Origin of the sequence: Clostridium sp. (genome assembly GCF_050717545.1) — a bacterium.
In the GTDB taxonomy this organism is placed as follows: domain Bacteria; phylum Bacillota; class Clostridia; order Clostridiales; family Clostridiaceae; genus Clostridium_AD.
This window is the reverse complement of sequence record NZ_JBOITN010000033.1, coordinates 57,672-115,342: the sequence shown is the minus strand read 5'-3', so window position 1 is coordinate 115,342 and position 57,671 is coordinate 57,672. Positions and strand designations below refer to the sequence as shown.

Annotated in this window: 56 protein-coding genes and 1 other annotated feature (1 of these 57 only partly in view); of the genes, 14 read left to right on the top strand and 42 right to left on the bottom strand. The window is 31.0% G+C overall.

Annotation, left to right across the window (positions count from 1 at the left end):
* The 12 genes from deoC to ACREVX_RS10595 form a co-directional block, all read right to left on the bottom strand.
* A protein-coding gene (gene deoC / locus ACREVX_RS10650) for a deoxyribose-phosphate aldolase (RefSeq protein WP_431544158.1) crosses the window boundary here: on the bottom strand, nucleotides 1–250 show its start. 404 nt of this gene lie to the left of the window's left edge; only the first 250 of its 654 coding nucleotides appear in the window; it begins with the start codon at nucleotides 248–250; its stop codon lies beyond the left edge, outside the window.
* A gap of 21 nt (nucleotides 251–271) precedes the next feature.
* Nucleotides 272–1,300, bottom strand: a complete 1,029-nt coding sequence (locus ACREVX_RS10645) for a LacI family DNA-binding transcriptional regulator (protein ID WP_431544157.1) — start codon at nucleotides 1,298–1,300, stop codon at nucleotides 272–274.
* Between the two features lie 305 nt (nucleotides 1,301–1,605).
* Nucleotides 1,606–2,781: a tryptophan synthase subunit beta gene (trpB, locus tag ACREVX_RS10640; RefSeq protein ID WP_431544156.1), complete on the bottom strand. Its 1,176-nt coding sequence runs from the start codon at nucleotides 2,779–2,781 to the stop codon at nucleotides 1,606–1,608.
* 96 nt (nucleotides 2,782–2,877) lie between these two features.
* Nucleotides 2,878–3,119 (bottom strand) — a binding site (T-box leader).
* Between the two features lie 120 nt (nucleotides 3,120–3,239).
* The gene (gene rlmH, locus ACREVX_RS10635; protein ID WP_431544155.1) at nucleotides 3,240–3,719 is read right to left on the bottom strand and encodes a 23S rRNA (pseudouridine(1915)-N(3))-methyltransferase RlmH; all 480 of its coding nucleotides are present in this window, start codon (nucleotides 3,717–3,719) and stop codon (nucleotides 3,240–3,242) included.
* A 163-nt stretch (nucleotides 3,720–3,882) separates the two neighbouring features.
* On the bottom strand, nucleotides 3,883–4,680 hold the full coding sequence (locus tag ACREVX_RS10630) for an ABC transporter permease subunit (protein WP_431544154.1): 798 nt from the start codon (nucleotides 4,678–4,680) through the stop codon (nucleotides 3,883–3,885).
* A gap of 75 nt (nucleotides 4,681–4,755) precedes the next feature.
* Nucleotides 4,756–5,553: a DUF2705 family protein gene (locus ACREVX_RS10625; RefSeq protein WP_431544153.1), complete on the bottom strand. Its 798-nt coding sequence runs from the start codon at nucleotides 5,551–5,553 to the stop codon at nucleotides 4,756–4,758.
* Nucleotides 5,554–5,558: 5 nt separating this feature from the next.
* A complete protein-coding gene (locus tag ACREVX_RS10620) occupies nucleotides 5,559–6,443 on the bottom strand; it encodes an ABC transporter ATP-binding protein (protein WP_431544152.1) in 885 nt (294 codons plus the stop codon).
* Between the two features lie 246 nt (nucleotides 6,444–6,689).
* Nucleotides 6,690–7,193, bottom strand: coding sequence for an SEC-C metal-binding domain-containing protein (locus tag ACREVX_RS10615; protein WP_431544151.1), 504 nt, complete (start codon nucleotides 7,191–7,193; stop codon nucleotides 6,690–6,692).
* A 127-nt stretch (nucleotides 7,194–7,320) separates the two neighbouring features.
* Nucleotides 7,321–7,887: a GerMN domain-containing protein gene (locus tag ACREVX_RS10610; RefSeq protein ID WP_431544150.1), complete on the bottom strand. Its 567-nt coding sequence runs from the start codon at nucleotides 7,885–7,887 to the stop codon at nucleotides 7,321–7,323.
* 92 nt (nucleotides 7,888–7,979) lie between these two features.
* On the bottom strand, nucleotides 7,980–8,765 hold the full coding sequence (locus tag ACREVX_RS10605) for an MBL fold metallo-hydrolase (protein WP_431544149.1): 786 nt from the start codon (nucleotides 8,763–8,765) through the stop codon (nucleotides 7,980–7,982).
* Between the two features lie 25 nt (nucleotides 8,766–8,790).
* The gene (gene murA / locus ACREVX_RS10600) at nucleotides 8,791–10,047 is read right to left on the bottom strand and encodes a UDP-N-acetylglucosamine 1-carboxyvinyltransferase (RefSeq protein WP_431544148.1); all 1,257 of its coding nucleotides are present in this window, start codon (nucleotides 10,045–10,047) and stop codon (nucleotides 8,791–8,793) included.
* Between the two features lie 222 nt (nucleotides 10,048–10,269).
* A complete protein-coding gene (locus ACREVX_RS10595) occupies nucleotides 10,270–10,428 on the bottom strand; it encodes a DUF1540 domain-containing protein (RefSeq protein WP_431544147.1) in 159 nt (52 codons plus the stop codon).
* Nucleotides 10,429–10,655: 227 nt separating this feature from the next.
* On the opposite strand from ACREVX_RS10595, the gene ACREVX_RS10590 reads away from it, so the two are divergent.
* From ACREVX_RS10590 to ACREVX_RS10565, 6 genes are all read left to right on the top strand, one after another.
* On the top strand, nucleotides 10,656–11,204 hold the full coding sequence (locus ACREVX_RS10590; RefSeq protein WP_431544146.1) for a hypothetical protein: 549 nt from the start codon (nucleotides 10,656–10,658) through the stop codon (nucleotides 11,202–11,204).
* Between the two features lie 27 nt (nucleotides 11,205–11,231).
* Complete coding sequence (locus tag ACREVX_RS10585; RefSeq protein WP_431544145.1) at nucleotides 11,232–11,783, top strand: 2'-5' RNA ligase family protein; 552 nt, start codon at nucleotides 11,232–11,234, stop codon at nucleotides 11,781–11,783.
* A complete protein-coding gene (locus ACREVX_RS10580; RefSeq protein WP_431544144.1) occupies nucleotides 11,770–12,255 on the top strand; it encodes a dUTP diphosphatase in 486 nt (161 codons plus the stop codon). The genes ACREVX_RS10585 and ACREVX_RS10580 overlap by 14 nt, the downstream gene beginning before the upstream one ends.
* 88 nt (nucleotides 12,256–12,343) lie before the next feature.
* Nucleotides 12,344–12,775: a DMT family transporter gene (locus ACREVX_RS10575; RefSeq protein WP_431544143.1), complete on the top strand. Its 432-nt coding sequence runs from the start codon at nucleotides 12,344–12,346 to the stop codon at nucleotides 12,773–12,775.
* A 76-nt stretch (nucleotides 12,776–12,851) separates the two neighbouring features.
* On the top strand, nucleotides 12,852–14,045 hold the full coding sequence (locus ACREVX_RS10570; RefSeq protein ID WP_431544142.1) for a S8 family serine peptidase: 1,194 nt from the start codon (nucleotides 12,852–12,854) through the stop codon (nucleotides 14,043–14,045).
* 167 nt (nucleotides 14,046–14,212) lie between these two features.
* Entirely contained in the window at nucleotides 14,213–14,722 is a 510-nt protein-coding gene (locus ACREVX_RS10565; RefSeq protein ID WP_431544141.1) for a ferritin, read from the top strand.
* Nucleotides 14,723–14,861: 139 nt separating this feature from the next.
* On the opposite strand, the gene ACREVX_RS10560 is transcribed toward ACREVX_RS10565, so the two are convergent.
* The 3 genes from ACREVX_RS10560 to ACREVX_RS10550 all read right to left on the bottom strand — a co-directional run bounded on the left by ACREVX_RS10560 (nucleotide 14,862) and on the right by ACREVX_RS10550 (nucleotide 24,811).
* Nucleotides 14,862–16,091 carry a competence/damage-inducible protein A gene (locus ACREVX_RS10560; protein ID WP_431544140.1) on the bottom strand — a complete coding sequence of 410 codons (1,230 nt, stop codon included), beginning with the start codon at nucleotides 16,089–16,091 and terminating at the stop codon, nucleotides 14,862–14,864.
* Between the two features lie 80 nt (nucleotides 16,092–16,171).
* Nucleotides 16,172–19,102, bottom strand: a complete 2,931-nt coding sequence (locus ACREVX_RS10555; protein ID WP_431544139.1) for an insulinase family protein — start codon at nucleotides 19,100–19,102, stop codon at nucleotides 16,172–16,174.
* 276 nt (nucleotides 19,103–19,378) lie between these two features.
* Nucleotides 19,379–24,811 carry a diguanylate cyclase gene (locus ACREVX_RS10550; RefSeq protein ID WP_431544138.1) on the bottom strand — a complete coding sequence of 1,811 codons (5,433 nt, stop codon included), beginning with the start codon at nucleotides 24,809–24,811 and terminating at the stop codon, nucleotides 19,379–19,381.
* Between the two features lie 311 nt (nucleotides 24,812–25,122).
* Here ACREVX_RS10550 and ACREVX_RS10545 point away from each other — a divergent pair, with 311 nt between their 5' ends.
* Entirely contained in the window at nucleotides 25,123–25,467 is a 345-nt protein-coding gene (locus ACREVX_RS10545) for a protease inhibitor I42 family protein (protein ID WP_431544137.1), read from the top strand.
* A gap of 65 nt (nucleotides 25,468–25,532) precedes the next feature.
* On the opposite strand, the gene ACREVX_RS10540 is transcribed toward ACREVX_RS10545, so the two are convergent.
* Complete coding sequence (locus ACREVX_RS10540; protein ID WP_431544136.1) at nucleotides 25,533–26,396, bottom strand: methionyl aminopeptidase; 864 nt, start codon at nucleotides 26,394–26,396, stop codon at nucleotides 25,533–25,535.
* Nucleotides 26,397–26,867: 471 nt separating this feature from the next.
* Here ACREVX_RS10540 and ACREVX_RS10535 point away from each other — a divergent pair, with 471 nt between their 5' ends.
* Nucleotides 26,868–27,986, top strand: coding sequence for an HD-GYP domain-containing protein (locus ACREVX_RS10535; RefSeq protein WP_431544135.1), 1,119 nt, complete (start codon nucleotides 26,868–26,870; stop codon nucleotides 27,984–27,986).
* A gap of 103 nt (nucleotides 27,987–28,089) precedes the next feature.
* On the opposite strand, the gene ACREVX_RS10530 is transcribed toward ACREVX_RS10535, so the two are convergent.
* From ACREVX_RS10530 to proC, 7 genes are all read right to left on the bottom strand, one after another.
* A complete protein-coding gene (locus ACREVX_RS10530) occupies nucleotides 28,090–28,401 on the bottom strand; it encodes a hypothetical protein (protein ID WP_431544134.1) in 312 nt (103 codons plus the stop codon).
* A 283-nt stretch (nucleotides 28,402–28,684) separates the two neighbouring features.
* Complete coding sequence (locus ACREVX_RS10525; protein WP_431544133.1) at nucleotides 28,685–29,380, bottom strand: response regulator transcription factor; 696 nt, start codon at nucleotides 29,378–29,380, stop codon at nucleotides 28,685–28,687.
* A gap of 16 nt (nucleotides 29,381–29,396) precedes the next feature.
* Nucleotides 29,397–30,830 (bottom strand): sensor histidine kinase, encoded by a 1,434-nt coding sequence (locus tag ACREVX_RS10520; protein ID WP_431544132.1) that lies wholly within the window; start codon nucleotides 30,828–30,830, stop codon nucleotides 29,397–29,399.
* Between the two features lie 18 nt (nucleotides 30,831–30,848).
* The gene (locus ACREVX_RS10515; RefSeq protein ID WP_431544131.1) at nucleotides 30,849–31,601 is read right to left on the bottom strand and encodes an ABC transporter permease; all 753 of its coding nucleotides are present in this window, start codon (nucleotides 31,599–31,601) and stop codon (nucleotides 30,849–30,851) included.
* Nucleotides 31,588–32,319: an ABC transporter ATP-binding protein gene (locus tag ACREVX_RS10510; RefSeq protein WP_431544130.1), complete on the bottom strand. Its 732-nt coding sequence runs from the start codon at nucleotides 32,317–32,319 to the stop codon at nucleotides 31,588–31,590. The genes ACREVX_RS10515 and ACREVX_RS10510 overlap by 14 nt, the downstream gene beginning before the upstream one ends.
* Before the next feature lie 123 nt (nucleotides 32,320–32,442).
* Complete coding sequence (locus ACREVX_RS10505) at nucleotides 32,443–33,693, bottom strand: hypothetical protein (RefSeq protein ID WP_431544129.1); 1,251 nt, start codon at nucleotides 33,691–33,693, stop codon at nucleotides 32,443–32,445.
* Nucleotides 33,694–33,852: 159 nt separating this feature from the next.
* A complete protein-coding gene (gene proC / locus ACREVX_RS10500) occupies nucleotides 33,853–34,662 on the bottom strand; it encodes a pyrroline-5-carboxylate reductase (protein WP_431544128.1) in 810 nt (269 codons plus the stop codon).
* Between the two features lie 234 nt (nucleotides 34,663–34,896).
* Here proC and ACREVX_RS10495 point away from each other — a divergent pair, with 234 nt between their 5' ends.
* A complete protein-coding gene (locus tag ACREVX_RS10495; RefSeq protein ID WP_431544127.1) occupies nucleotides 34,897–35,061 on the top strand; it encodes a small, acid-soluble spore protein, alpha/beta type in 165 nt (54 codons plus the stop codon).
* Nucleotides 35,062–35,217: 156 nt separating this feature from the next.
* Here the strand turns inward: ACREVX_RS10495 and ACREVX_RS10490 are convergent, their stop codons facing one another.
* The 14 genes from ACREVX_RS10490 to ACREVX_RS10425 form a co-directional block, all read right to left on the bottom strand.
* Nucleotides 35,218–36,099 carry a DegV family protein gene (locus ACREVX_RS10490; protein ID WP_431544126.1) on the bottom strand — a complete coding sequence of 294 codons (882 nt, stop codon included), beginning with the start codon at nucleotides 36,097–36,099 and terminating at the stop codon, nucleotides 35,218–35,220.
* Between the two features lie 132 nt (nucleotides 36,100–36,231).
* Nucleotides 36,232–37,185: an acetyl-CoA carboxylase carboxyltransferase subunit alpha gene (locus ACREVX_RS10485; protein ID WP_431544125.1), complete on the bottom strand. Its 954-nt coding sequence runs from the start codon at nucleotides 37,183–37,185 to the stop codon at nucleotides 36,232–36,234.
* Between the two features lie 43 nt (nucleotides 37,186–37,228).
* Nucleotides 37,229–38,089, bottom strand: a complete 861-nt coding sequence (gene accD / locus ACREVX_RS10480) for an acetyl-CoA carboxylase, carboxyltransferase subunit beta (protein WP_431544124.1) — start codon at nucleotides 38,087–38,089, stop codon at nucleotides 37,229–37,231.
* A gap of 118 nt (nucleotides 38,090–38,207) precedes the next feature.
* On the bottom strand, nucleotides 38,208–39,554 hold the full coding sequence (locus ACREVX_RS10475) for an acetyl-CoA carboxylase biotin carboxylase subunit (RefSeq protein WP_431544123.1): 1,347 nt from the start codon (nucleotides 39,552–39,554) through the stop codon (nucleotides 38,208–38,210).
* A 51-nt stretch (nucleotides 39,555–39,605) separates the two neighbouring features.
* Nucleotides 39,606–40,052 (bottom strand): 3-hydroxyacyl-ACP dehydratase FabZ, encoded by a 447-nt coding sequence (gene fabZ, locus ACREVX_RS10470; protein ID WP_431544122.1) that lies wholly within the window; start codon nucleotides 40,050–40,052, stop codon nucleotides 39,606–39,608.
* Nucleotides 40,053–40,121: 69 nt separating this feature from the next.
* The gene (gene accB / locus ACREVX_RS10465; protein ID WP_431544121.1) at nucleotides 40,122–40,640 is read right to left on the bottom strand and encodes an acetyl-CoA carboxylase biotin carboxyl carrier protein; all 519 of its coding nucleotides are present in this window, start codon (nucleotides 40,638–40,640) and stop codon (nucleotides 40,122–40,124) included.
* A 2-nt stretch (nucleotides 40,641–40,642) separates the two neighbouring features.
* Entirely contained in the window at nucleotides 40,643–41,884 is a 1,242-nt protein-coding gene (gene fabF / locus ACREVX_RS10460; RefSeq protein WP_431544120.1) for a beta-ketoacyl-ACP synthase II, read from the bottom strand.
* 126 nt (nucleotides 41,885–42,010) lie between these two features.
* Nucleotides 42,011–42,751, bottom strand: coding sequence for a 3-oxoacyl-[acyl-carrier-protein] reductase (gene fabG / locus ACREVX_RS10455; protein ID WP_431544119.1), 741 nt, complete (start codon nucleotides 42,749–42,751; stop codon nucleotides 42,011–42,013).
* Between the two features lie 77 nt (nucleotides 42,752–42,828).
* Nucleotides 42,829–43,764 carry an ACP S-malonyltransferase gene (fabD, locus tag ACREVX_RS10450; protein ID WP_431544118.1) on the bottom strand — a complete coding sequence of 312 codons (936 nt, stop codon included), beginning with the start codon at nucleotides 43,762–43,764 and terminating at the stop codon, nucleotides 42,829–42,831.
* Nucleotides 43,765–43,831: 67 nt separating this feature from the next.
* Nucleotides 43,832–44,764 (bottom strand): enoyl-[acyl-carrier-protein] reductase FabK, encoded by a 933-nt coding sequence (fabK, locus tag ACREVX_RS10445; protein WP_431544117.1) that lies wholly within the window; start codon nucleotides 44,762–44,764, stop codon nucleotides 43,832–43,834.
* Between the two features lie 170 nt (nucleotides 44,765–44,934).
* Complete coding sequence (acpP, locus tag ACREVX_RS10440) at nucleotides 44,935–45,165, bottom strand: acyl carrier protein (RefSeq protein WP_431544116.1); 231 nt, start codon at nucleotides 45,163–45,165, stop codon at nucleotides 44,935–44,937.
* A 20-nt stretch (nucleotides 45,166–45,185) separates the two neighbouring features.
* Nucleotides 45,186–46,169: a beta-ketoacyl-ACP synthase III gene (locus ACREVX_RS10435; RefSeq protein WP_431544115.1), complete on the bottom strand. Its 984-nt coding sequence runs from the start codon at nucleotides 46,167–46,169 to the stop codon at nucleotides 45,186–45,188.
* Nucleotides 46,170–46,192: 23 nt separating this feature from the next.
* The gene (locus tag ACREVX_RS10430) at nucleotides 46,193–46,639 is read right to left on the bottom strand and encodes a MarR family winged helix-turn-helix transcriptional regulator (RefSeq protein WP_431544114.1); all 447 of its coding nucleotides are present in this window, start codon (nucleotides 46,637–46,639) and stop codon (nucleotides 46,193–46,195) included.
* Nucleotides 46,640–46,767: 128 nt separating this feature from the next.
* Nucleotides 46,768–47,841: an NAD(P)H-dependent flavin oxidoreductase gene (locus ACREVX_RS10425; protein ID WP_431544113.1), complete on the bottom strand. Its 1,074-nt coding sequence runs from the start codon at nucleotides 47,839–47,841 to the stop codon at nucleotides 46,768–46,770.
* A 335-nt stretch (nucleotides 47,842–48,176) separates the two neighbouring features.
* Here ACREVX_RS10425 and ACREVX_RS10420 point away from each other — a divergent pair, with 335 nt between their 5' ends.
* The gene (locus ACREVX_RS10420) at nucleotides 48,177–48,671 is read left to right on the top strand and encodes a TspO/MBR family protein (RefSeq protein WP_431544112.1); all 495 of its coding nucleotides are present in this window, start codon (nucleotides 48,177–48,179) and stop codon (nucleotides 48,669–48,671) included.
* On the opposite strand, the gene ACREVX_RS10415 is transcribed toward ACREVX_RS10420, so the two are convergent.
* Nucleotides 48,668–49,114, bottom strand: coding sequence for a staygreen family protein (locus ACREVX_RS10415; RefSeq protein ID WP_431544111.1), 447 nt, complete (start codon nucleotides 49,112–49,114; stop codon nucleotides 48,668–48,670). The genes ACREVX_RS10420 and ACREVX_RS10415 overlap by 4 nt on opposite strands.
* A 157-nt stretch (nucleotides 49,115–49,271) precedes the next feature.
* Here ACREVX_RS10415 and ACREVX_RS10410 point away from each other — a divergent pair, with 157 nt between their 5' ends.
* Complete coding sequence (locus ACREVX_RS10410; protein WP_431544110.1) at nucleotides 49,272–49,913, top strand: tRNA-uridine aminocarboxypropyltransferase; 642 nt, start codon at nucleotides 49,272–49,274, stop codon at nucleotides 49,911–49,913.
* A 105-nt stretch (nucleotides 49,914–50,018) separates the two neighbouring features.
* Nucleotides 50,019–50,918 (top strand): radical SAM/SPASM domain-containing protein, encoded by a 900-nt coding sequence (locus tag ACREVX_RS10405; protein WP_431544109.1) that lies wholly within the window; start codon nucleotides 50,019–50,021, stop codon nucleotides 50,916–50,918.
* A 73-nt stretch (nucleotides 50,919–50,991) separates the two neighbouring features.
* Here the strand turns inward: ACREVX_RS10405 and ACREVX_RS10400 are convergent, their stop codons facing one another.
* Nucleotides 50,992–53,832: a YhgE/Pip domain-containing protein gene (locus ACREVX_RS10400; RefSeq protein ID WP_431544108.1), complete on the bottom strand. Its 2,841-nt coding sequence runs from the start codon at nucleotides 53,830–53,832 to the stop codon at nucleotides 50,992–50,994.
* 179 nt (nucleotides 53,833–54,011) lie between these two features.
* On the bottom strand, nucleotides 54,012–54,575 hold the full coding sequence (locus tag ACREVX_RS10395; RefSeq protein ID WP_431544107.1) for a TetR/AcrR family transcriptional regulator: 564 nt from the start codon (nucleotides 54,573–54,575) through the stop codon (nucleotides 54,012–54,014).
* A gap of 306 nt (nucleotides 54,576–54,881) precedes the next feature.
* On the opposite strand from ACREVX_RS10395, the gene ACREVX_RS10390 reads away from it, so the two are divergent.
* Together ACREVX_RS10390 and ACREVX_RS10385 are read left to right on the top strand one after the other, a co-directional pair.
* Nucleotides 54,882–55,526, top strand: a complete 645-nt coding sequence (locus tag ACREVX_RS10390; RefSeq protein ID WP_431544106.1) for an undecaprenyl diphosphate synthase family protein — start codon at nucleotides 54,882–54,884, stop codon at nucleotides 55,524–55,526.
* Nucleotides 55,527–55,768: 242 nt separating this feature from the next.
* On the top strand, nucleotides 55,769–55,936 hold the full coding sequence (locus ACREVX_RS10385) for a uracil-DNA glycosylase (RefSeq protein ID WP_431544105.1): 168 nt from the start codon (nucleotides 55,769–55,771) through the stop codon (nucleotides 55,934–55,936).
* Between the two features lie 87 nt (nucleotides 55,937–56,023).
* Here ACREVX_RS10385 and ACREVX_RS10380 read toward each other — a convergent pair whose 3' ends face one another.
* Entirely contained in the window at nucleotides 56,024–56,239 is a 216-nt protein-coding gene (locus tag ACREVX_RS10380) for a hypothetical protein (protein WP_431544104.1), read from the bottom strand.
* A 125-nt stretch (nucleotides 56,240–56,364) separates the two neighbouring features.
* Nucleotides 56,365–57,564: a peptidoglycan DD-metalloendopeptidase family protein gene (locus ACREVX_RS10375; RefSeq protein WP_431544103.1), complete on the bottom strand. Its 1,200-nt coding sequence runs from the start codon at nucleotides 57,562–57,564 to the stop codon at nucleotides 56,365–56,367.
* Nucleotides 57,565–57,671 lie beyond the last annotated feature (107 nt).

Below are 57,671 nucleotides of genomic sequence, written 5' to 3'. Positions count from 1 at the left end.
CATTTTCGATAGCTTGTTTTGCTTCAAATGCTTTTACTTCTTTAGTAGTTGCTCCAAGTGGAAATCCAACAACTATGCAAGTTTTTACGTTAGTTCCTTTTAACTGTTTGCTTACAAGTGATGCGAAATATGCATTAGCGCAAACGCTAGCAAATCCGTACTCTTTAGCCTCTGTGCAAACTTTTATAATGTCTTCCTCTGTTGCTTGTTGCTTTAATAGTGTATGGTCTATGTATTGCTCTAGTTTCATATTAATCTTCTCCTTTATGTTTTATAATTTATTTTCCATATATTTTTCTGATCCTTTCAACATAATTTCAGGCAAGATGGTTATTCTTTTAACTTGATGATCTAACTCCTTATTTAAATCCTCAAGTAACATCTTCATGCCAATTCTGCCTAGTTCCATAGATGGTCCATTAATAAAACTAATATTCATCCCTATTATGTTTAACATATCAATCTTATCAAAGCCAATTATGGCCATATCCCGCGGTACATTTAACTTTTTTTCATAGAAAGCTTTTATACATCCTAAAATCATGGTATTGCTAGTTACAAAAATAGCGGTAGGTCTATTATCCATTTTTAATATTTGTTTTGTAATTTCATAAGCTTTTTCATATTTGTAATTGCCATAAAATATATACTCATTTAACACCGGAATATTACTTGTGATTAATGCCTTCTCATATCCAATTAATCGCTCTTTTGCAGGTCTAGAATTCATATCCCCTGTAATTATAGCAATTTTTGTGTGTCCAGCTTTTATTAACGTAGTTGTTGCATCATAGGCACCCCTTTTATGATCTATAAAAACTCCACTAAAATCGAGATATTCAACATGACCATCAATTAAAATTATTGGAATTCCTAAGTTTTTAAGGGCATTTAAGTTTTCTTTATTACCGGGTTCCTTATAAATAGTCGTAGTTATAAGAAGTCCTTGAATCCTTTGCTGCTTTAGAACATTAATAGCTCTTAACTCTTTATCTTTATCATCATCAGTATCGCAAAGAATTATATTTAAGTTATGCTTATCTGCAATTTGCGTAATTCCTTTAATAATCTCTCCAAAAAACGGATTGTTTATATCAGGTATTATAACTCCAATAGTATTTGTTTTACTTCTAGATAGGCTTCTAGCTATAGCACTAGGTGTATAATTTAAATCTTTTATTATCTTTTGAACTCTTTTTCTTGTTTCATCTTTTACATACCCCGAATTATTTAAAACTCTTGATATAGTAGCATGAGATACTTTGGCAGCTTTAGCAATATCATTTATTGTCACGCTCATTGTAGCCCTCCTGATAAATATCATGTACCCTTGGTTTTTGAATATATGTTACCGCTTTCATACTTAGTATACTGCAAGAATGTGTAAATTTCAATAGGCATAACTATAAGATTAGGTATCTGTTAATCGTAAATTTAACTTTTTAGATATACCAGAAGGCATGGAAACAACGGAGACTTTGACATATATATACCTATTAAGTAGTACTTTTTATAACTCATAATTATTGCGAATACTTAAGAAGCTCTGAGCGTAATATCCAAGAGCTTCTTAAGTATTCTATTTTTTTCAATAAGTTATTTACTTTACTCAAGCATTTCTTTTACCTGCTCAACATCCTTGTCTCCTCTTCCTGATAAATTTATTATTATAATTTTATCTTTGGGAAGTAATGCTGCTAGCTTTATACCATATGCAATTGCATGTGCACTTTCAATGGCAGGAATGATTCCTTCAACTCTTGAAAGCTCTAATAATGCTGCAATTGCCTCCTTATCTGTTACAGATACATATTCAGCTCGCCCTGTATCTTTGTACTGACAGTGCTCAGGCCCTACACCAGGATAGTCAAGACCTGCTGCTACTGAATAAACTGGAAGTGCCTCTCCCTTTTCATCTTGAATGTTATAACATTTAAATCCATGAATAATTCCTACTGTACCTTTTGTAAGTGAAGCCGCATGTTCCAAAGTATCAAGACCCTTACCTGCTGGTTCAACGCCAACCATTTTTACATCTTTATCGTTAAAGAATGGATGGAATAATCCAATGGCATTGCTTCCACCACCTACGCATGCAACTAAATAGTCTGGAAGTCTACCTTCAGCTTCTAATATCTGTCTTCTTGCTTCAATTCCTATGATACTTTGAAACTCTCTAACCATAACCGGATATGGATGAGGACCTACCGCTGAACCTAAAAGGTAGTAAGTGTCATTTGCATTTTTCACAAAGTCATTTAAGGCTTCATCAACAGCATCTTTTAAGGTTGCAGTTCCTGTTGTTACTGTTACAACCTTTGCTCCTAAAAGCTCCATTCTAAAAACATTCAGAGCTTGTCTTTTGGTATCAACTTCTCCCATATATATGGTACAATCCATTCCAAACAACGCACATACTGTGGCTGTTGCAACCCCATGCTGGCCAGCTCCTGTCTCTGCTATTATTCTCTTTTTACCCATTTTCTTTGCGAGTAATGCTTGACCTATAGCATTATTTATTTTATGAGCACCAGTATGATTTAGATCTTCTCTTTTAAGATATATTTTTGCTCCACCACTTTTCTCACTTAACCTTTCGGCATAATAAAGTGGGTTTTCTCTTCCTATATATTGCTTTTGATAATAGGCGAGTTCCTTCAAAAATTCCTCATCCACTATACAGTTATAAAATTCTTCTTCAACAGCATTTAAAACCTTTTGCAATTGTTCTGGAACAAATGCTCCTCCAAATTGCCCGAAATATCCCTTATTATTCTCCATGATAACTCCTCCTTTTATTTTCACTCATAATTAAATCATCTCCTGCGGAGCTGAAATGTCGTTAAATCAAAAAAGCCCTCTACGTGCTATAAACACATAGAGGGCAAATATTTTCGCGGTACCACCTCAAATTACTTTTACAAAAAAACAAAAGCATCTTTCCGATACAGAAACAACTCCTATATCATATCCATATAACGGTGGAAGCCGTGTCCCCTACTATTATTTCGGTTCCCTCTCGTAAGTCCATTCAAAATGTTCTAAAATATCAGGCTCACACTATTCCTAACTCGCTGTTATTATCAAACATATTTACTCTTCTTACTCATCGATTTATCTAATTTATATTATTCTATGTTAAATTTTGAAAATTGTCAATGAATTTTATAAAATATTTACGTTTTTGTAATGCAACTTAGTATTTGCTAAAATTAAATCTACCACAATTATATTTCCCATCACTTATGGTACGGTTCCCCACTTATAATTCTAAATCCCCTATAAACCTGCTCCAGAAGCATCACTCTAAATAACTGATGTGGAAATGTCATTTTTGAAAAACATAATTCGTAATTAGCCCTTTTTAAAACATCCTTAGATAATCCCAGTGATCCGCCTATAACAAAAGCTATGTTGCTATCACCTTTTATCCCTAAATTCCTTATGTAATTTGAAAGTTCAATTGAAGATATCATCTCTCCCCTAAGTTCTAACGCAATTACAAACATATTATCCTTTATACTTTTAAGTATTGACTCCCCTTCTTTATTTTTTATTAAGATCTCGTCTTTTTCAGATGCATTATCTGGAGTTTTTTCATCCGGAAGTTCAACAATGCTCAGCTTACAGTACCTAGATAAGCGTTTCGTATATTCTTCAATTGCACTTTTTAAATATTTTTCTTTTATTTTCCCTACACAAATTATAGTTATATTCATTTTAAATCTCCTTCATCATATATATACACCATCTGTGCTACTGTAATATTAATGTTGTCATAAATATTTTATACTATTGAATCCCACATTTCAAATTTATGTACATAAAAATAAATAACATGGAGCAATGCCCCCTGTTATAACTAAAATTTTTATATTATTACTATATATTCATATCTCTTTTTTCATAAAAAGTATAAGTTATCCACACCAATGCAGAAATAATTATAATTGATAGTATTACAAAACTCCTTTGAAATCCACCACCATACATCAAGTTTTTAGCGTCAAAATATTTAAATGGTGTAAAGTATTTAAGATTATCAATCTTGCCATTTAAATCTATAGCCATTGATAATATATACGTAATTAAAAGAACTGCTGTAGACACTGATGTTGCTGTTTTGGGATTTTTGCTTACTGCAGCTATTGCTGTTCCAATAAACATAAATATAAGCTGCAAAACAAACATTCCACCCATTAAGATTATTATGTCGCCAGTTACTGATTCCCCTTTACTATATTTCGCCACTACAACTATTGAAGAAACCAAAGTTGTAATGTTAAATATTATAATATTAACAAGAGCCGCAAATAGTTTTGATGTTACAATTTTATTTCTTGATATTGGCTTTGAAAATAGAAACTCTGCTGTTTTATCCTGTTCTTCCTTTGAAATTATACCAGCTCCAAGCATAACAGCATGAATAGTTGCCATAATGACTAAATATAAAAAGAACATTCCATAATAACCACTTGCCTTTGAAACGTCGAAGCCAGCTACACCAAAAATTGTTTTCATAGATTTTGGCATTTGTGATAATAATTCATTCATAGACTGACCTGATGATGCTAATACAACATACTTTGCCATACCTGCCACAACCATAAATATTATACCCAGTACCCATATAATAAGCCCTTTTCTGTGAGCCTTCATCTCTACAATAAATATATTCATATACTAACCTCCCTTAATATTCGTTATCATTCATTAATAGTTATAACTTGCTTAATAGTTCAACATTCAAAAGTGTTAAGCAGCATGAACATCTTTTTTAGAGTACAAATAGTAACTGGCAAGAATTGCGAAAGCAATAAATCCTAGAGCTACTATAACAAATGAACCTTCATAACTAGAATTACTTTGGATATAAGTTGTATCAAAATATTTAAAAGGAGTAATATACCGCGCTGCATCATCTTCTGACGTAGCTACAAACATACCTATAATAAAAAATGAAAATACGGTTCCAAGAGAAATAGGTAGCACCGATTTAATTTTAGGAATTAAAATAGAAACTAAAATTCCTAAAGCAAGAAACATGAGCTGCACAAAAAACAGTGTAATAGAAATCATAAAAAGTATTTTATAACTATAACTTTCTGTCGCTACAGATGATACCATAATGCTAGAAACCGCTAAGTAGATTACATTAGTAATAATAAGGCAGGTTAACGCTGCTAAAAGCTTTGATGTAATAACTTTACTCCTAGTAACAGGCCTTGTTAAAAGGAAATCTGCTGTTTTACCACGAACTTCCTTTGACACAATAGAAGTTCCTAAATTCATAGCTTGAATAGCACCGCAAAGTGTTGTATATAAAAACATATAAGAGTAAAACCCTAAAATAGAAGACATACTCTCTACAGAAAGTCCCATTGCTTTTCTTACTGGCTCCGGAAATCCTTTCATTATTTCTTTAAACGCCTCAGCTTCCTTTGAAAAAGTGGGATACAGTGACAAGAAAAGAGCAACAAGTGCTATTAAAGAACAATTCCATATAATTGTAGATTTTCTATAAGCCTTAAGTTCATGAATAAACATATTCATAGCTTTTAGTCCTCCTTTTCGTAATAATGCATAAATATTTCTTCAAGATCTGGCTCTTCAATCCAAAGATTATCTATCTCTATTTCCGAAATCTTTTTCATAATAAAATTAATGTTACCACTGAATAAAAAGCTTATTATTTCACCTTTTATTTCTAAGTTGCTTACCCCACTTATCTTAAAGTAATTATTATCTATTTTTGATTTTATTTCGACTTTTAATTTTTTATGATTACTTTCTTGTAATGTACTAATTTTATCAAGCTTTATGATTTTGCCCTCTTTAATAATTGCAACGCGACTACATAGCCTTTGAACCTCTGATAAAATATGAGAAGATAGTAAAATCGTAGCACCATTTTTGTTCTCCTCCTCAAGGAGTTCAAAGAACTTTTGTTGCATAAGTGGATCAAGTCCACTTGTAGGTTCATCAAGTATAATAAGTTTAGGTGAATGCAAAAGTCCTTGAACAATGCCTACTTTCTTTTTGTTACCAAAAGACAAGTCATCAATTTTCTTATTAAGATCAAGATCCATTACCTCTGCTAGTTCTATAATCCGCGCGCTGCAATCTTTTTTGTAAAAACTGGCCGAATACTTTAGTAAATCGATAACCTTCATATTATCATAATAAAAAATTTCTGATGGTAGATATCCTATTTCCCTCCTTATCTCAGGACCAAATTCTATGCAGTCCTTTCCGAAAATTTTAGCACTACCAGACGTCGGATAAATAAGGGATAACAATGTTCTTATCGTTGTTGATTTTCCTGCACCATTAGGTCCAATAAACCCAAAGATTTCTCCCTCTTCTACGTTAAAACTCACATCTGTAATCCCTCTTGCTTTGCCATAACTTTTAGTCAAATTTTTAATTTCAATAACATTCATTCTTAAAACCCCCTGGTTATAATATCTATTAATAATATATTATAACCATTAGCCATATCGGTCAATATATTATATATATATTTAAGAGAATGCCAAATTTTTATTAAACTTACCCGATTCGTATATAATGTTTTTGTTATCACCTCTTAAATCTTTAACAAAAAAACAAAAAGAAATAAACCTCACTCTAAAAGCAAAGTTTATTACTATAATTTATTCGTTTACTTATTTTTTTACATGATTATTCTAAGCTAATTTTCCACAACACTTCTTATATTTTTTCCCACTTCCACAAGGACATTCATCATTTCTTCCAACCTTATCATTATTAACTACTGTTTTGGAATCTTTATAAGCTCTTTGAATTTCTTTTCTTTTTTCTTTCGAGAAAATCCCTTCCCATTGTGGAAGTTCATATAAATAATCCGCTTTTGCATCTAACATATTGAAATAAAGTTTTTCAAAGTCTATTTTTAACTCTACTTGAGTGTCGCTTTCAGTTTCTTCTAATTGCAACGTTTCTACAAGACTATCATTTATTCCATCAGCAAATCCCATGAAATATATGTTGGATACATCAAAGTGTTTTGCAAGCGTATCTATGCTTCCTTTAACTTCATCTTTATGGTTTGACAATAACTTAGTATAAATACGTTTTTCAACTTCACCATAATCTTGCCAAAACGCTTCTTCTCCTCTACGTTTAACATAATCAACCACCATATCTGTCCATTCTTTATATAAACTCATATCTATTCTCCTTTATATGTTAATATTTTGTTTTATTTGATTATTATAATAAATATTTCTCTAATTTTCAACATTTACGCTTAATATTCTTAATCAAGATTCATTTTTAGTACTCTTATAATTGATTCTATTTTTCCATTGGAATTAGTTCACCCTTACTAAATGGTTTTGATATATTAACGTTTCCACCCAAAGTCTCAATGCTTTTATTCCCAATTGTGATTTTCACTTTTTCTACTGATGGTAATTGAGTTAGTGATGCCACTATACATTCAAGGGAAGCTTCCTCTTTTTTCTTTGACATTTTTATTTTAGCTTCAACACTTAAATTAACATAAGCAATCTTGTCTTTAATAGAAAAACTAAGTAACCTAGTTTCTTTAGGGAGTATTGGTTTTAGTTCACTTTTTACAGTAGGTCCCTTTATAAGTTCTTGCATAATAGTTTCCCCAATAAGCTCTTCTTTATTAATAATTCTTTCATCTTTAACCACTTCCACTGCAGAGTCATCATCTTTAGTCGCATCAAAATAAATATTCAATTGTATAATATCATTTTTTTCTAAGGGAAGTTTTAGATTCTCAAGCTTTTCCTTATTTGTAACGCTTTTCGTATCCTTTTTCTCACACCCAGAGAAAGCCACTGTTGAAACAACTAGCAATGAGCATAATAATATTTTGATTGCTTTTTTCATATTTGACCTCTCCTTTAAGTAGCCACTAAAGTAGCTTAATCTACTAAAGTAGCTTAATAACGACTTCAGAAGGACTCCATTGTGAAACATTCTTAAAAATTAACTACCTCACTCGGCATATCTCTTTTAGCTAATTTTAAAGAAATATCCTTTCCTATTTCAATATGATTCTCCTTAAGTATATTAAACACAGTTTGATATGCTAAATCCGGATAATTATTAGTTTTACTCAAATGTCCTAAAATGATCTGTTTTTGTTTATCATTCATTATTTCTACAATAGCTTGCCCACATGCCTCATTAGACAAATGTCCAACATCACTTAGAATTCTTCTTTTTAAAGGATAAGGATAAGGTCCGAACTTTACCATTTCTACATCATGATTGCTCTCAAGTAAAATTACATCCGCATCTTTTATGATATTTTTCACTTCAGTTGAAAAATAACCCAAATCCGTAGCTATACATGCTTTCTTGTTTCCACTATAAATTGAATATCCTATAGGCGCTGCTGCATCATGTGATATATTGTAATTCATTATATGCATGTCCATTATATCTACATAACTATTACTAATAATTTTTATATTGTTTTCTTTTATATTCCCTAGCTTAGTCTTCATAGCATCCCAAGTATTTTCATTTGCGTAAATTGGTATATCATACCTTCTAGAAATGATTCCTGCACCCTTAATATGGTCAGAATGTTCATGAGTAATGAATATACCATCAATATCATTAGGATCTTGATTTATATGTTTAAGGGCACTCTCAATACTTTTACCTGTCATACCCACATCCACCAAAATTTTTGTGTTTTGCGACGCTACAAATATGCTATTCCCACTACTTCCACTATATAATGGACAAAAAATCATAATTGTCTCCTTTAATTTTAAATTCTTATACTTTCGCTCTTCTTATGTCTGCACCAATGCTTCTAAATTTTTCTTCAATGTTTGGATATCCTCTATCAATATGTTCTATTCCTAAAATTTCCGTAGTACCTTCTGCTATAAGGCCTGCTATAACTAAAGCCGCACCTGCCCTAAGATCTGATGCCACAACTACTTTTCCTGTAAGGTTGTGCACACCATCAACTGTAGCAATACTTCCTTCTACCTTGATGCTCGCACCCATTTTTATTAGTTCATCAACATGTTTAAATCTTGATTCCCAAATACTTTCATTAATTATGCTCCTACCCTCTGACACAGATAACAATGTATTCATTGGTTGTTGAACATCCGTTGGAAATCCTGGATAAGGCAAAGTCTTAATGTTTACAGCCTTTAGTCTTCCTTCTGATCTAACAGTAATACTGTCTCCACCTTCGATAACCTCTGCTCCCATTTCCATAAGTTTTGCAGAAATTGATTCAAGATGTTTTGGAATAACATTATTTATAGTTATTTCTCCACCACAAGCAGCGGCCGCTATCATAAATGTACCCGCCTCAATTTGATCAGGAATTACACTATAGGTACATCCTGTTAATTCTTTTACACCTATAATTCTTATAACATCTGTACCTGCACCTTTAACATTAGCTCCCATGGAATTTAAGAAGTTAGCCACATCAACAACATGCGGCTCTTTTGCAGAATTTTCTAAGATAGTTGTGCCTTCGGCTAGGGTAGCCGCAGTCATTACATTTATAGTTGCTCCTACACTAACAACATCAAAATAAATACTAGTACCAATTAGCCTATCAGCCTGAACATTTACTGATCCATTCTCGATAGTCACTGTTGCCCCAAGTGCCTCGAACCCTTTTATATGTTGGTCAATTGGTCTAGCTCCTATTGGACATCCTCCTGGAAGTGCCACTCTAGCCTTTTTAAACCTAGCTAAAAGTGCTCCAATTAAATAATAAGATGCTCTCATTTTTCTTACATCTTCTGTGTTTGCATCTATACTATTTATCTCTGTACTATCTATAGAAACTGAATTTTTTTCTCTTTTAATTGTGCAGCCTAAATTCTCTAATATTCTTTCAATACAATTTACATCTTCTATATTAGGAATGTTCTCAATGTTACATTTACCCTTACTTGCAATCACAGCTATTGGTAGAATTGCTACTGCTGCATTTTTCGCACCACTTATTTCCACTTGGCCACTAATACGTCGGCCCCCGTTAATTATTAATTTATCCATATCTGTATCATCCTCACTATACATTATATATTAAGTATTTTTAATTTTATACATACAATTAGATTATACCATACCTATGCAGTTTTCTGACATTTTTTTTAAAATTCTCAAAGTATATTATTTTATTTTAAAAAAATTCATTACATTATATATTAAAAGTTTGATATAACTACAAAAATCACCCATATTTCTACGGGTGATTTTTGTAGTTATATCATATTCTTATATTGTTTTAAAACTTGCACAATCTGTACATTCTGGTGTTTTAGCAACACTTTCATGTTTTATAACTTCTATTTTGTTTAAAGTACAAAAATTATCATCTTTACAATGATTTTTACATTCAGTTACAGTGCACCCTATACTATCATTATGATTCATAAAAAAGACCTCCCTTTCATTTACATTAATATCATTAGCATAATTAAAAACATTTATACAAATAATATAAAAATATTTTAATTAACTATATTTATTTTTCAATAAACTTGAATACATAAATTTACACAGAAAATACAAATTTCAAAAATTATGTTATAATAACAGATGTAATTCAATCAAAATAATGTTAATTAATTTTGGTTATTAACTTCGCTTGGAGGAAGAAAATGAAATATTTTTTAGTTGCGCTATTTGATGATCTATCTAATTCTACAATTCAAAGTATTCAAAAAGATGTTTGTAGAAAATATAAGCTATATAAGAGCTCCCCTAATCTTTATATACCAATAAGTGTTATAACAAATCCTGACATAGAAAAATTAGATGCTGTCGTTTCTAAAATCTTAGCTCCTTATAAAAGATTTAAAATTGGAATAAATAATAGCATCGGTTTAAGTGGAAATTTCAGTCAAGTTAATCTTAATGTTTATGATAAAGGATATATTTTCCGTTTAGCAAAAAACATTACAGACACTTTAGACTTACATAGTTTTAATGTTAGAAATGATGATAATAACATTGACCTACGTATTCTAATTGCAAATTCTAATCACACAATTAAAAAATTGTGTAATGGAAGTGCAATTTCTATTGATGATACCTTAGATAAAGATGATTTTTTTAAATTTGCAAAGGTTTCAAGACTTGAACTCTGGAAACAAGTTAGTAATAAAAAAGAAATATTAGTTAAAACTTATGAACTAAGAGAATACTAAAAAATACAGATTTGATGGAGGATTAAAATGATTTATTATTTAGTTGGTCTATTTGATAAAATATCTTATGGATATATAGAATCATTGCAAAAATCACTATGTAAAAAATATAACCTATTTAGTTCTGATAAAGATTTGCCTAAACTTCATATAACTTTAGAAGTAATAACTAATCCTAATATTCCAGATTTAGATATTTGTTTAAAAAACATTCTTAAAGATTATACTAAATTTGAAGTTAAATTAGATGGGGTAGTATGTTTTGATCCTCCTTATAAATCTGTAAATTTAAACATTAAAAATCAAGGTACAATTTATGAACTATCTAAAAGCCTAAATTCTATTTTAAGTGCGCAAGGTTTTAATGTTAGAGATAATATTGAAAATTGGAATTTACATATTTCTCTAGCTAGCACTACTTTCGCAGATAGAGAGTGGTCCACTACTGAATATGTAACAGCCTGTAATTTAGCTAAAGATGAAAAGTTTTCGAGAACTATTACTATTGATGTTATAGAACTTTGGAAACCAATAAATAATAATAATGAAATGGTGGTTAAAAAATATGGATTTACATAAGTTATTTGACATGCAAAACACTTTAGACAATAGAATTCAATCAGAACACAACCTTAAAGGCGTTCCATTATTAGAAAAAAAAATATTATCTCTCCAAGTGGAACTCGGTGAACTAGCAAACGAAACACGTTGCTTTAAATTTTGGAGCATAAAAAAACCTTCAAGTAATGATGTAATCCTTGAAGAGTATGTTGATTGTCTTCACTTTATTTTAAGCTTAGGCCTTGAAAAAGAATATCAGGATATTACTTTAAACCCTAAATATATTTCCTGCGAATTATCAAGTCAGTTCTTGAATTTATATATTAATATAGCAAATTTCGCTACTAACTCTTCTATTGATAATTATTTAAATATATTTCACAACTTTTTAAATTTAGGTAAAAATTTAGGATTTTCCCAGGAAAACATTGAAAATGCCTACTTCTATAAAAATAAAATCAATCATGAAAGACAGGATAACGGATACTAACTCTTACAAAAACTTCTTTAAATGATATCAATTATATTTTTTGATATTAAGTTGCATTCTGGGTAAACTACCCTTAAGGAGTGTGATGGTGTTGGGAGTAATATTTTCTATAATTGCAGGTATAAGTATGAGTATGCAAGGTGTTTTTAATACAAGGGCAAGTGAAAAAATTGGACTATGGGAGACTAACGTATTTGTTCAAGGCACTGGACTCATTGTAACCTTAATAATACTTTTTATAGCTGGTAATGGTGATTTTAAAGCTATAAAAGAAGTGAATAAATTATATTTACTAGGAGGCGCATTAGGCGCTATTATTATATTTACTGTTATGATGGGTATATCAAGTATGGGACCAACATGTTCAATTGCAATTATATTAGTTGCTCAGCTACTAGCTGCTGGAATAATTGATAGCTTTGGAATGTTTGATTCCCCTCAGATTAAGTTTGCCTTGTCTAAGTTTATAGGTCTTGGTGTAATGATTGTAGGTATAATAATATTTAAATGGGAATGTTAATATTCTCTCTTTTTGTTAACAAATTTTGAAAATTTGCATATACTATAATAATGTAACAATACATTAGGAGGTTTACATGTTTTCCTTCAAAAATAAGTTAGATCCATTATTAAGGCACGCTTTGCTTAATAACTTATATGAAAATTATAGAGTAATAATCCACTTAAAATCCCTTGAAACTAAAACTATTAACAAAATAAAGTCTTTAAAATGTGAGATTCTACGCCACATACCCTCTGTAAATTGTATTTGTGCTATTCTAACTACAAGTGTTATTAATAGATTACTGGAATATCCACAAATATCATATATAACTTTTGATTCATATGCACATTTATGTGGTAATAGTATCTTGGCATCTAATAATGTATCCTTTCAGAGTAATTATAGCCTTACCGGAAAGGGCATAGGCATTGGAATAATTGATAGTGGTGTTTATCCACATTGCGACTTATTAAATCCTAGTAATAAGATTAAAAAATTTGTTGATTTAATTAACAATTTAAACTACCCTTATGATGATAATGGTCACGGCACCTTCATGAGTGGATTAATTTGTGGAAGTGGTTATGGGTCAAAAGGTATGTACAAAGGGGTGGCAAAAGATAGCCATATATATATGATCAAAGCCTTTAATAAATTAGGTAAGGGTTTCATATCTGATATTTTATTTTCACTTGAAACTATAATTAATGAAAGTGATGAATTTAATATTAAAATTATTTGTCTACCTTTTGAAACTTTAGAAACTAATGAGTTTGTGCTTAAACTCTTTTCAAAACTTTTTGATATTGCAATATTAAAGGGACTAGTTATAATTGTTCCTAGTGGAAGCAATAAAAACGTTAAAAGTTCTGTAAGAGGCATTGCAACTCTTAGAAATTGTATAACTGTAGGTGGTTACAATAGCATAGAATCCCCCGTAATCTATGAATATTCTTCCTGTGGTCCTTTTCAAAAACTTGATAAACCAAATTTAATTGCTGCCTGTGTTGATATTTGTTCTTTAATTTCAGATACACAATTCATTTCCCAAAAAAATGGTGTTAAGCTTTATCCTCCTTGCATAACTAATCTTTACACTACCTACACAGGAACGTCATGCTCAACTGCTTTTATAAGTGGTATATGTGCTCTCCTATATGAGAACGATAAAAATTTATGTTTCAAGGATACATTAGCACTACTAAAGGTATCTTCAAGCTTAATAAATTCACCCAAATATATGCAAGGTAGTGGTATTGTAAACTTAGAAAAATTATTACCTTAATATATTGTCTACAAATTCTATATTTAGTGTATAATACAAGTATTAACTAATATTTATGATTAGTTAAAAACAATTATTAATATTCAAATGACTATATTCACTATTTAAAATTTACATTTCTAAGGGTATAATTTTTTATGCCCAAGGAAAACACTAGGAGGATTATTATGATAAGCGAAAGATTGTTCAATGAACTAAACAAACAAATGAACTTTGAATTTTACTCTGCACACATTTATCTAGCTATGGCAGCTTACTGCGCTGCTGAAGATTTTGATGGTTTTGCTAATTTCTTTAAAGTGCAAGCCGAAGAAGAAAAATTCCATGCTATGAAATTTTATAATTATGTAAATGAAATGAATGGAAGAATAATGCTTGAAGGAATGCCTGAGCCTCAAAATGATTATGAATCACTTCTTGATGTTTTTCAAGTAGCATACAAACACGAAAAAATCGTAACTAGTAAAATATATAATCTGACTGACATTGCTACAGATGAAAGAGAACATGCTACTATAAGTTTACTTAAATGGTTTATTGATGAGCAAGTAGAAGAGGAAGGTACATTTAATGGACTTATAAAAAAACTTGGAAGAATCAACGATGATCCTACAAGTATTTATATGCTAGATAATGAACTCTCAACAAAAGTTTTTGTTCCACCTGTTACTAAATAAAAAAGGGAAAAAGTTATATTACTATTAATGCAATCACTTCGCTAAGAACTACTAATGCATTATACTTAATATAACTTTTTTCTTGTGTTTAAACACATTTGTTAGAAACCTAGTAAATTGTGACTAGATTAGAAACTAGCTATAATAGCTCCCGTCGTAGCCAATCTAACAACTGCATAGTTGCCCTTTCTCTCACTTTCTGTCTATTTCCTACTAATTTAAGTTTCTTAGTTTTAACTTCACCATTCATAAATAACCCTATATATACAAGTCCTACTGGTTTTTCCGTGCTACCACCACCCGGACCTGCAATTCCTGTAGTTGAAATTCCAATACTTGTACCTGCCGTTTTTGCTATTCCTTGTGCCATTTCTGCTGCTACTTCACTACTTACTGCGCCGTATTTAGCTAAGGTTTCCTTTTTAACCCCGAGTCTACTGATTTTAGCCTCATTACTATAGGTCACAGCGCCTTCCTTAAACGCAGAAGATATTCCAGGGTAGTTTATAATGGACGCTGCTACCATTCCTCCTGTGCAGGATTCAGCCGTTGCTATAGTTAAATTTTTATTTACTAGCATCTCACCTATTACATCTTCTAATGTTACATTTCCTTCACCATAAATGTTATCACCTAGTCTACTACGCATTTCATCTTCCATAGGTTTTATAAGCCTTAAACCCTCTTCATAAGAACTTGCTTTTGCAGTAATTCTAAAGGTCATTTCTCCAGCTTTAGCATATGGCGCAACCGTTGGATTAGTTTGATTATCCATTATATCTTCTATCATAGTTTCTGCGCTACTTTCTCCAACGCCAATAACTCTTAACACCTTTGAAACTAATACGCCCTTAGTAAACTTTTCAAGATAAGGAACTACTGCTTCCTCAAACATAGGTTTCATTTCCCAAGGTGGTCCAGGTAAAAGTGCTATTATCTTACTATTTTCATCAATTATACATCCTGGAGCCGTACCATTATTATTAGGTAACACTATGGCGTCTATTGGAAAATATGCCTGTTTTCTATTGTTTTGAGTCATTTCTCTATCCGAACTTTTAAAATAATCTTCAATAATTTTTAGAGAAGCTTCATGAACAACACTTTTTTTCCCAAAATACTCAAAAGCTACTTCCTTAGTTAAATCATCTTTTGTAGGTCCAAGGCCCCCTGTAGTTATAACTAAATCAGCTCTGGTAAAAGCCAAATTATATGCTTCAAGTAGCCTCTGTGGGTTATCTCCTACCACACTTTGATGATATACTGATATTCCTAAATCTGCTAGTCTTTTAGCAATATATTGTGTATTTGTATTGACTATGTCACCTAGCAATATTTCAGTTCCTATTGCTAATATTTCTGCTTTCATAATAATTTCCCCCTTGTAGCAATTCTTTAATAAGTATACTAATCCAGTTTTGAAAAAAAGGTGCCATAAGGCACCTCTTTTTATTTAAATACATTCACTAAATTTGTAAATATATCTTTATTATCTTTAAGTTTGGCTTCATTTCCTAGTACGCAAAAATAGTTTTGTTTTATAACATCATCAATCATAGCACTAAAAGCCTTAATGTCTTCTGGTTTTGTATTTAATACTTCTTCTCGTTCCTTTTGCCTTTGCGCGTGAGAAATTCCTCTTATATAATATGCAGTTGCCCGCTCACCTTTCATAGAAGGCGTTAATGGAGAATCAAGTTCGCTGATTGTTCCTATAATATATTTTGTCATTTCTCTCTCTGATGCTTCAAAAGTTCCTACATACTCACATATTCCATCATATGCCGCTAATGTCTCTTTCACATTAGGATCACGATAAGATACGAAAACTATATTACCACTTCTAGCTATGCTTGCAAATCCACCATAAGCACCACCTTGAACACGTACTCTATTCCATAAGTAGTCAAGACTTGCTATAGTTTTAAGTACTAACATTTTACCTGAATAAGCATACCCTTGCTTTATAAAGTTATACCCTTTAGCTACATACTGAACATCTGATGAGGTTAATAAACCCTCATTATCTTTATCCATCTCAAAATCATAGCTAACTTCTGGCAATTTTTCTTGACCTAATATATTTATGATTTTAGGTAGCTGAGATGCAAACGCATTGTATATATCATCTTCTCCTGTAACACTTATAATAAGATTATCTTTGTTGAATATAAGTTTTGAAACCTTGTTTAAGTTTTCGCAAATTTCTTCCCACTTATTATCAAAATCCCTTTCAATTTCGCATATAAACTTATAAAAAGTTATTCCTGTAGTCTTTTCTATATAAGCTGATGCAGGTGCGAAATGCGAAGTTAGCCTCGCTGCTGCGCTCATATGCCCTCTATCAACAATCTTCATTTCTTGCCTTGATTTCAATTGTTGAATTAGCTCCTTTATACGTTTCTTTTCATCAAATTTAGTAGTCCCAACTATCTCTACCATAATATCAAATAATTTAGGAATTTTATTAGCTAAGGCTTTAGCCTTTAATACTAATTTAGGGCTGTATTTTTTAAAGTTTTCATTTTCTCCATATACGTCTGTAGCAAAATGAATTCCCCCTGTATGGATATTAACCTCATTTGATAAATCAGAATAATTAGTATTTTTTGTACTTACTCTTCCAAGTAGGGCTGATAATAATGTAATATAAGGTAATAAATTCATATCTACTTTCTTAGCATCAAATAATATATTTATATAAGCAATTTTATTAGTAAATATATCGTGAGCTAACACCTTTACTCCTAGCTCATCTCTTTCCTGGATAGGTAACTCCTCTACCTTAGTTTCAATATCGGATAATTCAAGTAGCGGAATAGTTTCAAGCACTTCTACAGGGTCTGGAGTCATTTGTCTTTCTTTAAGAGCTTTAGCATCTTGGATAATTTTTAATATTTCTTCTTCTGATAAACTAGCCTTATATTTTGCTAATTTATCTTGGGCTATTTTAGATTTTTGTTCTGCAAGCCCTTTTTTACCATTTAAAATCACCATAGAGCTATGCGAGTTACTTAATAGATATTTTTCTATAAGTTCTTCAAAATAATTTGTGGTTAATGCAGCTTTTATTTTACTTAAATAACTTTCATACTCTAAATGCATAGTTGGATCCTTATCATAAAGCCAACTATCCATACTAGTTATATAGTAATATAGACCCTTAGGAAAACCACCTAAATCAGCTTCTCTTAATTTAAACTCTGTAATGTTTATACATGCTTCTATTAGCTTTTTGTCTATTCCATCTTTAACTAAATTCTTTAAAGTTGTAAACACAATTTCTTTGAATTTTTCTTTTTCACTTTCATTAGAGTTTTTTACAACTATAGTAAACACTGGTTGCAATATGCTGTTATCAAAACTTCCAAATACATCTTTACCAATCTCTGCGTCTACAAGCGCTTTCTTAAGTGGAGCTGCAGCACTTTCTAGCAACAAGTATTCTAAAATTTCAAAAGCTAAATGTAGTTCAGGTCTGCTGATATTATCTCCTGTTACAAAATTCAAACTAAGGAAAGTTTTGCTATGCTCATCATCATCCGAAGATATTGGATAATCCACCTTAATTTCTTTCATTTCACTAAATGGTTTCTGGAACTCAATAGCCGATTCTACTGTTATTTTATCAAAGTTATTTAAATATCCTTCGCTAATAAATTCTAACTGTTTATCAATATTTCCATCTCCATATAAACATATATAACTGTTAGAAGGATGATAATGTTTTTTATGATATTCTATAAATTCCTTGTGCGTTAAATCTGGTATAAATTCCGGATCTCCACCAGATTCTACTCCATACGCAGTGTCTGGAAATAGTGATTCTTGAACCTTCCTCATAAGGATTCCTTCAGGCGAGGAAAATGCACCCTTCATTTCATTATAAACTACACCTTTGTAAGTTAGTTTATCTTCCTTATTTTCTAATTCATAATGCCAACCCTCTTGCATTAATATTTCAGGTTTCTTATATATATTCGGATAAAATACTGCATCTAAATATACATCCATAAGATTAAAAAAGTCTTTTTCATTTTTACTAGCTAATGGATATATTGTTTTATCAGAAAAAGTCATCGCATTTAAAAAGGTGTTTAAAGATCCCTTTATTAATTCTACAAAAGGCTCCTTTGTAGGAAACTTTCTAGAACCGCAAAGTACTGAATGCTCTAATATATGTGGTAGCCCATTACTACTTTTAGGTGGTGTTCTAAACCCAATAGAAAACACCTTATTATCATCATCATTTTCAATATGCAAAAGTCTAGCTCCACTTTTCACATGCTCAAATAATCTTGTTTTTGAATTTATCTCTTTTATATTTTTTTCCTCGACTAATTTAAATCCATGATATGTATTGCCAATCGTAAAATTCATTTTATTCCTCCTCATACTTGCACTGAAATTTTAAAACTATTTTAAAGTAGTTTACCTCTTATAACTATGCCACATGCCTTGTTACATATTCACAAAACCCAATAATACTTAATCTTCCTATTATATCAATTATACACCATTTTATTCCTTCTTGCTAACGGCACTATATATTACACATATACATATCTATCCTTCCTCAATTATACATTGTATATACTAACTTAAATTAAAAAAGTAAACCCTCAGCACCTACTAAGGGTTTACTCAAAAATAGTTTTATAGAATCGGAACTATTATCTTTCCCAAGGTATTTACAAAATTAACATCATCAAAACCAAATTCTTTTGCCTTAGTAAATTGTGTTAAGTATATTACTCCCTTTACTACTTCGCTTTTGATAAGTGGAACAGCTATTACTGACTGCCAATTTGGGACACCTGTAATTACATCATACTCAATTATTGTATCCCAGTCTATTTTACATACTCCTTGCTTAGTATCAGTTACCGACTTTATTATGTTTTTGTTATACATATCACTATCTGTCCATCCACTTTCGAAAATTTTTCTTGAATATTTACCAGTAATATTTTTATTATCATAAACAAACAAAATGCCATTTCGAGATTCTGTAATTTCAATAATTCTACCTAATAAACTATATATTTTACTTTCTCTTGTTTCACTTTTACTAATAATCTCGATTAACTCTATCATAGCAAGCACCTTTCTATGGTCTTGTATCTCATCTCCAGATATTATTCCAGCAAGTCTATCTGTCTTTTTAGCCTTTACTAAGAATTCGCTATCCCAAACAACACACCTATTTCTACCTCTCTGCTTTGCCACATATAACGCTTGGTCTACTCTCTCTAGTATTTCTCCCTGCCACTCACCATGAAGTGGACACTCAATAATACCTAGACTTACTGTAATATCTCGCCTATCATCTAGTATTTTTTCTCCTGAAATTTTATTCCTAAGTTTTTCTGCCACAAGCTCCGCACCACTAATATCTGTATCTGGAAGAATAACAATAAATTCTTCCCCACCATATCTACCTACAATATCCGTTTCCCTTAAATTATCCATTACAACCTGGCAAACCCTTTTTAAAACATAGTCTCCTGTCCGATGTCCAAATTTATCATTTACCATTTTGAAGTAATCTAAATCATACATAATAAGAGAAAATTTGCTACCTGAAAGGCTTGTTACTTCTATTTGCTCATCTAGCTCCTCTTCTAAATATTTTCTAGTAAGAGTCCCAGTCAATTTATCTATAGAAGCACTTAATCTAAGCTTATATTTTTCAATTATAATACCTACAACTTTGCTAAGTTCCATACACTCTTTCATACTATCGTTGTTAAGATTATTAAGTACTCTTTGTGATTCAATATATATATATCCAATCACATGTTTACTACTCTGCGAGTTTTTTCTTCGCTCATTTCGCATATAATCCCTTTCATTACTATTCTCCATAACAATAGGAATGCAAATATATGCCTTTAAGTTATTATGAATTATGTTTATATCCTGATCTAAAAACACATCTGTTACTAAAACGGGGCTTTCCACACTTAAAATCTTAGCTGATATTTCTAAATTTTGAGGTAGCTTATGGCTTCTATCACTAGATGCTATAACTTTATAGCCTTTATTATTATCATTCATGATAATAGTTCCCCTTGTTGCTAAAGTTATATAGGACAAATAATCAATTATAAGCTCTAAGTTTTTTGTATTATCAGATTGTAGGTTTTCTAATACATCATTTATATCGTGAATGTCTTCATGAAGAGAAAATGGGTATACTTTTCTTATAGATTTTATGAAATTTTTATTTTTTAAAATATCTTTAGGATTTACTTGTTCTAATAAATATAACAAACTTTTTTCATCGCACACATTAGCAGGCTCAAACTTAAGTATTGAATTATTTCTATTGCTTTTATAATAGTTATTAATTCCTAAAAATTTTTCAAAAGGCTTTAATGCATTGTTAAGTTTAATGTAGCTCAATCTATATGCTATTGGTAATTCAATATTTATATCTTTTAATATACAACAAGCCTCAAAATAGTAAATTACGGCATAAAAATAATCTTTTTTTTCAAAGAAATCATCTGCTATTGCTGTGTATATCCTCCAGCATATATCTATTTCTTTATATTTTTGTGAATATTTAAGAGCCTCTTTGAAAAGTTTAATATTCATATTTTTTTCAATTAACCCATCAACATATAATTTTTTAATATAAACCCTACAACCATTTATGTCCAAATCAATCTTGTTAACTTCACTCAAAATAGAATACACATATCCTTTTTTGCCATCTTCATATAAAAAAATTATTACATCATAAAATATATTAAGCCTATTACTCTTAGACGTTATTTTACTCGCTATATCTATAATGTTTTTTATATTGCCCTTTAAATCATCATCATTTTTCCTTAACCTAATTTCTATAAACTCATTTAAAATCATTACTTTCCATTTAAATATAGATTTATCATTTTCGTATAGTTTTAATGCCTTATTAATATAAAGTTGAGCCTTTTGCAAATCGCCCAATCTGTAGTTTATATCAGATGCTAAAAAATAAAATTCACCTATATCTTTTCCTTGAATGGGATATTTTAAAAGCTCATTGCGACAAAGCTTATAATATTTATAAGCATTATTATAATCATCTAATTTTAAATATACACTTGCAATTGAAGTGTAACAATAAAAAGTATGAAACTCATATTCATATTTCTTACACTTTTCTAATGTCTCAATAAAATATTGCAAAGATGTTTCATACTGCTCTTGCGCCGCATAAGTAGCCGCAATATTTATTAATGCATCTACTTCACTAGTACTCATATTATTTTTTTCACATATATCCTTCATCTCAATAAAATACTTTAAAGCTTTTTTATCATCTTGGTAATAGTCTCCATAAATAACCCCTAAATTGTTTATAGATTTTATTAGTAAACTAATATTATTGTACTTATTACATAATTCTATATTTCTTTCAAAAATGTCTAACGCCTCAGATTCTCTACCACTTCTTAAATAAGCTTTTCCAATATGATGGTAGAATATAATATATAACTCTTTATATTCCCCTATACATTCTTTTATACAACTGTTACATATCGTTTGTACTTTCCCATACTCTTGACTAATATCATATACAGATGCCAGAATACCTTGGCACCTTAGCCTTCCCAAAGTATAATCTACCTTGCCAAGTAAAACATTAATTTTCTCAATGTAAAAAATAGTTTTTTCTATATTATTTTTACTAAGCTCAATTTCTGCTACTTTAATTAAGCTATCTATTATATATTTATATGATTTAGTATTTTCAGAATACTGTTCTATTAATAAATAATAATAAACAGCTAGGTCTATATTCCCCTCTTGATGGTTTAGCCCTGCAAGCTCCATAATAACCTTTATATTTTTAACTGACTCTAGCTCATAATCTATTATAGATACAGCTTTTGTTAAGTTTTTTATTGCGTCGCTTCTATTCTTTAAAATTTTCATATTTTCAGCATTTTGAATACAATAATCAATAATTTTTGTCTGTTGATTTGATTTTTCTAAATGATAAATTAACTCCTCAATATATTCTGTGCCCCCTTGACAATATAAATTCTCTAGTAATACAGATGCTAACTTATGCATACCCTTTCTATCTTCATCGCTTATTTTTTCATACATAAGGCTCTTAAGAAATTTATTATAAAACCCAAATACAAAACCCCTATCTTCGATTTTTTTGCACAATATTCCCGAGGAAATAAGACCTTTAATACCCCTTTCTAAATCTTTATCAGAATTTCCAATAAACTCTTCAATTATTGCTAGAGATACACCACTCTCAAATATTGATATTGTTTTTAAAATATTTATATTAAATTTTCCCATTTCGCTTACTTGACTCAATAATATTTGATACATATCTGTTGGCATTACGAATTCAGAATACTCATAATCTCTAGTCCACGAACCCTTCTGCTGGTCAACATAAATATATCTCTCATTAAAAAAATTCTTTATGATTTCTTGTACAAACAATGGGTTACCTTTTGTCTTATCATAAATTCTATCTGCTAATTTATATGGTATATTAGGGGTGCTTAAAATATCCTGAATCATTATGCCTACTTCTACTTCGCTTAGTTCCTTTAAAAAAATATTGGTTGCTCCATTTAAAACAGACATAAGTTTTGTAAATTGTGTAAACTTTTTATTTAATATGCACTCTCCATCACAATAAGACATTATAAACATAATATTTTTATTTGGAAGTTTATTTCTTATAAGATATTCTAATAATTCTATTGTAAAGTCGTCTGATAGATGTAAATTATCAATAATTATAACTATAGGTGTATTATTTACACATTCTTCAATAAATCCCGCTGCTCTATTTATAAGTCTAAATTTTTCTTTTTCACCACTCAATAGTTTAGAATGTATTATATTCTTATTATCACCTAATTCAGGTATAAATTTAGCAAGTTCTGATTCATATCTCTCTAGTACCTCAGGTGTAGCTTCAGATATAAACTGTTTTAATATTTCAATAAAGGCCTTGTTACTATTCTTAGTCGAGTCATCGAGTAGAAAGCTTTTATAAACATTTACCTTATTAAGTGAGAAAATATATTTTACTCTCTTAAGAAACCGTGTTTTACCAATGCCTGATTCTCCATGAACTAAAACAGCGGAATTATACCCATTTTTATTTTTAATAGAATCATAAATATTAATAATTTTATTAACTTCATCTTCTTTTCCTACCATCTTTAAATTGAAATTTAATTTTTCTACTTCCTCTTTTCTATGTGGCATATAGTTTGTACCAAATATTGTATTTATATCAATTACTAATTGGGATATAATTGTATATCTTTTTTTAGGGTCACTATTAATCATCTTCTCAATAATACTTTTAAATTTTATATTAAGGTCCTTATTGTTATTAAATATTCCATTTAGCTTATCCTGGTTAATATCTTTAATTTCTTCATTAAAATCTATATTGTTACCTTTACTCTTTATATATATAACGAACAATAAAATTCCCAAAGAATATATATCACTAAGAACATTACTTTTTTCGCCTCTTAATATTTCTGGTGCTTTAAAATAATTTTGATCTATATTACCTTTAAAGAACTCTTGTTTTTCAAGTTCAATTGTTGCAAAATCTTTGAATTTAACATTATACTTTTTTTTGTCTAATGTACTTTGAACTATAATATTAGATAAGTTTATATCACTATAAACAAAACCTTTTAAATGCAGGTAATTTATACTTTGACAAATTTCTATAAACAAATCTAATACTTCTTCGCTATTTTTCCCACGCGCGAGCTCTAAAATATTAGAGTTCTCTATCACATTCTCATTTGTATAAAAATATACTCTTTCATCTAATTTTTTATTATCTATTAATTTAACTAATGCAAAATCATAGACAGACATTATGTTCTTACAATTTAAGTTTGTTAAACTTATAAATTCTTTAGTATAAAATTCAATTAATCCCTTTTGTATGTACTCTGAATTAATAATATTTAATTGAACTGTATCGTAATTTTTTATTATGTCATTTACTACATAACTGGAAACCACTCTGTTTTGCTTTATACATTCAACTATTCTATACCTATTGTTAATAATTTCCATTATAATCACTTCCTTAAATATCAACTAAATTTTTAAACATAAATTAAATTTTATAATCTTTTCCTTATACTTATACTTATATATTATTATACCAAATTATTCTAATATATACTTTTTTTATTTATAGAATAACAAATATTACTGCTGAAACATCATTTATAATACTGTTGTTACATGAATAAAAAAGAATATTATAGAAACAATAACTACAATAATAATTTTTTTAATTCGCATTAATAATATTTATGTTATTTCACTAATAAATATGTTTACCTGGTCTTTGATATAGCTAACTTAAGGATGGTGATTACTTGATCTGTGAATATGAAAATTCTAAATTAAACGCTATTGTCCTCAGCCATAATTTCATAAATATGATACCTAATAGTAATCAGATTCTTATTGAACTTACCCAATCGCCATCTACTGGATATTGTTGGTATTATACTATATCCGACCCTTCAATTCTTATTTTAGAAGATAAAAAAACATTTGATTTTAACAAACCAAATATAATAGGAGGAAGTTTACAAATTATTTGGAGGTTTAAATGTTTAAAAAATGGTGAATGTAAGATACATTTTTCTTATTATAAAAGTTGGAAAAAAGAATCTGGTCCACTAGAAGAGTATATCTATGTAGTAAAAGTAGAATAAAAATTTCTTGTAAAAAACATACAAAAACACCACTCTATTGGAGTGGTGTTTTTGTATGTTTTTTACTATGTTAATATTTCATATCCAGTTTCAGTAACAAGTATAGTATGTTCCCACTGCGATGATAAAGAACCATCTACTGTAACAGCTGTCCAATCATCCTCAAGTACCTCTGTTTCTGGACTACCTTTATTAATCATAGGTTCAATAGTAAATGTCATATTAGGCAATAATATTGTTCCTTCTCCTTTTTTACCTATATGAGGTACAAAAGGTTCTTCATGAAACTCTAATCCAACGCCATGACCACCATAATCGTATACCACAGAATACCCAAAACTTTCTGCATGCTGTTGAATAGCATTTCCTATGTCTCCAAGTGTATTAAAAGGCTTAACTTGTTCTATGCCTCTTTCTAAACATTCCCTTGATACACGTACCAAATCTACTGCTTCTTTAGATGCATTACCAATGATATACATTCTGCTAGCATCACCATAATAACCGTCTAATATGCAAGACACATCTACATTTATTATATCTCCATCTTTTAGCATCGTCTCATCAGGTATACCATGACATATTACATTGTTTAATGATGTACACACACTCTTGGGAAAATCACCATACCCAAGTGGTGCAGGGTATGCATTATGCTCTACAGTGTATTCATGAACCCAGGTATTAATTTCATCTGTTGTTATTCCTACTTTTATTTTCTCTCCAACCATATCTAGTATATCATGAGTTAACACACAACTTTTTCTTATACCCTCTATCTGCTCCTGAGTTTTCATGATATCTCTAGGTATAACATACCCAACTTTTTCTTCTATATTACTTATAAATGTATCTTGGTCCATATGGCATTTTTTATATTTTTTGCCACTCCCACACCAACAAACATCATTTCGTGATAATTTATCCATTATATTTCCTCCAATTAAGATTATTCAAAACATCAAATATAAATTCATTTAATTATAAAATATCCTGGCCTTATTACCATTCTTTAATTTCACGATTTATATGCTTAAATTTAAGCATTCTCTATTTTTGAGAATTATATGCTATATTGATGCTCTCACCTTTAATTATAGTTCATAATTCAAAGTATTCAACCTTATTTTAAAAAAGTCTTGCTAACCCCAATAAAATAAATATGTTATGGTTGGTTTCAATTAATATTATAGAGTCTATTTACAATACAAACTGATTTTTATAATAATAAGAATTAGTGTAATTTATTATTGTATAGTATAATATATATCATTATACCTATATATTTAATCAATTGAAATTTTATAATATAATTTTATAATATAAAAGTTGTTAGGATGTGGATATTATTAATATCCAATAAACGTCCTAATCCTTTATATTTTGGGAGTGATGTAATTATGAGGCTTGTACCAATCCAATGCGTAAAACCAGGAACTTATTTGGCTAAAACTATATTTGACAATGATGGAAGGATTCTTTTAAGAGATGGTATTGCATTAACTGATAATTTTTTAAAAAGAATAAAACAGTTGCAAATTTATTCTATTTATATTACTGATGAATATAGTCAAACTATACTTGAAGATGTAATAAACCCTGAGCTCCGTCAAACTGCTATTAAGGCTATCAAAGAAACTTTCTATAGCTTTGAAAAATATAGTTTATATTCTAATAATCCAAATTTCAATGAAAATAAATTTTCAAAAGAAAAACAATCCTATTTTGAATCCATAGGGAGTATTGCTAAAGATATAATTGATGAAATTATAAGTAAAAAAAATGTAATGATTAATTTAGTAGATATAAAAAGTATGGATAATTATACTTATCAACATAGTGTAAATGTAGCTATAATTTCTCTGATAATAGGTGTTCAATTGCAACTAAATAAGCATGAACTTTATACCTTATGCATGGGTGCATTAATACATGACATTGGTAAAGTTCTTATTCCTAAATCTATAATATTAAAACCTGGTCCCTTAACTGATGAAGAGTTTATAACTATAAAAGAACATCCCACAAAAGGTTATAATTACTTGAAAGGTAGTTTAGATATCTCTGCCCCTTCGCGAATTGTAGCACTTCAGCACCATGAAAAAATAGATGGAACGGGATACCCTGATAAATTAAAGAATAAAGCAATAAGTAGATTTGCTAGAATTGTTGCTATTGCGGATGTGTATGATGCACTTACCTCGGATAGACCATACAAAAAAGCCTTCTCCCCTAATGACGCAGTAGAATTTATTTATTCCCATGGTAATACCCATTTTGATTATGAGATGGTGAAAGCATTTTCTAAGGTCGTTGTTCCTTATCCACCTGGAACTCTTGTAAGGCTTAGTACCGGTGACATTGCTGTTGTAACAATTATACTTCCAAACTTCGCTTTAAGACCTGAAGTTAAGATTATAAAAAAAGGAAATAAACCCACTTCTAAAGAAATCGGATCAACTATTTCATTGGTATCGCATTTAAATATTGTAATTCAAAATATTGAATTTGATGTTTAGTGCGATTGTTATAAAGAAAAATTATTGGTTTAATAACTACCAATTTTTCTTTATAAATATAAAAAAGTTTTACTAAATCATCTCCTGAGGAGCTGAAATGTCGTTAAATTTTAAAACACTCTTTTGTACTAATTTTATTTTCTATATATTGTTTATCATAAAGTCCTTGCTTAAGATACCCGTATTTATTAGAACCTGCATTACCTACTAAATTATTATTTGCTATTTCCGTAGCTTCTTCTATGTTTTTAGCCTTAAATGTTATAGTCCCACCATTTCTATTGTATCTTCCACCGCATATTAGGTATTTAGAAGAATGATCAGCTTTGACTGTACTTTGAGTGTATGTTATTGCTAAACTGTCACTACCTTCCCTTGAATAATTCATCTTAACTAATAAATCCTTTGTTTCCATTTGTTTTGCCCCCAGTTAAATAATCTACTAAAGTAGTTTTTAGAAATGTAGTTCAGCCGCAAAATAACTCTTGCCTAACATGAAATAATTATATATTTTTAAATACTTTACAGGTATTTTGTCTTAATTTGCTATATTTATATTGTACCGAACATTTGTTCCTTAGTCAATAGTTTTTATAAATATTAATGCTATAAAGCAAATATATGTTCTATTTTCAATTTATATTACATTAATTTTAAAAAAACTATAAATATAAAAAGATACAAGTTTAGAGTATATTTTATACCCTGAGCCTGTACCCAGTTCCCCAAACAGTTTCAATATATTGAGGTGTTGATGTATTGCTTTCAATTTTTTCTCTCACTCTACCGATATGTACCGTAACAGTTGCAGTATCTGATAAAGCATCAAATCCCCATATTCTTTCAAATAATTCAGCTTTGCTAAATACTCGATTAGGATTTTCAGCGAGATATAGAAGTAAATCGAATTCCTTTTGAGCCAGGTTTATTTCGATTCCATTTACAAATACCTGCCTGCAATCTTTTTTTATTTCTAGTCCTCTTATTATTAGAGTGCTGCTCTTAACACTTGTTTTAAATTTATTTTTTATTCGCTCATAATTTCGAATATGTGACTTTACTCTAGCAACCAATTCACTTGGATTGAACGGTTTTGTAATATAGTCATCAGCTCCAAGACTCAAGCCTTTTATTTTATCAATGTCTTCTTTTTTTGCAGAAACCATTAAAACCGGTATGTCCTTTTCTTCTCGTATGCTCCTCAAAATGGTAAAACCATCTATTTTAGGAAGCATTACATCAAGAATTAGGAGGTCAAATTCATCCGTTTTTAAAATATTTAATCCAGACACTCCATCATTACATATCTTAACTTCAAATCCCTCTATTTCTAAATAGTCCTTTTGAAGTTCTGCAATACTTACATCGTCCTCAACTATTAGAATTCTTTTCACAATCCACCTCTATTTATTATATTTTCCCTAGTGATATTAAGATACTTATGCCTTGGTTTTCATGACTCACAGCCCAAATTGTGCCGCTATGCCCCTCCACAATTTGCTTAGCAATAGCAAGTCCTAGTCCACTACCTTTTGCCTCACTTCTTGCAGCATCCGCTCTATAAAATCTGTCAAATATTTTATTTACATCCTTCTCAATTATGCCAGAACCATTATCCCTTATCTCAATTATAATACTAGAATTTGTCTCTCGCAAACAAATGGTAATCTCCCCTTGTTGCTTATCCATATATTTACGACAATTATCAATGATATTTAGTATAACCCTCATCAATCTTTCTCTATCTATATTAACGTATTTTATACCATCTAAATTATTTTCTAAAGAAATTTTTATATTGGACTTTTCAAGTTCCAGTGAACTATCATGAATACAATAATTAAAATAATCTATAATATCAGTTTTTTCAAAGTTAAATGGGAGTTGACTTAAATCGAGTTTGGAATATAAAAGCAAATCATCAATCATAACGTCCATCTGTTCCGATTTTGAATAAACAGTTTTTAAATAGCGATCTACTTTCTCAGGAGTATTCGCAACGCCGTCTAAAATACCTTTAACATAACCCTTTATGGAGGTTATTGGTGTTTTAAGATCATGTGATATGCTAGAAACAAGCATATTCCTATTCTCATCATACTTCTTTTTAAGCCTTGTTGTATCCTTAAGTTGTATTCTCATCTTCTCAAAATCGGCACATAACTCTCTAATTTCCTTATCACCAGTTTCAGTAATTTCCACACTTAAATCACCCGTGCTGATCTCTTCTACGGCCTGCTTTAAAAGTGATAATGGATTTATTATTCTTTTTGAAAGCAGATAAGACATAAATACATTAATAACTATAAATGTAATAAGGAATACCGAAAGTACGAATATAGTAAACTCTTCAAGTATATTTGAATATTCAAAAGTAGGTGCTAGTAATATTACATTTCCTAAAGCATCATCTTTAAATTTAACTTCCGCTACTTCCACCATGTATGATTTGGAATCAATTATCACTATTTTTTTTTGAGACTTACTTTTAGCTTCTAATAAACATTTTTCTATATCAATTTTATTTACATCCTTGGATGTATAAATGGTAACATTGTTTTTAAGTATTATAATATCTCCATTTATATTTGATAACTTTTGCTGTAAATACCTCTGAAATTGTGGCTCCTCTATATTCGAAGATTTTTCTTTCCATATATCATTACTAGTATCAGATAATTGCGACTTTATAAATACGAATTTCTTGAAATTATCATAACCAACACTCCTATTAAAAACTCTTGAAGAAATAAAAATAAATAGAAATGCTGCTATAATTGTGACCATAAAAGGAATTATTATTGTTATAGTATTAGACAAAAGTAGCCGTTTTTTTATATTCATTTCTCACCTCGAAAATATTTAAAATTCCTTGTTATCAAATATATAATATCCTGCTGTGAAAAATATTATACCGTAACTAATCATCATCATAAATTGAAGAAATATTTTAAAATAAGGAATAGTATCCATATTAAATAATGTGTACCAACTCATCATAGATGTAATAAATACACCATTAAATCTATAAAAAATAAGACCTAACCCTTTAAACATAACAAAAACAAAAATAGATACAAAAAACACACCTATCCCACTTCTAATAATATTTGCAAAAAAAGCAATAATTATTGATAATATCACCATAGGCGCTAATGTTACAACATAAGAAATTAGTATTTTAAAAACACTCGTAATTGCGAATGTATTTGCATTAAAAATACAACCAGCAGCGATTGAAAAAATCATTACAAATATAAGATTTACAAGTATAAATAACATAATTGCAGTTAATTTAGCCGCGTAAAACTTAAATCTAGTAATAGGTCTTGTAAGTGCAATTTTCATAGTATTTTGCGAAAATTCTCCTGAAAAGCTTTCAATAGTAACTAGTGCTGTAAATAAAGGAAGAATTGTATTCACAACTACTGCCAACACAAGAATAGGAAATTCCATGCTTGACACCCCTCTCACCCCAAATCCACTTCTTAAGACTACCATAGATAATTGTCCAACTATTATAAAAACTAGAGATATAATCACTGCAACTAAAACTTTTTTTCTTTTATACAATTTTTCAATTTCATTTATTAATGCAGCTTTAAACTCTACCATTTCTCTCTACCTCGCTAACAAAATAATTTTCAAGTGTTGCATAATTATTTAATATGTTTTTCATAGTGTCTACATTAAGCATCTTCCCATTGTATAATACTCCAATATGAGTACAAGTAAGTTCAACATCGTGGATTAGATGGCTTGATATAAAAAATGTAGTCTTTTCTTTTTCTACCATTTCTTTTATTATGTTTCTCATAGCAATCATTCCTTCAACATCAAGTCCATTTAAGGGCTCGTCCAAAATAATTACCTTAGGTTTTGATATTATCGCAGCCGCAATTCCCAGTCTTTGTTTCATTCCAAGTGAAAATTTCCTTGGTTTCTCATTTTTATATTTTAAAAGTCCCGTCAGTTCTAAGACTTCATGAATTCTATTGTCATCAACACTTTTATAATATCTTGAAACTTGTTTTAAATTTTCATAAGCTGTTAAATACTGATAACACTCCGCAGTTTCTATAATGCACCCTACTTTTCCCATTACACTTTCGTATTCCGCGAGAATACTTTGACCCAATATCTTAACATCTCCACTATCTGGTTTTATAAGTCCTGTCATTATTTTCATAGCAGTAGTTTTACCTGCACCATTAGGGCCTAAAAATCCAAATATATCCCCTTTATTTATATCAATATTTATATCTGATATACCTCTTCCATTTTTGTATAACTTAGAAAGATTTTTAATTTCAATAACTTTTTCATTTTCCACTTTAGCACCCCCAAAATCAGTTTTACATTTCTTATAATTAAAAAAGCGAGGACTCATTATTTATTAAAATACTTTGTTTTAGAGTCCTCCCCTTTAAACTTAATTATCCTATCTTACTTATTATTAATTAAATATTTTACTATATTTATCATCATAAAGCTTATTTCCTGTTCTTCTTCCATCTAAATTAAAGTTTATTCCAGCTGAACCAATGTTTATATTTATATATCCTGTCGCCTTATTATTTGAATCGTCGCCGGTTGAATTAAATGTTGCATAAAATCCTTTATCTTTTTCGAACTTAGCATTAAATTTAAAGTCTTTATTATCAGTTGCATATTCTTCATATCCCTTAACGTACTGCTCATAATATCTTCCGCTAATACCTTTGTCATCTACTGCGGTAACATCTAAGAATTTCTCACCTATTTTTATAAATTTAGCATCTTTTTCTACTAAAATATCTGTTTTATATTTACCAATATATTTTTCTGGATTAATTAATTTACTATAATCCTGCTGCACACTTTTTTCTACTTTTTTACCAGAAAGATCTGGTTTGCTAACCTTAGTTGAATTAACATCAGTCATTTTTGCTAATATTTCAAATGTCAATTTATGTTCTACACCTTTCTCATCTTTGCCTGATATTACTCCGCTGCCAAGAACGCTCTTAATTAATCCATCTTTAGTTGTTACCATATTTCCTTTAACTTCTTTTACAAATACATCACTTACTATTTTTGGCATGATATTCTCGTTATTAGATGAGTTGTAACCAAGTTCCCTTTTAGATTGTAGAGATACCACTGCATTGATAAGCGCTGGAATTTGTGATTCACTTAAAGATCCAGATAAAGTTTTGCTTCCATCTGACTTTTCAGTGACTACAACAGCATCTTTCAAATTTCCAATAAGGGCATCAGCAATTTTTTCCATGTCCGAAGCTCCCTCTTCATCAAAAGGATTTTTAGAAGCTGTATTTTTTTGAGGAGTTTCAAGATCAGTTGTATAATAAATATCCTCTTTACCATTTTTGTTAATATAACCATTTTTATCGGAGTAACTGTAATTCTCCGTTTTCTTTGAACCCTCAACCCTAGTTCTTACAGTTTCCTTAGCTCCCTTTGACACATCAACTTTGCTAATATCACTTGTAGAATAAAGAACAGTATTATTATCCTTTAGAACAACAGACATATCAGAAGTATAACTTTTAAGCGTACTTGTAGCACTTTTTGCTGTATATTTAACAGAATCCTTAAGTTGATCATATCCACTTTTAACTAATACTTGTGCTATAGCTGTAGTTGTGAACATAACAGTTCCTATCATAAAACTTAGAATTGTTGTAGTTTTCTTATTTAATTTCATTATATTAAATCCCCTTTATATTTAAAATTTGCTTTTGAACATGAAAGCCTTCCATAATTCTATTTTAATGTACATGTCTCTACTTTCCATAAACAAATTATAAACAAAGTATAAACTCTATTGACCTAATACAAAATATATCTCATTTTAAACCTAGAATTATTTTTCACCCATTTTAATCGCTTTTTGCGTACAACTTTCCATAGCAGACATTATTGAACCTCTAAAATTGTTTTTCTCTAAAGTATATACTGCCTCTATAGTACTTCCCCCTGGTGAACATACATTGTCTTTAAGTTTACCCGGATGTTCTCCTGTCTCAAGGACCATCTTAGCTGCCCCTAGCACCGCTTGAGCTGCCATTTTATAGGCTTTGTCTCTTTGCATACCTTGCATAACTGCGCCATCACCTAATGCTTCAATAAACATGTACACGTAAGCTGGGGATGAACCGCTAACTGCTGGAACTACATCAATGAGCTTTTCTTCTAAAATCTCAATCTTCCCAAAACTTTCAAAAATATCTATTACTAGCGTAAGCTCTTCTTTAGTTATATTTGAGTTAGCGCAAAGCGCACTCATTCCCTCTCCAACAAGTGCTGGAGTATTTGGCATAGTTCTTATAACCTTCGCATCATCTCCAAGAGCTCCGCGCATATGCTCAAGTGTTATCCCTGCGGCTATTGTTACTATAATTACATCTTTTTTTAAATATTGTTTTATCTCATCAATAACCTCAAAATATTTATAAGGCTTTACAGAAAGTATTACTATGTCAGAAAATTTTGCAACTTCCGTATTATTCTGCGTTATTAAAATATTATATTCTTTTTTCACCTTAATTAAGTTTTTATCTGATGGATTACTTGCTATTACCTCTTCGCTAGATACTAATTTTGATTTTACTATTCCACTTATCATAGCTTGCGCCATATTACCACAACCTATAAACCCTATTGTTTTATTCATATTATTACTGCCTCCTATGTAAATTCAATTATTAATATTAATTATACCATTATAAAGCACATGAGTATAAATAATAAAACGACATACTAGTCTAATTATACTCATCTGTAAAAATCAAAATTTTCTCGTATACAACTTAAAACTCTGGTTATAATAATATTTAGATAATTAATATTAAGATGCAAACAATGGATAATTGTTTTCATTATTAATCAATATAAGGAGGTATGCGATATGTCACATAAAGACAACAAAAATAGCAAAGATAATAAAAAAGCAGGTCAAAAAACAAAAAAGGAATTAGATAAAATGAAAATGGAAACTGCTAATGAAATAGGATTTTCTAATGAATCTAAGAAGTTAGGAAAAGATAAAAAACCAGAAAACAAGAAGAAATAATTTTTAATATGTTCAAAACCAAAAGGAAGATATCATGGCTAAATTAGCTTATGACATCTTCCTTTTGATTTATTTAAATAAGTATCTATTAACTATGACTTAAAATTATTATGTTAACTTATTATTGCAATTTTACCTTTTTATATACTTAAGCCATTATCTTTCATCTGCCATAAAAAACAACCCTAACATTTCCGGTCCTGTATGTGATCCAATAGCTGTACCAACATAACTTAAAATAACATCTTTAACATTTCCATGCTGGCGAACCATCGCCTCTAAAACTAATGCATCTTCGATACAATCCCCATGACCTATTGCAATAACTTGCTCTTTACTTGCATCTGTTTTTTCATTGAACTTTTGAGCCAACGTACTTATTGCCTTTCTTCTTCCTCTACATTTAGTAAAAGGAGTAAGTTTTCCTTCGTCGTCTATAAATAAAACGGGTTTTATATTTAACAATGTACCAACGGTTGCAGCAGAACTTGATATTCTTCCACCTCTTTTTAAATGGTTTAAATCATTAACAGTGAACCAATGATTTATCTTAAGTTTATTCCCCTCAAGCCACGTAACTATTTCTTCTTTAGTTTTTCCTTTTTTTAACATTTCATAAGCGTAATGAACTAAAAGTCCTTGTCCAAGACTTGCACATTTACTGTCAACTATACTTATATCTGCCTCTGGAAATTCTTCTAGTACAGTTCCTCTTGCTATGTTGGCACTATTTATAGTTCCTGTTAATGCCGAAGACATGACAATATATATAATAGACTTATTTTCCATAACATGTTTTTTAAATACCTCTACATATCTTTCACTATTTATCTGTGATGTAGTTGGCATTTCTCCTTGCCTTATAGCATCATAAAAATCTTTGCGTTCAAAGTTTTCTCCAAAATCGTCCTCTATTACTTGGCCTTTAAAATTACATATAAGACCTATGGGCACAATGCTATCTTGTTTAATATACTCTAAAGGTAAATCACAGCCTGAATCTATTACTAAAATCGTACCATTATATGTTTTGCTCATAACTTAATTCCCCTTTGCCATTATCCTAAATATTATTCCTATCTCCTATTATGTATGATTTTTATGTACAGTTCAATACCAAAAAAAAGAAAAGTATATATACTTCTCTTAACCATTGAAAAATAGAAAATATTAATTACTCTGCACACTTCCAATTTTTCTAAATTTATAATATCTTTTTGTAAGTAAAGACTCTATAGGTTCCCGTTTTAATCTAGTTATAGATTCTTCTAAATTACGTTTAATCCTTGCTGCCATCTCCTCTACATTAGTGTGTGCACCACCAAGAGGTTCTTTTATAATTCTATCTATTATTCCAAAATTACTTAAATCCTGAGCTGTTATCTTCATTTTAATAGCTGCTTCTTTAGCACGAGTAGCATCCTTGTACAATATACTAGCAAACCCCTCTGGTGATAAAATAGAATAAATTGCATGTTCAAGCATCCAAACTTCATCTGCTACGGCCATAGCAAGTGCTCCACCACTTCCACCTTCTCCTATAACAATTGATATTATTGGCGTTTTTAATGTTGACATGTACATAAGATTTCTAGCAATTGCCTCACCTTGACCTCTTTCTTCTGCATCTATGCCACAATATGCTCCCGGAGTATCTACAAAACAAATAACAGGCCTATTGAATTTTTCTGCCTGTTTCATAAGCCTTAAAGTTTTTCTATATCCTTCTGGACTAGGCATTCCAAAGTTTCTCTTTATATTTTCCTTTGTGTTATTTCCCTTTTGCTGAGCTATAACAGTTACAGAAGTGCCATTAAACTCTGCAATCCCACCTACAATAGCAGCATCATCTCCATAATACCTATCACCATGAAGTTCCATAAAGTTATCAAAAATTTTATTTATATAATCAAGAGCGGTAGGACGTTCCACAAGCCTTGCAATGCTTACTTTATCCCAAGCAGTTAAATTTTTATAGGCTTCCTTTTGCATATTGTAGAGCTTAATTTCCATCTGTCTTATTTCTTTTGCTAAATCCATATTCTGATCTTCTGCTAAATTTTTTAGTTCGTCTATTTTACTTTTAAGTTCATACATGTTTTTTTCAAAAGGTAAAGTTACCATAAAATTTCACTCCCTATGTGTTACTTTTGTCTTTCTCTTGACGTTATAAATGAACTTTTAATATCTGAGCTAAAACACTCTTCATGTCTTTTCTATCCACTACTTTATCTATAAAACCCTTCTCGAGTAAAAATTCAGCTCTTTGGAATCCCTCAGGTAATTCTTGCTTTAACGTTTGCTCTATAACTCTTTTACCTGCAAACCCTATTAATGCATTGGGCTCTGCTAGTATTATATCTCCAAGCATAGCAAAACTTGCTGTAACCCCACCTGTAGTTGGATCTGTAAGCACAGTTATATAAAGACACCCTTTATCGTTATGCCTAGCAATAGCAGCACTAGTTTTAGCCATCTGCATAAGAGAAAATATACCCTCTTGCATCCTAGCTCCACCTGATGCCGTAAATATAATAATTGGTTTATTCTCCTGCGTTGCTTTTTCTATAACTCTCGTAATTTTCTCTCCAACGGCGCATCCCATACTCCCCATCATAAAAGTACTATCCATAACTGCAATTAACGTGTCTAACCCATTAATCTTTCCTTCTCCAGTTATTACAGCTTCATTTAATGAAGTTTTATCCCGAATACCTTGTAGTTTCTCACTGTATCCTTCAAAATCTATAGGATTTTCCGAAATTATAAACTCATCATGTTCTATAAAAGTCCCGTTATCTATAGTATAATTTATTCTTTCTCTAGATCCAACTCTAAAATGGGTTCTGCAATTTGCACAGGTCATTATATTGATTTCTAAATCCTTATTATAAAGAATTTCACCACAGGTTTTACATTTAACCCACATTCCAGATGGTATATTAGGCTTTTTCTCACCATCATCATCTGATAAATTTTTAACCTCAATATATTTGTTCTTTTTAAATATATGGTTAAACTCAAACATATAGTTACCCCTTTCTAAAAACATACCATCGCTACAATTTATAACATCCTAAGTAAAGTTTTATACTCATAGTATAAAACTTTTATCAAATAAATTCCAGCATGCATTTAGATACTTTTTAAATGTTTTTAAATTCCTTGCTAATAAAACTAGTATCAAATTTTCCTTTGATAAATTTTTCATTGTTTATTATTTTAAATTGAAAATCTATATTGGTGTCAACGCCTTCTATTATGAACTCTCCTAATGCACTTCTCATTTTACATAACGCTTCGCCGCGATCTTTGCCATGTACAATTAATTTTGCTATCATGGAGTCATAAGTATGTGGTATTTTGTATCCTTGATAAGCTGCACTATCAATTCTCACTCCGTATCCACCTGGAATATGAATTGATTTTATAACACCTGGACAAGGCATGAAATTTTTATTAGGATTTTCTGCATTTATTCTACATTCAATAGCATGACCCTGTATTTTTATATCCTCCTGTTTATAAGGAAGTACCTGACCTGATGCTATTTTTATTTGCGCTTTAACTAAATCAATTCCAGTTACCATTTCAGTTATTCCGTGTTCCACCTGTATTCGAGTATTCATTTCCATAAAATAGTACTTGTTATGCTTATCTAATAAAAACTCTATAGTCCCTGCATTTTTATAATTAATAGATTTAGCCGCTTTAACTGCAACCTCACCCATCTGTTTTCTAAGTTCTGGAGTCATTACTACTCCTGGTGCCTCTTCTATTACCTTTTGATTCCGCCTTTGAATAGAACAATCTCTCTCACCAAGGTGAATAACATTCCCATGCTCATCTGCAAGTATCTGGAACTCTATATGTCTGGGCTCTTCTATAAACTTTTCCATGTACATTGTGTCATCACCAAATGATGTTTTTGCCTCTGCTTTAGCAGTATTGTAAGCGGAAATTAACTCTTCTACCGCATTAACAACTCTAATTCCACGTCCACCACCGCCTGCTGATGCTTTTATCATTACAGGGTAGCCTATCTTTAGAGCCTCACTTAATGCCTCTTCTTCACTTGCAATTTCTCCACCAGAACCAGGAACTACTGGTACTCCAGCATTTATCATCATTTCTCTTGCTTTTAACTTATTCCCCATGTTTTCAATATTACTTGAATCTGGTCCTATATATTTTATATTACATTCTTCACACATTTGTGCAAACTTACTATTCTCAGATAAAAATCCAAAACCAGGATGAATTGCTTCTGCACCTGTAAGCACAGTAGCGCTTAAAATATTCTGCATATTTAGATAACTATCCTTGGATTTAGCGGGCCCTATACATACAGCTTCGTCAGCCATTTGAGTATGAAGAGCATCTTTATCTATATCTGAATATACTGCAACAGTTTGAATACCCATTTCATTACAAGCACGAATTATTCTTACTGCTATTTCGCCTCTATTCGCAATTAATATCTTCTTAAACATATTGTTTACCATCCCCACACTTAAAATTATTTACTAAAGTGTTTTTAGTTTTTATATTCCTACTGCAAATGTAAGTTCAGCTTGTGCAACGCGAGCTCCATTTACACTTGCTACTGCTAGACCGATTCCAACTGGTCCCTTCATTTTAATTATCTCTACCTCAAGTTTTAGTACATCACCTGGAACAACTTTTTTTCTAAATTTAGCTTTATTAATACCTCCGAAATAGGCTATTTTACCTTTATAGTCTTCCATACTTAGGAGTGCAACTGCCCCAACTTGCGCTAAAGCTTCAATAATTATTACGCCTGGTAGTATAGGTTCCTCTGGAAAATGTCCCTGGAAAAAATACTCATTCATAGAAACATTCTTATATCCAACAGCTCTTATGCCTGGCTCTAATTCCTCCACTTTATCCACGAACAAAAATGGATATCTATGAGGAATAATCTCTTGAATTTGTTTTATATCTAAAGTAGTCTTTTTTATTTCTTCCATGTTGTTACCTCCATCTTATAAGTAACTGAATTAGTAGACTTAAAACGATTTTAACCTCGCTTAATTCTACTAGTTTTCAATTATTTTGAATAACGGCTGTCCGTACTCTACCATATCTTCATTAGAAACTAATACTTCCACAATTTCTCCATCTACTTCACTTTCAATTTCATTCATAAGCTTCATAGCTTCTAAAATACAAAGTGTATCTCCTATTTTAACCTTCGAACCAACTTTCACAAAATTCTTAAGTTCAGAACTTGGAGCAGAATACATAGTTCCAACAATAGGTGATTTAACTACGAATACATTTTCATCTGGTGTTATCTTAGAAGAATCCTCTGTAGTTTTTGCTATCTCATTTTCTAATTTTTGTACATATACTTCGTTTGTTTCCGTATTTTCCCTAACTTGTGATCCTTGATTAGCTAATGCTTGTGGCGCATTATTAGGTGCTGCTTTTTCGATAACCACTTGTTGCTCTTTTTTATCCATCTTTATTTTGATTCCTTCTGTCTCAATTTCAAAAGAAGTAAGAGTGGAATCACTAACAGTTTTTATTAATTCTTGAATTTTTATATAATCCATAATTATTTACCATCCCATTTTTTTAATAATATAGTAGCATTATGACCACCAAAACCTAAAGAATTAGACATCGCATATTTAAGCTCCTCGGTTCTTCCTACGTTTGGAACATAATCCAAATCACAGTCTTCATCTGGCACCTTATATCCTATTGTTGCGGGTACAAATCCTTCTTCTAACGCTTTAGCACATACTATAGCTTCTATTGCCCCTGCTGCTCCTAATAAATGCCCTGTCATGGACTTTGTTGAACTTATTGGAACCTTATATGCGTATTCTCCAAAAGCAACTTTTATAGCTGTGGTTTCAAACTTATCATTAACCTTAGTACTGGTACCATGTGCATTAATGTAAGATACTTCTTCTGCCTTTATATCTGCCTCTTTAAGCGCCATTACCATCGATCTTGCTGCGCCTTCTCCTGTTGGTGATGGTGAAGTTATATGATATGCATCGCAAGTTGTTCCATATCCACTAACCTCTGCATAAATCTTTGCATTTCTATTTTGAGCATGCTCTAAAGATTCAAGTATAACTATACCTGCACCGTCTCCCATAATAAAACCATCTCTCTCTTTATCAAAAGGAATTGATGCTCTTAAAGGATCTTCACTTTTGCTTAAAGCTGTTAGTGACGCAAAACCCGCTAAAGCAAGTGGAGATATTGATGCTTCTGCTCCTCCAGCTATTATTATGTCTGCTCTTGAATCTTGGATCATATGAAAAGCATCTCCTATTGCATTAGTTCCTGTAGCACAAGCAGTAACTACGCTAGAACACATACCTTTAGCCCCGTACTTTATTGCAATGTTTCCAGCTGCCATATTACCAATTATCATAGGTATTAAGTAAGGTGTTACTCTACTTGGTCCCTTTTCCATAAGCTTTGTATGTTCTCTCTCAATAGTACCAATTCCACCTATTCCTGAACCAACTATTACAGCTATTTTTTCACTATCCTCTGCTTCTAAATCTAGTCCAGAATTTTTAATTGCTTCATCAGCTGCAACCATTGCATATTGACAATATTTATCCATTTTCCTAGCTTCTCTTTTATCTAGTGCTACTGTCACATCAAAATCCTTAACCTCAGCTGCTAGCTTACATTTAAAATTCGTAATATCAAAAGACTTAATTACATCAACACCACAAGTACCTTTTTTTATATTATCCCAAAAATTAATTACATCATTTCCTATAGGAGTAACTGCTCCCATACCTGTTATAACAACTCTATTTTTCATAAAGTAAACCCTCCTTTAATTATCACCTAAAGGTGCAGTGCACATTAAGATGTACCTCGCCTTTATATGCGCCATCGCCTATAGGTGATGAATCATCTATAGATAATGCATAAGCTATTTTTAAGGTTACATTACCATTCCGCCATCAACATTTATAACTTGACCTGTTATGTATGAAGCTTCCTCCGACGCCAAAAATGCTACTACATTTGCTACATCTTCTGGCATGCCAAGTCTCTTTAATGGAATAGTGCTCATTATAGCATCCTTTGCCTTCTCAGGTAAAGCCTGCGTCATATCTGTTTGAATATATCCTGGCGCTACTGCATTACAAGTAACTCCCCGTGCTGCAAGTTCTCTAGCAACAGACTTTGTCATACCTATTATGCCCGCCTTCGCAGATGAGTAATTTACTTGACCTGCATTTCCTGTTAGTCCTGACACTGAGGATATATTTATTATCCTTCCACTTCTTTGTTTAAGCATTATGGATGATACATGCCTAGTGCAGTTAAAAGAACCCTTAAGGTTAGTATTTATAACACTATCAAAGTCTTCTTCTTTCATTCTCATTAAAAGACCATCTTTTGTTATTCCAGCATTATTAACTAGAATATCTAAACCTCCAAATTCTTCAACACATTTTTTCATCATCTTTTCTACGTCGCTATAATTACTTATATCAGCCTGAACTGCTAACGCCTTAACCCCTAAAGCTTCTATTTCTTTAACTACATCAATCACTGCATCTTCACTTTTTCTATAGTTAACAACTATATTTGCTCCAAGTTTTGCTAGTTTTACAGCTATAGCCCTTCCTATTCCACGACTAGCTCCTGTAACTACTGCTGTTTTCCCTTTTAACATAAATTTGCGCTCCTTTACATCCTTCATAGTCTCCTAATCAGTTGCACTGCTTAATCAGTTGCACTGCTTAATCAGTCCTACTTCTTAAGAATTTCTACTGCTTTAGCTAAAGATGCCATATCTTCTATATTAATCACTGTAAGTTTTCTATCTATTTTCTTAACAAATCCGCAAAGCACCTTACCTGGTCCTATCTCTACAAAAGTATCAACACCATCTTTTATCATATTTCTTATAATTGTTTCCCATAAAACAGAACTCATAACTTGAAGTTTTAAATTACCTTTAATGTCATCCATACTTTTTACATAATCACCATTTACATTTGTCATTACTGGAATAGCCATATCTTCAAGATTTATATTTTCAAGTTCAACCTCTAATTTTTCTGCTGCTGGTTTTAACATAGAACAATGGAAGGGTGCACTTACAGATAAAAGAATAGCTCGCCCAGCACCTTTTTCTTTAGCCTTTTCGCAAGCTAGTTCTACCGCGGCTATTTCCCCGGCAATTACTATTTGTCCCGGGCAGTTTAAATTAGCAATTTCAACTATCCCAGCGTCTTTAGCTTCGTTACAAGCATCCTTAACTAAACTCGCTTCAAGCCCCATTATAGCTGCCATAGTTCCTACTCCTACAGGTACTGCTTCTTGCATAAATCTTCCACGCTTTTTAACAAGTTTTATTGCATCTTTAAAATCCATAGCACCACTACAAACAAGTGCTGAGTACTCTCCAAGACTAAGTCCTGCAGTTACATCACATTTAATACCATATTTTTTTAATGCCATAAGCGCAGCTATGGAGGTTGCAAGAATAGCTGGTTGAGTATTCTCAGTAATATTCAGCTGCTGGGTTTCACCCTCAAAACAAAGTTTACTTAATTCAAAATTAAGTTCTTTATCTGCTATGTTAAATATATCTTTACATTCATCTATATTTTCATATAATTCCTTGCCCATCCCAATATATTGGGCTCCCTGACCGGGAAAAATAAAAGCAATTTTACTCATAATTTCCCTCCTTAAATATGTTAAATCATCTCCTGTGGAGCTGCGGTTTTCATTATTATTATTATTTTTATTTCAATTTTATAATTGCGTCTTCTGCCTGCGTAAACATCTCTTCTATAATTTCCTTGCAACTTTGTTCTTTCTTTACAAGACCTGCTATTTGGCCTGCAAGAATAGATCCCATTTCAATATCGCCTTCTTTTGCTGCCCTTTGTAAGCATCCTCGACCAAGTTCCTCTAAAGTTTCTACTGAAACATTTTCCTTTTCAAGCTTTTGAAACTGTCTTGATAATTTATTTTTTAAAACTCTAACAGGGTGACCTGTAGGTCTTCCTGTAACCACTGAATCTATATCTTTTGCGGATAATATTTTCTTTTTATAATTCTCATGTATTGTACATTCATTTGCTACTAAAAATCTTGTTCCTACTTGAACTCCTTGAACACCAAGCATAAATGCTGCTGCAACTCCTCGTCCGTCGCCTATTCCACCTGCTGCAATTACCGGTATACTAACTCCATCAACAACTTGAGGTACAAGTGCCATAGTTGTAAGTTCACCAATATGTCCTCCAGATTCACAGCCTTCTGCAATCACTGCATCTGCTCCAGCTCTCTCCATACGTTTAGCTAGAGCAACTGATGCCACTACTGGTATTACTTTAATTCCATGTGACTTCCAAAGCTCCATATATTTACCTGGGTTTCCTGCCCCTGTAGTAACTACTTTAACGCCTTCTTCACATACAAGATGTGCAATTTCCTCAGCATTTTCACTTAAAAGCATTATGTTAACACCAAAAGGTTTATCTGTTAACTCCTTTGCTTTTCTAATTTCATCTCTTATATAATCAGTTGGTGCATTTGCTGCAGCTATTATACCTAGCCCCCCTGCATTTGATACTGCTGACGCTAAGCTACTGTCCGCAACCCAAGCCATTCCACCTTGTATTATTGGGTATTTTACACCTAAATCTTCAAAAAAAACGGAATTAAACATTTTACCCCTCCTCATTCCTTAAATACATATAGTTAGAGTCAGATAATTATAAAAAAAAGTATATATTACGCGGAATAGAATCGATGTAATATATACTTTTTAATTTACCGGAAAGTAAATATTTATATACCACTACCCGGCTCTCTAATTATCTAACCCTTTAATTACTATTATTTTAATTTTTCTTCTATATAGTGTACAATTCCTTTTACATCTTTGATGTTTTCTATATCTTCGTTAGGTATTTCAATCTCAAATGCTTCTTCAAGTGACATTACTATTTCAAATATTTCAAGAGAATCTACCCCTAAATCATCTGCAAATTTTGCATCCATTTTAACCTCTGCCTCGTCTATTCCTAATTGTTCAACTATTACATCTTTAACTTTCTTAAATACCATTAATAATTCCTCCTAAAATTTTATTTGCTAATTGTCCATTCTATTAATGAAGCTCCGTAGGTTAATCCACCACCAAAGCCTACAAGTATAATTTTATCTCCAGCTGTAAGTAAATCCTTTTTATTCATTTCATCCATTGCTATAGCTATACTTGCTGCTGATGTATTACCATATTTATCTAGATTAACGAAAAACTTATCTTTATCAGCCTTCAATTTTCTAACTACAAAATCTATAATTCTGAAATTTGCCTGATGACAAACAACATATTTAATATCTTCAAGTGTGCAATTATTTTCTTTTAAAATTCCTCTTATACTACTTGCAATAGTTTTTACTGCAAATTTAAAAATCTCTTTGCCATCCATGCTTATCGTTGATTTGAAGTTTTCATTCCCCTTTGTAAAAGTGTTTTTTACATCTACTGTAGGGCAAGTTAAAACTCCACCTTTTTTACCTTCTGAAGCTGAAGATATAGAAATAATACCTTTTTTTGTACCTGCCTCAAGTACTGCAGCTCCTGCACCATCTCCAAAAAGTATACAAGTGTTTCTATCTGTCCAATCAACAATTTTTGATAATACCTCAGCACCTATTACAAGCGCTCTCTTGCGCTCTCCTGTTCTAAGAAATTGCATTGCTATGTTAAGTGCAAATATAAAACCTGTGCACGCTGCTGATATGTCAAAGGCCATAGCATTAACTGCTCCAATATTCCCTTGAACTATGCATGCAGTAGCTGGAACAAATTGATCAGGTGATGTACTTGCAAGAATTATCAAATCTATGTCTTCAGGTTTAATGCCTGAATCTTTTAACGCGAAAAGAGCAGCTTTTGTTGCTAAATCAGAGGTATTTTCACCTTGTGATATGTGTCTCTCCTTGATACCTGTCATAGAGACTATCCATTCATCTGAAGTATCTACAATTTCTGCTAATTGCTGATTAGTCATTATGTTTAGAGGAACATAACTTCCTGTACCAATTATCTGTACTTCGTTCATTATTTAATTCCCCCTTTTTAACCTTATAATCTATACTTTTCTTTAAAAAAATTATTTAATTTTTCAAGAGATTTTATTAATATTTCTTCTTCTTGTTTATTTAGGCCATCTATAGTTGCATGCACCATATGAGAATGAAATGTATCATGTATTCTATAGGCGAGCTTTCCCTTTCTTGTAAGCGCGATCATTACTGATCTTCTATCCTCTTCTCCCCTTTTTCTATCCACATACCCTTTTTTCAAAAGTTTGTTGATAGCAGTTGTAAGAGTCCCTACTGTGATTTTAAGCCCTTGAGCTACTTGCGACATTGTTCTGCACCCATACATTCCTATTTCATAAATAGTATGTATTTCAGTTATGGAGATGTCTTTAAGTACTCCTTCTTTAAGTGCCCTCTGCTCTATTTGTAATATATCACTAAAGGTCTCTACTAAAAGTTCATTAACAACTCCAATAGATCTGCTCATGTTTATCACCATTTCCTATATTTCAATTTCATATACTTTGATAATCAAAGTATATCTATGGAATTGTTATTTGTCAATAAATTTACCATAAATATACATTAATTTGTTTATTTATGCTTGCCTTAATCTTATAAATTAAGTTCTGCCTCTTGCACTAGTTCATTCATAAGTTCTTTAACTGAAACAATTTTTTCTACTCTGTAGGCATTGCTCCCCACAAAAATAAGCCCTTTGTCTAAATTGCCTTTTACTGCTTGTATTAGCGCTTCTGTAATACAATAAGGTGTTGTTTTAGGATTACAATCCTTTATGCATAAATAACATTTGCTTACCTTGCAGCCTTCATCTGATACAATTTTCATAAAATTATTATTTATAGCTCTGCCTGGCATACCTACAGGACTTTTCACAATCTTTATATCATCTTTTTTTGAATTAATATAAGCCATTTTAAACTCTAAACTAGCATCACACTCATTTGTTGCCACAAATCTTGTAGCTATTTGTACTCCAGCTGCGCCAAGTTTTATAAGCTCTGCAATGTCCGCTCCTGTATAAACTCCACCAGCAGCTACTACAGGAATTTTTTTATTATACTTTTCTTCAAAAGGCTTAATTGCCTCAATAACTTCTATAACTATTTGCTTTAAATCTTGAGTTTTCTTTTCCACCAATGCTTCCATAGAGAAACCAAGATGTCCACCAGCTTCAGGACCTTCAACAACAATTAAATCTGCGGCACAATTGTTTTTTCTATCCCACATTTTTGATATAACTGTAGCTGCTTTTGCCGATGATACTATTGGCGCAAGCTTTGTTTTGAAACCTTTAGCTACTTTAGGTAGATTAAGTGCAAGTCCTGCGCCAGATATTATTAAATCAATTCCTTCTTCTAGAGCAACCATTGTTAGTTCATCATAATTATTCATAGCTACCATAATATTTATTCCAATTATTCCCTTAGGGCTTAATTCTCTTGCGCGTCTAATTTCATCCCTTAATGCTCTTTTATTTGCCTGCTTTGCATTAACTTCGAAATCTTCTTCTTTAAATCCGATTTGAGCAGTTGATATTATCCCAATTCCGCCTTCATTTGCAACCGCTGATGCAAGACCTGAAAGGGATACACCTACCCCCATACCGCCTTGGATTATAGGAATACTTGCAGTTAATTCTCCAATTTTTAAAGGAGGTAACTTCATAATTATCCTCTCCCTTTACTTTAATTTTCAACTAGTTTGATAGTCAAAGTATATATATTTTTATATTTTATGTCAAGACAAAATAATCTTACAACTATTTATACTAATCCACCAATATTATAGTTATTTATTTACATACTTTTTAGTATTTACTAAGTTATTAAAATTATTTATATATTCTTTACATCTTAATATAATATTTAAGTTTTATGCAAAAATTATTATATAAAATCTCTTTAGTTATAAAATAACTCCTTAATAAATATATTGTAGATATATTTATTAAGGAGTTACAATAAACTTTATTAAGAATAATTTTAAAAAGAGGGATAAATATGTTTAATATTTTTAAAGTAGACGGTAAAAAAAGTGTTGTTACTCTTATTGTTAGTGTTTTACTCGCACAAGGTGTAGGTTTTCTAAGTACTTATTTAAGCACTAATTCTCAAAGTACTTATGAAAAGTTTAATAAACCTTTCTTTTCACCTCCTGCATGGGTTTTCCCCGTAGTATGGACAATACTATTCTTTTTAATGGCTATCGCGGCTTATAGAATTTGGATGAAGGGTAAATCTGGCGCAGATAATCGCAAAGCATTAATCTTGTACGGATCTCAATTATTTTTAAATTTTCTTTGGACAATTATATTCTTTAGATTTAGACTATATGCAATAGCTTTTCTAGAACTGCTTCTATTATTAATATACATTCTATTAACTACTTTTGAATTTTATACGTTAGATAAACCTTCCGCATTCCTTATGGTTCCATATATTGCTTGGGTATCTTTTGCTGGAGTTTTAAATTATGCTATATGGATCATGAATTAATTGTAATCTGATGGCGTGCCCCAGAATTCTATGCGATTAAACATAGGATAAACAGAATTAAATTTTATATAAATAGGTGCTTTGTCTAAATATGGATTTGCTATGAAAAATTTTCTGTCTCCATATTTAATAGCCTGTAATGCCAGTGGTAATTCTTTAACAAAAATATTATTACGAACCGCTGACATTACTGGGTTCTTTTCTTTATCCACCATAACACTAGCCATAAGTACATACTCATTATAGATAATTCTCCATTCTGCAAAAACTTCATCCCTCATGTTGCTTATTTTTTCATAATCGTATTTTAGTGCAATAGTCAAAAATAACTCTCCCGTAATATCTGAATGAGTAAGAGTATATTTTCTAGGTATAATTGGTTGTGTAGCACCTGTATCCATTCCAAAATTAACCTGCAACTTTTCAGTGTTTAATCTTTTCAAATACTTCCTCCCACAATATAAATTTAATATATATTATATGAAGTTAAATGTTATTATGTTCTCTCTTCTTAAGTTTAATATCGTTGATAATAGTATTTCATGGTAATATAATGTATATCTACATAATTTTAAATTCAAAGGATTAAAAGGAGGAATTATGAACTCAAATTATAAAATAAAACAAATAACAAGTTTATATGATAGTTGTAATAAGTGCGGGCTTCCTATTATAAATTGCATTTGTGCCAAAGCGCCGAAAATAAAGACTGAGGCAAAAATTTGGATTCTATCTACCCAAAAAGAATTTTATAGAGCCTCTAATACTGCAAGGTTACTAACGATAATTAATCCACTTTCAACAGAAATATTTCTTTGGGAAAGAACTAAGATACCCGAAGCGTTAATATCAAATTTTAAAAATGAAATCTACGATATATTTTTACTTTTCCCAATAGAAAGTTATGAGACAAAGAACCGAAAAGTTGAATATAAAAGTACAAATAAAATCCCTGTATTCATTATCATAGACGGTACATGGAAGGAAGCGCGGAAAATAATTAGAAAAAGTACTTATTTAGATAATCTACCAATTATTTCATTAGAGCCAAATTTCAAGTCTAGATATGATTTAAGAAGAGGTGCACAGGCTGGTAATTTATGCACAATAGAAGCGGCTATAGAAGTATTAAAACTAAATGGAGAAATTGATAATTATCAAATAGTAAATAAGTTTTATGATCTATTTTTAAAAAGCTATAAGGCAGGTTCAAGTGGTCATAAAATTTCTAATCAAAATTAAAAGGTGCCTTATCATATGATTTAATGACATAGTTTAATTTTTTATATGATACAATCTACATATCTGTTATTATAAGAATATTATTATGATTGGAGTATATAACATATGAAAAAATTTAAAAAAATTTACATAGAAATTACAGATGTATGTAATCTCGCTTGCAGTTTTTGCCCACAAACAAATAGGACCTCTGAGTTTATGAGTTTAGAGACCTTTAGCGCAATCCTCGTCCAAATAAAACCTTTTACTGACTATATATATTTACATGTTAAAGGAGAACCACTTCTTCACCCAAATTTAGACAAATTTCTTGATTTAAGTTACGAAAAAGGTTTTAAAGTTAACATAACTACCAATGGAACTCTGGCCAGAAAAGTTAGTAGCAAAATAATGCTCAAACCTTCACTAAGACAAATCAACTTTTCCTTGCATAGTTTTGATGGGAATGAAGGTACTTCTAATAAGAATGAATACATTAATGAGATCCTTTCCTTTATTAAAGAATCTATAGATAAAACCGATACCTTATTTTCTCTACGACTATGGAATTTAGATAATGACAATGCTACAAATCTTAAAGCTAACAAAAATCATGAATTGCTTTCTATAATTGAAAAAGCTTTCAACCTAACTTATAAAATATATGAAGAAATAGTGCCCGGTAAAGGCATTAAAATTTGTGATAAAGTCTATTTAAACCAAGATTCGCAGTTCCAGTGGCCGGCTTTAATAGAACCTGAAGACAATAGCCCCGGCTTTTGTTATGGCCTTAGAAATCAAGTGGCCATATTAGTAGATGGGACAGTTGTTCCTTGCTGCCTGGATGGTGAGGGAATCATTAGCCTAGGCAATATTCATCAAACTGATTTTTCACAAATAATTGAAAGTGACAGGTCAAATAACATCTTTGATGGTTTTTCAAGAAGAGAAGTCGTTGAGGAGTTATGCAGAAAGTGTGGCTATCGAAAGAAATTTAATGATATATCACAAGGAACTCATATTTAAATATTCAATTTAATAAAACACACGTCAATTTACAAAATTGACGTGTGTTTTATTAATTATTTTACCATATGCATTATACAGTAATATTTGATGCTGCATCTTTTCTATCTTGTATGAATTTTTGTGCCTTATCAGCATGACCCTTCATTAGAATAGATATAAATAAGAAGATAAATAATATTAATGCAAGTACTGTTACGTCTTTTGTAAATACTCCATAATCAGCACCTGCTATTACTTCTCTTAATCCAGATACTGCATAGGTAAATGGCATAAATGGATTTAAAACTTTAAACAATCCAGGTACAATTTCTATTGGGAATGTACCTGCGCAAGAAGTAAGTTGAAGAATTAATAATATAATTGACAATAATCTTCCTACTTGTCCAAGCAAGAATACCAAACATTGAATAATTGCAATAAACACAAATGATAGTAGAATATTAAATAAGAAATATAACACTACATTATTTGGTCTAAGACCCAGTACCATTACTGCCCCACTTGCAAGCATCGCTTGCATAAAACCTATAGCACCATAAGATAAGAATTTACCTGCCACTACAGAAGCTGGGCTTGCTGTAATATCTTCATCTACCTTATCTGTAATTACGAAGAACATCATTAAAGCTCCTACCCATAATGATAGAGGAATGAAATATGGAGTAAATCCTTCACCGTAAGTTTTAACAGGATTTATTGGTTCTTGATCAATTACTACAGGCTGTGCAAATGTAGCTGCCATAGTTTTACTATCATTTTTAAGACTACCGCTAAGGTCTTTGTATCCATCTACTGTCTTTTCATTAAGTTCTTTAGAACCTTCTGATAACTTTAAAACTCCATCATCTAATTTACTGGCGCCAATATATAATTTATTCACGCCATCTTTTAACGATGGTAATTGTCCATTTAAAGTACTTATCCCTTGAGATATTCGAGCCGAACCATCATTGAGTTTTGATGCTGCATCTTCTAGAGATGGCATCTTTTGATTAAGTCGCAAAAGTCCTTCTGATAAAGTTCCTGAACCTACAGCAAGTTTCTCTGTTCCCTGCGTTAGATCTGGAATTTTATCATTAAGCTCTACTAGACCTCCCGATAAAGCTTCTGAACCTGTAGCAAGCTTTGTCGATCCTTGTGTTAATGCTGGCATTTTATTATTAAGCTCATCTAACCCTTTTGCTAAAGCTCCTGAACCTGCAGTAAGCTTTGCCACACCTTGCGTTAAATCCGGCATTTTATTACTAATTTGTGAAAATCCATCTCCAAATTCGGCATTCATAGAAGAATATAACTTGTCTAAACCTCCACTAATTTGAGCTGCTACTCCCGCAGCGCTACTCGTTTTTTCTGCAAAACTTCCAGCCCCTGCTGAATACTGCTCTGCACCTTGTGCAAATTCTGCCGAACCATTAACAAATCCCAATGATCCCGCCTCTAATTGCTTAGACCCTTCTGCTACTCCATGTGCACCCGCTTGAAGTTCTTCCATCATCGCTTGGTTGTTTTTATTTGTAGCCGCATTATTTAAGGAATTTATTGTGGCTAAAGCGCCTTGCATGTTTACATCATTTTTCGCATCAGGATTAGCTTCTAGAAACGCTCCAATTTGATCCTGCGCTTGTTTTAGCCCTGTTTGAGATGTTTTACTATTGTCTACTAAAGCATCTACTCCCCCAGCAACATTTGCACTCGCAATTTTAAGATTGCTTATGCCATCTTTCATTTGAACATATCCTGCATTAAGTTGATCAGAACCCTGCTTTAATCTAGTTGCTGACTCATTTAACTTAACTGCTCCATCTTTAGTTGCTCCAAGAGCTACAGCAAACTTTGCTGCCCCATCTTTAAGTTGCCTAGTTGAAGGTACTATTTGATTTTTATATGCATCATTAAGCTTTCGCATACCTTTACCTATATCTGGTACTTGGTTATTAAGTGCCACTAGCCCATTATTTAATTGACCCGCACCACCATTAAGTTTTCCCACACCTGTTGCCATTGCTGGTAATTGGTTATTAAGTGCCACTAGTCCATTATTCAATTGATCTGCTCCACTATTAAGCTTTCGCACACCTGTCGCCATAGTTGGTACTTGCTTATTAAGCCCTAATAATCCATTGTTTAACTGATTTGCGCCGCTACTTAGCATGCCTACTCCACTCGCCATTTCCGGTACTTGATTTTTAAGAGACCCCAATTTGCTAGTTAATGTAGTAGAACCAGCTAGTAATTTCTCTACACCATCCGATAATTCTGGAAGTTTATTGTTAAGCTGCTTTGTGCCAACCTCTAACTGACTCGTACCATCTTTAGCTGTAACCAAGCCATCAGCTAACTGCTCTGTTCCATCAGAAGCAGCTTTCATACCACCCTTAATTACATATAAACTATCAAACACCGCTGCTGTGTATTCCTTAGACATACTTTTAGTTAGTTCTGATTTAAGTTGATCTAAGACCTTACCATTAATTTGTGCCGCTAGAAAATTTTTCTTTTCATTTGCACTATACAATATAGTCGCTTGTTCTGGTTTGCCTTTTGTAGCGCTTAAAGCATTTGTTGAAAAATTCTGAGGAATTACAAACATAGCATAATAATCTTTACCCCTAACTCCATCTTCAGCTTGCTGTTTTTTAACAAATTTCCATCCAACAGCTCCCTTGCTTTTAAGGTTTTTTACCAAATCTTGCCCATAATTAACCTTTAATCCATCTTTTGTACTTCCTTTATCAAGATTTACTACGGCAACTGGCATATCCTTGATTCTTGCATATGGGTCCCAAAATGCAGCAAGATAAAGTAAACTATACAAAAGTGGTACTATAATAATTGCTATTACTGATACTCGTATAAATCTATTTCTAAATATGCTTGAAATATCTCTTTGAGCTACTTTTAAAAAATTCATATTATCACCTTTTCCTTTATACAAATTATTTATTATAAGAATTTTAATAAACATAATTTCTCGACTGACTGGTCAGTATACATTTATTTTACCTTATTTTAATATAAAGTCAACAGTTTTTTTAACAAAAAAGTAATAAGGTAATTCTATAATTTAGAATTACCTTATTACTTTTCATTTTATTTTATTCCATTTAATAAGTGTTCCATGAAATTATCTGTAATTTCATCTAATTTCATACTATCATTTTTTACAACATTATAAACTCCAACCGATGCTAGGGCTCCAAAATATGTATATGTTAAAAAAGAAGAATCACATTTTTTTATGGTTCCTTCCTCCATAGCCTTAATTAAGAACTTTTCAATATCTTCCATATACACCTTTAATAATTCTCTGAGTTCAAAGTGTCTTATTTTCCCTCCCCATACTTGACTCATTATAACCTTAAATAAGTCTCTATTTTCGTATACTAATTTTAACTGATCCCTACTTAATTCCCTTAATTTGAAATTATAGTCGCCATCCCCTGTATTAATGCTTTCTATTTGCTGCCTTAGCAAACTTACTCCCTCAGTGATTATGTATTTAAAAACCTCATCCTTACTTTTAAAGTAATAGTATACTGTACCTTTAGCAACTCCTGCACTTGCTGAAATCTCGTCCATAGTAGCTCCATCGTATCCATTAGTTGAAAAAATTTTAATTGCTGACTGAAATATAGATCTTTTTGTTTTATTCATAAACACACCTCAACTTATTAAAAAAATTTTCTTATGTTATCCATTAATTTTAAGAAGCTCAAAATAAGATTATATTTTAAACACCTTAAACAATGTTTTACTAATATTATACTATATAACTATATATTAAAAGCATTTTGAAACATTATTCTACATAATGATAAATCTAAGAGTTAACTAATAAGCTAATTTATAACTTAATAAGAATAAATTATTAACAATTTCACAAAATAATGGATTAATGTATTAATAGTGGATATACTATGATTTATAAGTTATAAAAATTCACAATTAAAGGGTGATAAAATGAGAGTTCCAAATCATATCGGAGTAATCCCCGATGGAAATAGAAGATGGTCCCTAGATAAAGGTTTATCAAAAGACAAGGGCTATACCTTTGGCCTAGATCCTGGTTTGTCTTTATATAAGCTTTGCAAAGATGCTGGTGTAAAAGAGATGACCTATTATGGGTTTACTACTGATAACACAAAAAGACCATTCCTTCAAAGGGTAGCTTTTGTTAAAGCATGCGTGGATGCAGTAAAACTTTTAAGTACACAGGATGCTGAGCTTCTAGTAGTTGGGAATACTAACTCACCTATGTTTCCTAAAGAACTACTTCCTTTCACCACTCGGAAAACTTTTGGAAAGGGTGGTATGAAGCTAAATTTTCTTGTTAATTATGGTTGGGAATGGGATCTAAGTAATTTAGATCAAAACAAAAGCAGTAAAAGGAGCAATATATTTGATTGTATAAAAACTAATGATATTTCTAGAGTAGATTTAATTATTCGTTGGGGTGGAAGAAGGCGTCTTAGTGGATTTTTGCCACTACAATCCATATATTCCGACTTTTATGTTATAGATGATTATTGGCCCGATTTTAAACCCGAGCATTTATCAGATGCTTTAAATTGGTATAATGAACAAGATATAACCTTAGGTGGTTAAATCATCTCCTGCGGAGCTGAACTCATCTCCTGCGGAGCTGAACTCATCTCCTGCGGAGCTGAAATATCCTTTATCACTTTCAAGAAAATAACTAGCAATTCTGCTAGTTTATTTTTTTTAGTATTCAAAGCTATAATTTTATTGTTTTAAATAGATATAGGTTTAAAATAACTTATATCTATTTTTTTACACACTAAAATATGTTAATATTTAATTAATTATATTTTTTAAAGGAGTTTGATATGGCAAGCGAAGGAATAAATTGCTCTAAATGCATACATTACTATATTACTTGGGATTCATCTTTCCCTAGAGGTTGCAAATTGTATGGCTTTAAAACCAAGAATATTCCTTCCATACTAGTGAAACAATCATCCGGTATATCATGTGGTAATTTTACGCCGAAATAATAGTAACAATTTTTGACCGTAATTACTTAAATAAGGCATATAACTAGAAAATTCGATCTAGTTATATGCCTGGTAAATCCCTATATATTAGTCTATAACCCTTCCATTATCCTGAGTTACCTCGCTGGCATAAGACTGGATTTCTTCTTGCCTTATGGTTCCATCATCATTAATTCCTGTAACTATTGTAGGTATATTTACAAGTTTACTATCTACACCCTCAATTTTAACATACCTATCTAATCCATTTTTAAGTTTTTCATATTCATCATTTCCAAGTTCTCTACCCTTCATCATTTTCAAAATTCATCTCTCCTTTAAAATGTAATGCATTGTATATGCAAAAATATATAATTGTTAGCCTAAAATAATTTTCACCACAATATAATTTTGCTGAAAAGAGATGTTTTTTATTCATATATTTATTTTTATTTAATATATTCCTGAGGATTTATAGGAACATCATTTTCTCTCACCTCAAAATGTAGGTGTGGACCCGTACTATTACCTGTACTTCCTACTTCTCCTATTTTAGCGCCTCTACTTACTGTTTCACCTTTTTTTACTGTGATAACACTACAATGTGCATATATAGTTTCTATGCCATCTCCGTGATCAATCTTTATTACGTTACCATATCCAGTCTCCCACCCTGCATAACTTACATTACCATCTAATGCAGTACTTATAGGTTCTCCAAAACTGGCTGCTATATCGATTCCTTTATGCATTTTCCCCCAGCGCTGTCCAAAGGGTGAACTTATACTGCCTCTTGATGGACTATTTATAGATGATGCCACAAGTGTTGTATTTTTTTTGGTTCCAACTGATACCATTTTATTCTGCACTTGTTTTGTAATTTGTGAGGATAAAATTTCCTGGGAAACAACTTTATTATTAATAGATGTTATAATCTTGCTAACTTTTTTTGTTCCAGAGGCGCCTTCATGGATTGTTTTATTAACGCCACTCATTAATTCACTTGAGGATGTCATAATTGTTTTAGGCAACACCTCTTGGTCTTTAACTATATTAGCAACTATTTTGACACCCATAAGTGGTGTTTGTAATTTATCGTTATATTCAATTACTTCGCGTACTATTTCAGAACTTTCGTATAGATCTCCAGTTTTAACCTTAACACTTTCATAACTGATTTTATTTTCTATATTAACTGACTTAATACCACTTGGCTTAATTGTCTTCGAATAATAATGTTTTATACTAGTCAAAATTTCTTTACCTTGATTTTCGCTGGAAACGTATGCTATTTTTCTACTATCAGATTTCATTTCAAGTGCATCTACAACTATGTCAAATTTCTTAAGCATTATTTTTTTAAGTTCACTTTCATTTGTAAACATAATATCATCATCTACTTTTACTTTATCTAAAGTAAAATCGTTAGTCATAACTACATTGCTATATTTAAGTTTAAGTTCATTTTGTAGTTCCTTATATGTTTCATTAAACCCTGACTTACTTTTTACAAAAGTTATTGCATTACTTTCTATAGACACTTTATAACCATAATACCTATAATCATTAAAATATAATATAGTAACTGTAATTATAAGAGTTATCACTACAATACACATATTAATTTTACTTAGTTTTAATTTATTCAAATTAATACCTCCTTCACTACTTACTTAATATTCCCTTTATACCAAATAATAAACATTTTTTAAGTATTTCTTTTCTCCCTACCTTTAACTATATGGTATAATGTAGT

Coding starts and splice junctions, on each gene's coding strand:
- ACREVX_RS10645 (WP_431544157.1), bottom strand. CDS start 1,300: ATGAGCGTGACAATAAATGATATTGCTAAAGCTGCCAAAGTATCTCAT.
- trpB (WP_431544156.1), bottom strand. CDS start 2,781: ATGGAGAATAATAAGGGATATTTCGGGCAATTTGGAGGAGCATTTGTT.
- rlmH (WP_431544155.1), bottom strand. CDS start 3,719: ATGAATATAACTATAATTTGTGTAGGGAAAATAAAAGAAAAATATTTA.
- ACREVX_RS10630 (WP_431544154.1), bottom strand. CDS start 4,680: ATGAATATATTTATTGTAGAGATGAAGGCTCACAGAAAAGGGCTTATT.
- ACREVX_RS10625 (WP_431544153.1), bottom strand. CDS start 5,553: ATGAATATGTTTATTCATGAACTTAAGGCTTATAGAAAATCTACAATT.
- ACREVX_RS10620 (WP_431544152.1), bottom strand. CDS start 6,443: ATGAATGTTATTGAAATTAAAAATTTGACTAAAAGTTATGGCAAAGCA.
- ACREVX_RS10615 (WP_431544151.1), bottom strand. CDS start 7,193: ATGAGTTTATATAAAGAATGGACAGATATGGTGGTTGATTATGTTAAA.
- ACREVX_RS10610 (WP_431544150.1), bottom strand. CDS start 7,887: ATGAAAAAAGCAATCAAAATATTATTATGCTCATTGCTAGTTGTTTCA.
- ACREVX_RS10605 (WP_431544149.1), bottom strand. CDS start 8,765: ATGATTTTTTGTCCATTATATAGTGGAAGTAGTGGGAATAGCATATTT.
- murA (WP_431544148.1), bottom strand. CDS start 10,047: ATGGATAAATTAATAATTAACGGGGGCCGACGTATTAGTGGCCAAGTG.
- ACREVX_RS10595 (WP_431544147.1), bottom strand. CDS start 10,428: ATGAATCATAATGATAGTATAGGGTGCACTGTAACTGAATGTAAAAAT.
- ACREVX_RS10590 (WP_431544146.1), top strand. CDS start 10,656: ATGAAATATTTTTTAGTTGCGCTATTTGATGATCTATCTAATTCTACA.
- ACREVX_RS10585 (WP_431544145.1), top strand. CDS start 11,232: ATGATTTATTATTTAGTTGGTCTATTTGATAAAATATCTTATGGATAT.
- ACREVX_RS10580 (WP_431544144.1), top strand. CDS start 11,770: ATGGATTTACATAAGTTATTTGACATGCAAAACACTTTAGACAATAGA.
- ACREVX_RS10570 (WP_431544142.1), top strand. CDS start 12,852: ATGTTTTCCTTCAAAAATAAGTTAGATCCATTATTAAGGCACGCTTTG.
- ACREVX_RS10565 (WP_431544141.1), top strand. CDS start 14,213: ATGATAAGCGAAAGATTGTTCAATGAACTAAACAAACAAATGAACTTT.
- ACREVX_RS10560 (WP_431544140.1), bottom strand. CDS start 16,091: ATGAAAGCAGAAATATTAGCAATAGGAACTGAAATATTGCTAGGTGAC.
- ACREVX_RS10555 (WP_431544139.1), bottom strand. CDS start 19,102: ATGAATTTTACGATTGGCAATACATATCATGGATTTAAATTAGTCGAG.
- ACREVX_RS10550 (WP_431544138.1), bottom strand. CDS start 24,811: ATGGAAATTATTAACAATAGGTATAGAATAGTTGAATGTATAAAGCAA.
- ACREVX_RS10540 (WP_431544136.1), bottom strand. CDS start 26,396: ATGGATAAATTATCACGAAATGATGTTTGTTGGTGTGGGAGTGGCAAA.
- ACREVX_RS10535 (WP_431544135.1), top strand. CDS start 26,868: ATGAGGCTTGTACCAATCCAATGCGTAAAACCAGGAACTTATTTGGCT.
- ACREVX_RS10530 (WP_431544134.1), bottom strand. CDS start 28,401: ATGGAAACAAAGGATTTATTAGTTAAGATGAATTATTCAAGGGAAGGT.
- ACREVX_RS10520 (WP_431544132.1), bottom strand. CDS start 30,830: ATGAATATAAAAAAACGGCTACTTTTGTCTAATACTATAACAATAATA.
- ACREVX_RS10515 (WP_431544131.1), bottom strand. CDS start 31,601: ATGGTAGAGTTTAAAGCTGCATTAATAAATGAAATTGAAAAATTGTAT.
- ACREVX_RS10505 (WP_431544129.1), bottom strand. CDS start 33,693: ATGAAATTAAATAAGAAAACTACAACAATTCTAAGTTTTATGATAGGA.
- proC (WP_431544128.1), bottom strand. CDS start 34,662: ATGAATAAAACAATAGGGTTTATAGGTTGTGGTAATATGGCGCAAGCT.
- ACREVX_RS10495 (WP_431544127.1), top strand. CDS start 34,897: ATGTCACATAAAGACAACAAAAATAGCAAAGATAATAAAAAAGCAGGT.
- ACREVX_RS10490 (WP_431544126.1), bottom strand. CDS start 36,099: ATGAGCAAAACATATAATGGTACGATTTTAGTAATAGATTCAGGCTGT.
- ACREVX_RS10485 (WP_431544125.1), bottom strand. CDS start 37,185: ATGGTAACTTTACCTTTTGAAAAAAACATGTATGAACTTAAAAGTAAA.
- accD (WP_431544124.1), bottom strand. CDS start 38,089: ATGTTTGAGTTTAACCATATATTTAAAAAGAACAAATATATTGAGGTT.
- ACREVX_RS10475 (WP_431544123.1), bottom strand. CDS start 39,554: ATGTTTAAGAAGATATTAATTGCGAATAGAGGCGAAATAGCAGTAAGA.
- fabZ (WP_431544122.1), bottom strand. CDS start 40,052: ATGGAAGAAATAAAAAAGACTACTTTAGATATAAAACAAATTCAAGAG.
- accB (WP_431544121.1), bottom strand. CDS start 40,640: ATGGATTATATAAAAATTCAAGAATTAATAAAAACTGTTAGTGATTCC.
- fabF (WP_431544120.1), bottom strand. CDS start 41,884: ATGAAAAATAGAGTTGTTATAACAGGTATGGGAGCAGTTACTCCTATA.
- fabG (WP_431544119.1), bottom strand. CDS start 42,751: ATGTTAAAAGGGAAAACAGCAGTAGTTACAGGAGCTAGTCGTGGAATA.
- fabD (WP_431544118.1), bottom strand. CDS start 43,764: ATGAGTAAAATTGCTTTTATTTTTCCCGGTCAGGGAGCCCAATATATT.
- fabK (WP_431544117.1), bottom strand. CDS start 44,764: ATGTTTAATTCCGTTTTTTTTGAAGATTTAGGTGTAAAATACCCAATA.
- acpP (WP_431544116.1), bottom strand. CDS start 45,165: ATGGTATTTAAGAAAGTTAAAGATGTAATAGTTGAACAATTAGGAATA.
- ACREVX_RS10435 (WP_431544115.1), bottom strand. CDS start 46,169: ATGAACGAAGTACAGATAATTGGTACAGGAAGTTATGTTCCTCTAAAC.
- ACREVX_RS10430 (WP_431544114.1), bottom strand. CDS start 46,639: ATGAGCAGATCTATTGGAGTTGTTAATGAACTTTTAGTAGAGACCTTT.
- ACREVX_RS10425 (WP_431544113.1), bottom strand. CDS start 47,841: ATGAAGTTACCTCCTTTAAAAATTGGAGAATTAACTGCAAGTATTCCT.
- ACREVX_RS10420 (WP_431544112.1), top strand. CDS start 48,177: ATGTTTAATATTTTTAAAGTAGACGGTAAAAAAAGTGTTGTTACTCTT.
- ACREVX_RS10410 (WP_431544110.1), top strand. CDS start 49,272: ATGAACTCAAATTATAAAATAAAACAAATAACAAGTTTATATGATAGT.
- ACREVX_RS10405 (WP_431544109.1), top strand. CDS start 50,019: ATGAAAAAATTTAAAAAAATTTACATAGAAATTACAGATGTATGTAAT.
- ACREVX_RS10400 (WP_431544108.1), bottom strand. CDS start 53,832: ATGAATTTTTTAAAAGTAGCTCAAAGAGATATTTCAAGCATATTTAGA.
- ACREVX_RS10395 (WP_431544107.1), bottom strand. CDS start 54,575: ATGAATAAAACAAAAAGATCTATATTTCAGTCAGCAATTAAAATTTTT.
- ACREVX_RS10390 (WP_431544106.1), top strand. CDS start 54,882: ATGAGAGTTCCAAATCATATCGGAGTAATCCCCGATGGAAATAGAAGA.
- ACREVX_RS10385 (WP_431544105.1), top strand. CDS start 55,769: ATGGCAAGCGAAGGAATAAATTGCTCTAAATGCATACATTACTATATT.